The following is a 57,671-nucleotide window of genomic DNA, read 5'->3' as shown; positions in this document are numbered from 1 at the left end:
CCGGCCTGTTCCGTCCCGTCGAAACAAAAGAAAACTAATCTGTACAAAACCGCGGAAGACCGCGGTTTTTTTTCGCCTGAATTCAGCCGCTTAATACGGTCTTACGAATCATTCCCCGCACTAATCTTCAATTCACGTAAAGCCTTGTAAAGGTTGTTTTATTTCCGTTGAATGCGGAACTTTTACACCGATATAACGTCATATGAGTATCTGCGTATGCTGCGGCTGACCTGCCGCGGGTTCTGCTTATTAATTGATGAGATACAAAACGAATGATGAATAAAAAGAAAAAAAACCTGCTCAGTGCTGTTGCCATCAGCCTCGGGTTATCCCTCGCGGCGCTGCCTGCGGTATCAAATGCAGCTTTACCGGCCAAAATGGCCACCGGTGAATCTCTGCCGAGTCTGGCTCCGATGCTGGAAAAAGTACTGCCGGCCGTGGTCAGCGTTGAAGTCTCCGGTACTGCGGTCGCCCGTCAGCAGGTGCCGGAAGAGTTTAAATTCTTCTTTGGTCCGAATATGCCGTCACAGCAGGAAAGTGTCCGCCCGTTCCAGGGACAGGGTTCCGGTGTGATTATTGATGCACAGAAAGGCTATATTCTGACCAACAACCACGTTATTCAGAATGCGGACAAAATTCAGATCCAGCTCAACGACGGCCGTAAATATGACGCGACCTTAATCGGCCGCGATCCGCAAACTGACATTGCGCTGTTACAGGTGAAAAACGCCCCGAATCTGACAGCTATCACGCTGGCGGATTCCGATAAACTGCGTGTCGGTGATTTCACCGTGGCTGTCGGTAACCCGTTTGGTCTGGGTCAGACCGCGACATCCGGGATTATATCAGCATTAGGCCGCAGCGGCCTGAATGTGGAAGGACTTGAAAACTTTATCCAGACCGATGCTTCCATCAACCGGGGGAACTCCGGTGGTGCGCTGGTCAACCTCAACGGTGAACTGATCGGTATCAACACCGCGATTCTGGCACCGGGCGGCGGCAATATCGGGATCGGCTTTGCTATCCCGAGTAATATGGCCAAAGACCTGACCTCACAACTGATTGCCACCGGCGAAGTCAAACGCGGCTCTCTCGGTATCCGTGGTACAGAAATGAACGCAGATATCGCCAAAGCGATGAGTGTGGAAGCCCAGCGCGGGGCATTTGTCAGCGAAGTGATTCCGAAATCCGCCGCCGCCAAAGCAGGGATTAAATCCGGTGACGTTCTGGTATCCGTTGACGGTAAACGCGTCAGCAGCTTTGCTGAACTGAGAGCCAAAATCGGTACCACCGCACCGGGTAAAGAAGTGAAAATCGGTCTGCTGCGCAAGGGTAAACCGCTGGAAGTCAGCGTGATCCTGGATGACAGCGAGGGCCAGACCACCAAAGCCGAAAACCTGACTACCCTGCTGCAGGGCGCGACCCTGAGCAACGGCAGCAATAAAGAGGGTAATAAAGGCGTGAATATTGATGCGGTACAGAAAGATTCTCCGGCAGCCATGTCAGGACTTCAGCCGGGCGACCTGATTATCGGTGTCAATAACCAGCGCGTAATGACCATTGTTGAACTGCGCAAAATTATCGACAGCAAGCCAAGCGTACTGGCGCTGAATATTTTACGCGGCGATGACAATATCTATCTGCTGCTGAATAATGCCGGCCGCTGATACATTTCCGCCGTAAATATAAACACCGCGCCGCGTAAAACGGCGCGGTGTTTTATTTCAGGCAGCACCTGCCTCATAAAAATCCACCGCAGAATTCAGTACCGGTTTCACCACACCGGCACGGATCAGATAATCACCAAAGTCCTCCCCCGCTGTCCGCTCCTGTGACCAGCGGCCGATAAGCTCATCAAGTACCGATAAAATCACCGCTGAACTAATATTTTCGCGATACATCCGCGGAATACGGGTGCCGGTACGGTTGCCGCCGAGATGCAGGTTATAGCGATCAGGCGCTTTGCCCACTAACCCCACTTCCGACAACATTGCACGTCCGCAGCCATTCGGGCAGCCGGTGACCCGCAGGACAATCTGCTCATTCCCCACACCGTGGGATGTCATGATTTTTTCAACCTCAGTGACAAATTCCGGCAGAAAGCGCTCTGCTTCCGCCATCGCCAGCGGACAGGTCGGGAACGACACACAGGCCATGGAATTTTCCCGCAGCGGCGTGACATTATCGCTGATAAGACCGTGTGCCCGCGCAATGGATTCAATACGGGATTTTTCCGCCTCCGGAATACCGGCGATAATCAGGTTCTGATTGGCGGTTAACCGGAAGTCCCCGCGATGGATTTTAGCGATTTCCGCCACACCGGTTTTTAACGGCTTACCCGGTAAATCGATCAGACGCCCGTTTTCAACAAACAGCGTCAGATGCCAGTGATCATCAATCCCTTTTAACCAGCCGATCTGATCACCGCGCAGGGTAAATTCATAAGGCCGGACCGGAGAAAAAGTGACACCGGCGCGCCGCTCGGTTTCCTGTCTGAACCGGTCAACGCCCACCCGTTCCAGCGTATATTTGGTTTTGGCATTTTTGCGCTCGGTCCGGTTGCCCCAGTCGCGCTGGGTCGTGACTATCGCTTCTGCCACCGCCAGCGTATCTTTCAGCGCAATAAAACCAAATTCACTGGCGAGACGGGGAAACGTCGCCGTATCACCGTGAGTCATCGCCAGACCGCCGCCCACCAGCACATTAAAACCAATCAGTTTGCCATTTTCCTCAATCGCCACAAAATTCATATCATTAGCATGCAAATCGACATCATTCAGCGGCGGGATCACCACGGAGGTTTTGAACTTACGCGGCAGATAGGTTTCGCCTAAGATCGGCTCTTCATCGGTTGCCGCCACTTTTTCTTTATCCAGCCAGATTTCGGCATACGCACGGGTACGGGGCAGCAGGTGTTCGGAAATTTTTTTCGCCCACTCATACGCTTCCCGGTGAAGACCGGACTGAACCGGATTCGAGGTGCACAGCACATTACGGTTCACATCATTGGCGGTTGCCAGTGAATCCAGCCCCGCTTCATGCAGCATCTGATGTGCCGGTTTAACATCCCCTTTCAGAATGCCGTGAAACTGAAACGTCTGCCGGTTGGTGATCCGGATACTGCCGTACAGCGTCTGCTCTGCGGCGAATTTGTCTATTTTCAGCCACTGCTCCGGTGTGATCACACCACCCGGCAGGCGGCAGCGCAGCATCATGGCATGACGCGGTTCCAGTTTCTGCTCTGAGCGTTCTGACCGGATATCACGGTCGTCCTGCTGGTACATGCCGTGAAAGCGGATCAGCAGGAAGTTATCCCCCTCAAATCCGCCGGTCAGGCCGTTGCTCAGATCCTCTTTGATGGTTCCGCGCAGATAGTTGCTGTCGCGCTTCATTCTTTCGCTGTCGCTCAGCTTACCTTCCACAATTAAAGGCCCGTTGTATTGATTGCTCATTAATAGACATCCCTCTGATAACGGCGCGCTGTGCGCAGCTCACTTAAAAACTCATCCGCCGATTCATGATCCCGGTTACCGTACCGGCCGATGATCTCCAGTAACGCATCTTCGGTATCACGGGCCATCAGACCCGCATTCCCGCAAACATAAATATGTGCCCCGTCCTCAATCCAGCGCCACACTTCCGCGCCCTGCTCCCGCAGTTTGTCCTGCACATAGGCTTTCACCGGTTTATCCCGCGACCAGGCCAGCGAGATATTGGTCAGCACACCTTCGCGGGCATAACGCTGCCATTCGGTCTGATACAAAAAATCTTCGGTAAAATGCTGATTGCCGTAAAAAAGCCAGTTTTTACCGGATGCACCGTCATTTTCCCGCTGCTGCATAAAGGCGCGGAACGGCGCAATCCCGGTTCCCGCACCAATCATAATCACAGGTACATCCGGGTCGGCGGGCAGCCGGAAGTTATCATTGTGTTCAATGAAAACCCGCACATCCCCGCCCTCCTGTATATGATCGGCGAGAAACCCGGAAGCCCCGCCGGTCCGGGCCCGGCCATCCGTGTCATAACGCACCACGCCGACCGTCAGATGGATTTCATCCTCCGCTTCCGCTTGTGATGATGAGACGGAATACAGCCTCGGGGTCAGCGGGCGGAGAATATCAGCCAGAGCCTGAGCATCCGGCCGGGAAGGTGCCTGACGCAGCATTTCCGCGACAGGTGTGGTTTGTGCGTAATGCAGCGCCGCCTGTTTATCGCTGATCAGCGCGGATAAGGCTTCATGCTGTGATAACTGCGCGTATTTGCTGACCGTCACCCCGTTATTTTGTGTGAGCTCCAGATGCCGGATCAGCGCCTCACGCAATGTGTATGTTTTGCCGGATACCGTGATTTCCGTTGCCGCATCCGCATGCAGCAGGCTGATAATCTCATCAGCCAGCGCAGGATCATTTTCAAACCAGACGCCGAGGGAATCACCCGGCTGATAACGCAGACCGGAATCCTCCATGGAAATTTCAATATGCCGTACATCTTTCAGGGAGTTACGGCCGGTAATTTTCTGATTAACAGAAAGAGAGGCCGTCAGCGGTGACGTTTTGCTGTAGCGGTTTTCTGCCGCCGTGACCGTTTGAACAACGGTTTGCGGCGGCGCTCCCGCGTCAATGCCTCTGCTTTTCAGTACCTGCGTCAGTGATTCTGTCCACGCCGCTGCCGCAGACTGATAATCCACATCCGCATCAACCCTCGGCAGAAGTGCCGTCGCGCCGGCCTTTGTCAGCTGAGCATCAAAATCAATTCCCGCCTGACAGAATTTTTCATACGACGAATCCCCCAGAGAAAAAACCGCATAGGCTGTTCCGCTGAGATCCGGCCTTTTTGCCGAATGCAGATATTTATAAAATGCCACCGCTTCTTCCGGCGGTTCACCATCACCCTGAGTTGATGTCACAATAATGACAATCTTCTCCCGGGAAAGGTGTTTATATTTATATTCTCCGGCATTAACTAAATTCACAGAGAATTTTTCACTGAGAAACCGTGTTTTTAATTCTTCACATAAACGTCGTGCATTACCGGTTTGCGAGGCAGAAATAATCGTAATAATATCGCGTTCTGTTGTGTTTACCGCAGGGGAAATAGCAGTCTGCACAGAGGTATTTCCCCGTCCCCATAAATAACCGGATAACCAGGCCAGTTGCTGAGAGGTAAAACCTGCTGTTACTGACTGTAAAGCCGCAAGCTGTTCCGCAGAAACCGGAAATACCGGCTCCGGCGACTCCTGTGTTGCCATAGTTCTGTTACTCCCGCATTGCTCATTGTGATTATTATTCCGTTATTTGCCAGGTTATCGTATTACGGTGCATTGAGAATAAGAAAATAAAGCCATAACTCATAACAAAATAATCTGACACATCATGATGATTATTCACAAACCGTATATCCACCGAATCTAAACTCAGATAAACAATGAATTACACGTAAAAAAACACCGGTTAACACCCTTCTTTTTTATTAAAACCCCGTTATTATCACCAATATTATTCATGTATAACAAAAAAGCATTTAAATATAAAAAGTAATTCTTTCCCGGAATATATTCCCTGTCACTAAATAGATAACTATTCGTGACTTTACAACGGAAGAGAACAATGTCGTTATATCAGCCTCAGAAAAAAAATAAATTAAAAGTGATTGTGTTGCTGCTGGCAGTGCTGGTCATTATCAGCGGATTTATTTACAGCCAGAAAACACCATCACCACAGACAACAACAGAAAAACCGGTAGTTATCGCCTATCAGGCAATTATCGATCCCGGCAAAATTGCGCAGGCAAATCGTGCCTATGAGACTGCCACCGGCAAGCCAATCATCTGGAAGAAATTTGACAGCGGTGCGGATGTCCTGACCGCACTCGCCGCCGGAGAAGCAGATATCGCCAATATGGGCTCCGCACCTTTTACGGTTGCAGCCAGCCGCGGACTGCCGGTGGAGGTTTTCTATATCTCCGGCATTCCGGATACAGCCGAAGCCCTGATTGTCCGCAATGACCGCAATCCGTCCGGCGGCCTGGCCGGTAAGAAAATTGCGGTGCCCTTTACATCAACCGCCCACTACAGCCTGCTTGCGACACTGGAACATCTGAATATTGATGAAAAATCCGTACAGCTGGTTAATCTGCGGCCTGCGGAAATTGTCGCGGCATGGGAAAGAGGCGATATTGATGCCGCCTATGTCTGGGAGCCGGCGCTGAGTCAGCTGAAAGCAAACGGGCAAATCCGGGTTTCCGGCCGTGATGTGCGGTCATGGGGAAAACCGACTTATGATCTGTGGGTTGCGGACAGCACCTTTGCCGCGCAGCATCCTGATGTGCTCGCACAATTTGCCGCAGTAACCGACCGTGACGTTCTGTGGTATCAGCAGAATAAAAATAATATCGCGGACTTTCCTGACATCACGGGCAAAATTGCGCACCTGACCGGTGCCCGTCCGGAAGATGTGGCCGGTGTGATGGCCGGTAATGATTATCCCGCATCGGCAGAGCAGGTTCAGATTCTGACAACAACCCTGGCGGACGATCTCCGTAATACCGCTCTGTTCTTACAGCAGCAGGGCAGTATTGATACTGTTAAGGATTCGTATGCCGGAAATATTAATACGAAAGCCGTCACCGCGGCAGCGGGGAAATAATAATGGCAGATATCGCGCTGGAAAATATCGGCCTGCATTATCACGGCCAGCCGCAAATAACGTTATCCGGTATTAATTTAACGATCCCGGATAATGGCATTACCGTTATTCTCGGTGCATCCGGCTGCGGAAAAACATCACTGCTGAATATTGTCGCCGGGTTTTTAGCGCCCTCCGGCGGGCAGATAACCCGGGGCGGAAATCCTGTTCTGCATCCTGATTCAGACAGAGCCGTGGTATTTCAGAATGACGCACTGATGCCCTGGCTGAATGTCTATGAAAATGTCGCGCTGGGACTGAAAATAAAAAAACTCGGCAAGCAGGAAGAAACCCGGATTGTCGAAGAAAACCTGCAAAAAGTCGGATTACTTCACGCTATTACCGATGATATCTGGTCACTGTCCGGCGGCATGCGTCAGCGGGTCGGTATTGCCCGCGCGCTGGCCGTAAAATCTGATTTTATCCTGATGGACGAACCTTTCGGCGCACTCGATGCCGCCAACCGGGAACAGATGCAAACCTTAATTCTGACCTTATGGCAAAAGCAGCAGAGTGCTTTTTTTATTATCACGCATGACATTGAAGAAGCGCTGTTAATGGCGACGAAGCTGATATTAATGGCGCCGTCTCCCGGGCGGATAATATCGGAAGAAGAACCCCCGTTTTATAAACAGTGGTCAGAGGGCCGGCCAATCCGGCAGATTAAATCAGACCCGGCATTTATTCATCACCGCGATTTACTGTCAGACAAAATAATGGCGTACCAGCACGGTTAATTATCAGATACGGAGTCACCTCAAATGATCACTATAAATAAGCAGACCCGCTACAGCCGTTTATTTCTCAGCATTGTCAGTTTATCCGTACTGATAGCCGGCTGGTGGCTGATCACCGCATTACAGTGGGTGAATCCGCTCTATTTACCCGCCCCGGCTCAGATAGGACAGCAGTTTCTGGCGCTGACCGAGTCCGGCTATATGAATGCCACCCTGTGGCAGCACCTGGCGGCCAGTCTTGACCGCATGCTCAAAGCACTGCTTCTGGCTGTCATCTCCGGGATACCGCTGGGTGTGCTGATGGGACTGAGTGCCCGGATACGCGGAATACTGGACCCGGTGGTTGAATTATACCGGCCGGTTCCCCCGCTCGCCTATCTGCCGCTGATTGTTATCTGGTTCGGGATCGGGGAAACCACCAAGATCCTCCTGATCTGGCTGGCAATTCTTGCCCCGGTTCTGATTTCGACGATGCAGGGCATTATGGCCGCGCCGGGAAACCGGGTCCGCGCAGTGCAGTCGCTTGGCGCGAACCGGTATCAGGTACTGAGATATGTGATTCTGCCGTCAGCACTGCCGCAGATGCTGACCGGCATCCGGATTGGTCTCGGTGTGGGCTGGTCAACCCTGGTGGCGGCTGAACTGGTTGCGGCACAACAGGGGCTGGGGTTTATGGTGCAGTCCGCGGCACAGTTTCTCAACACCGGTATTGTTATCACCGGTATCGCGGTGATTGCCGTGGTGGCACTCACTATTGAACTGGCATTACGCCATTTACAGCAGGTATTAGTGCCGTGGTACGGCAAAGAATCTTAACCGACAGAGAGGTCATGCATATGGAAATCCAACAGTTAACACCCGCTATCGGCGCACAGGTCGGAGGGATTAACCTGAATAAAACACCGGATGCCGCCACACTGGCCGCATTACAGGATGCGTTACTGGAACATCAGGTGCTGTTTTTCCGTCAGCAGTATATTGAGCCGGAAGCCCAGCGGGACTTTGCCGCCGCGCTGGGTGAGCTGCATATCCATCCGGTTTTTCCTTCCCATAAAGACGTGCGGGAACTGATTGTGCTCGACAGCCATCTTCTGGATCTGAAAGATAACGAATTGTGGCACACCGACGTGACATTTCTCGAAAAACCGGCCATGGGATGTGTGTTATCCGCTGTGCAGGTTCCCTCTTTCGGCGGCGATACCCTGTGGGCCAGCCTGATCCGTGCTTATGATGACTTATCACCGCCTTTACAGGATTTTTTATCCGGACTGACGGCAGAGCATGATATCAGCCGATCGTTTCCGGACAGCCGCTTTGCGCAGACCGGTGAAGCAAAAGACGCACTGGAAAAAGCCCGCCGTGATTTCCCGCCGATACGTCACCCGTTAGTCAGAACCCATCCGGTCACCGGAAAGAAAGGACTGTTTGTGACCGAGGGTTTTACCAGCCGTATCAGTGAATTAAGTACGGAAGAGAGTGATGCGCTGCTGTCATTTTTATTTAAGCACAGTACGCAGCCGAAATATTTTGTCCGCTGGCACTGGCAAAACGGCGATGTGGCGGTCTGGGATAACCGCTGCACCCAGCATCTCGCCAGCTTTGATTACGGCGATTTTCACCGCATTATGCACAGAGCAACCGTGATCGGTGATAAGCCGGTTTAAACGCCTGTATAACATGACGCTGCCGGCGGCCCGGCGCGTCATGGCCGGAAGTCATAAATAAACGACTGATACCACACCTGTTTATTTGTACCCCGTCATAAAATACCGCAATTACACACATATAATTCACCCGGATTATGCTATTCTGCCGGAAGTATCTGCTTCCCGTACTCACAACACCGGTTAAGGACTATGTGGTTTAAATTATTGCGCTCCGTCTTTATGGGACTTATCGTGGCTGCCCTTCTTCTGGTCAGTGTCCCGTCTATTCGTCCGCAATTTGTGACCCAATGGTTTACACATCTGTTCAATAATGATGAACCGGTCAGTTATAACAAGGCGGTACGCCGCGCCGCGCCTGCCGTGGTGAACGTTTACAGCAGCAACATGGGCAGTCTCTCCCAGCAGGGTCCCGAAATGACCTCGCTCGGCTCCGGCGTGATCATGAATGATCAGGGTTATATTCTGACGAATCAGCATGTGATTAAAAACGCCGATCAGATCCTGATCGCACTGCAATACGGCAATTACGGCCGCCTGTATGAAGGAATGCTGATTGGTGCGGATGATCTGACCGATCTGGCGGTACTGAAAATCAATACCACCGACAAACTGCCGGTGATCCCGATCAATCCGAAGCGGCAGTCACATGTGGGTGATGTGGTGCTGGCAATCGGTAACCCGTTTAATGTCGGACAGACCGTCAATCAGGGCATCATCAGCGCAATGGGCCGTGTCGGGCTGAGTCCGACCCGCCGTCAGAACTTCCTCCAGACAGACGCCTCAATTATGGCCGGTAACTCCGGCGGTGCCCTCGTCAATACTGAGGGCGAACTGGTCGGTATCAATACCATGTCTTACGACAGCAATGATCCGTCACGGATGAGTGACAGCATCGGGCTGGCGATCCCCGCAGAGCTTGCCGTGCGGATTATGAATAAGCTGATAAAAGACGGCCGTGTGATCCGGGGTTATATCGGCATCACCTCCAAAGAATTACCACCGATCCGGACCAACAACAGCGATATTAATCAGATAACCGGCCTGCGGGTCTTTCAGGTTGAACGCGGCAGCCCGGCGGATAAAGGCGGGATTCAGGTCGGGGATATCATTACCAGCGTCAATAACAAGCCAAGCACATCACCACTGGAAATGATGGATCAGGTCGCGGAGCTGAGCCCGGGCAGTGTTGTACCTGTCACGCTGCTGCGTAATGGTCAGATGCTTTCTGCCGATGTGACCATCGAAGAATTCACGCCATCTCCCGGCGGGCAGGAATAAGGTGTAAAAATAAGGTGTAAAAAAAGAGCGGATATCCGCTCTTTCTGTTTACAGCATACTGTTTATCGCTTATCGCCGTGAATTACTCTGCTGAGTGAATGCGCTCAATATCCGCACCCAGTGCACGCAGTTTCTCTTCGATATGCTCATAACCGCGGTCGATATGATAAATACGGTCAACAATCGTTGTCCCTTCCGCGATACAGCCCGCCAGCACCAGGCTTGCGGATGCACGCAGATCGGTCGCCATCACCTGAGCACCGGACAGTTTTTCCACGCCGTGACACAGCACAGAATTGCTCTCGATTTCCGCATGTGCGCCCATACGGATCAGTTCCGGAATGTGCATAAAGCGGTTTTCAAAGATAGTTTCGGTGATCATACCGGAGCCTTCCGCCACCAGATTCAGCAGACTGAACTGCGCCTGCATATCTGTCGGGAACCCCGGATGCGGTGCGGTACGGAATGTGACGGCTTTCGCACGCTGCCCTTTCATATCAAGGCTTATCCAGTCATCTCCGGTTTCAATTTCTGCTCCGGCTTCGCGCAGTTTGGCCAGCACGGCATCCAGCGTATCCGGCTTGGCGTTGCGGCACAGAATTTTACCGCGTGAAACCGCTGCGGCGATCAGGAATGTCCCGGTTTCAATACGATCCGGTACAACGGTGTGAGAACCGCCGCCGAGGCGTTCAACACCTTCAATCACCACATGGTCAGTCCCTGCACCGGTAATTTTGGCACCCAGCGCATTCAGGAATACGGCAGTATCTTCAATTTCCGGTTCACGGGCGGCGTTTTCGATAACCGTTTTGCCTTTTGCCAGTGCCGCCGCACACATAATCGTGATCGTAGCGCCCACACTGACTTTGTCCATCACGATAGTATTGCCGGTCAGACGACCGTCGACTTCCGCTTTGACATACCCCTCATCCAGGGTGATTTTTGCCCCTAACTGCTCTAATCCGGTGATATGCAAATCAACCGGACGGGCACCGATAGCACAGCCGCCCGGCAGGGAAACCTGACCGTGACCAAAGCGGGCCACCAGCGGACCCAGCGCCCAGATAGAGGCGCGCATGGTTTTGACCAGATCATAAGGTGCGCAATATTCGTTAATTTCCGAGGAATCCACACGCAGAGTGGTTCCTTTACGCTCAATTTTGGCACCCAGCCGCGTTAACAGCTTCACAGAGGTGTCGATATCCCGCAGTTCCGGCACATTGTGTAATTCAACCGGCTCTTCCGCCAGAATTGCCGCGAACAGAATAGGCAATGCCGCATTTTTTGCCCCTGAGATAGTCACTTCGCCCTGAAGAACGGAAGGACCTTTTACCCGAAATTTATCCATCTGTAGACACTCTCATTATCATTAATTGCTGCCGCGTGACTTGTCACCGCATTGTTACCCGCCGCTGTTACAGCCCGCTCAGTTTGCGATCCCGTTCCCACTGAGCCGGGGTATAGGCTTTGATTGACAACGCGTGGATACGGTTATCCGCAATATATTCCATCAGTGGCGCATACACGGCCTGCTGCTGTTTAACACGGCTCATACCGTCAAAAAGGTCACCGACAGCGATTACCTGAAAGTGGCTGCCGTCACCGGTCACAATTGCGTCAGTAAGTGCTAACTTATCCATCAGCACCTGTTTGATTTCATTCGTATCCATAATTTCTCAAATTGGTTATCAGATTGTGTGTTATAGGCACTATCGTAATCGAATATGCCCCGCTCTTAAACCATTAAAAATGCCTCCGGCTGTGCGGTCACCTGAGTGACACAACCGGAGGCAGTTACCTTACGGAAAATAACGGCAAATAAGTATCTGTCCTGCCGTTATTTACATTATTTTTAATTCACGCGTTCTGACTGAATTCGAACTCAACACCATAGAGTGACATCAGCATCTGCAAGTTAGCGCTCACTCCGGATAACACAAACGGTGCATCCGGACGCTCACCCCGCAGACGAACCAGCATGGCCAGCCCGGCGGAATCCACATGACTGAGCCCGGCGACGTCCACCGTCTGTACGGCGTTCATCTGCTGCTGACGTGCATTCCAGAACGACAGCAGTGTATCGCGATCCAGTTCCCCTTTCAGGGAGAGGGTTTCACCCTGTTTTTCCCACGTCAGCGCAGCCGTCATTATTTCTGATCCAGGGTAATCGGGGTTTTCGCGCTGCGTTCCAGCTCAGCAGTCAGACCATCAACACCTTTCTGACGCAGAATGGATGCCCACTCATTTTGTTTGGTGGTGATCATACTCACGCCTTCGGCAATCATGTCATACGCCTGCCAGTTACCGGTTTTGGTATTTTTACGCCACTGAAAATCCAGACGGATTGGCGGACGCCCTGCCGGTTCGGTCAGTGTCACGCGGATAGCCACGATGTTTTTATCACCCAGCGGCTGAGCCGGATCAATCTGGTAAGTCTGGTTGGTGTACATGGCCAGAGCCTGGCCGTAAGCCTGCGCCAGATACGCTTCAAAGGCTTTGAAATACGCATCACGCTGCGCCGGGGTGGCATCTTTGTAGTAAGAGCCTAATACCAGTGCGCCGGCGTATTTTATCTGCACATACGGCAGTAATTCTTCTTTAACCACGGTACGCAGATAGTCCGGATTCTGCCGGATCTGTGCCTGTTCTGATTTCAGACGGCTGAAGGTTTTTGCTGCCGCATCATTCATCAGTGTGTACGGGTTCGTCTGGTCAACGGCTCCGGCAAACGGGGCAATCACCACCAGCATCGCCGCTATCAGTAAACGCTTAAACATAATCAACTCCTGATTTATCACCGGCACTTTCCGCCGTGAAGGTGTCATTCTGTAAACAGTATTATGCAGGATGTCCGCCCCTGCGGGCAAAAACATCTGCTTTTACATTACTTTTCGTATCAGTACTGTGCAGCAGGTGCCGCTGCCGGCGTTTTTTCGCCTTCGCCGTCACCGCTCTTATACAGGAACTGACCGATTAAATCTTCCAGTACCATTGCCGGTTTGGTGTCCTGAATACGGCTGCCGTCTTTCAGCATTTCCGTCATCGGCAGATCCGGGTCGGTTGTATTCTCAAACCCTTTACTGAGCGCGAGATACTGCTCACCCAGCAGACCGGATGTGCGGATTGATAATGAACTGGTGTCCGGAATCTGATCATACTGACTGTAGATATCCAGCGTTACTTCCGGTTTATAGTTTTTATCCAGACGGATATCATTAACACGCCCTATCACCACCCCGCCGATTTTTACCGGTGAACGGGCCTGGAGGCCGCCGATATCATCAAAGGTGGCAGAGACCCGGTAGGTTTTTTCGCTGCCGACAGAGCGGATATCCGCCACTTTCAGTGCCAGGAAGATAATCGCCGCAATGGCAATTAAGACGAAAAGCCCGACCCAAACTTCATTTTTCTTGCTTTGCATTGTTTAATTCCCGAACATCAGTGCCGTAAGCACAAAATCTAACCCTAACACGGCAAGCGATGAATGAACGACCGTGCGTGTTGTTGCCCGACTAATCCCTTCAGACGTCGGAATAGCGTCATACCCGTTGTACAGGGCAATCCAGGTAACGGTGAAGGCGAAAACCACACTCTTGTAAATGCAGTTCATGACATCTTTCTGCCAGTCCACATTGCCCTGCATGGATGCCCAGTAGAAGCCTTCATCGATCCCTTTCCAGTCCACCCCGACCATGACCCCGCCCAAAATACCGACGGCAACAAAAATCATGGATAACAACGGCATACTGATAAAACCGGCCCAGAAGCGCGGTGCAACCACGCGACGCAGCGGATCGACCGCCATCATTTCCAGACTGGATAGCTGCTCGGTCGCTTTCATCAGACCGATTTCCGCCGTCAGTGCCGAACCGGCGCGGCCGGCAAACAGCAGAGCGGTGACCACCGGCCCCAGTTCACGCAGCAGCGACAACGCCACCATCATGCCGAGGCTGGCTTCCGCACTGAAGGTTTTCAGAACCAGATATCCCTGTAAAGCCAGAACCATCCCGATAAACAGCCCGGATACTGAAATAATCAGCAGGGACTGCACACCGACGCTGTACAGCTGCTTGCGCAGCAGCGGCCACTGCCGGGCAAACTGTGGTTTACCGAACAGCGCACGGAACAGCATATATCCTGACCGCCCGAAAGACGCGCATGTCGCTAACGCGCGGCGTCCCAAAGCAGCAAGTACCTGTGTCAACATGTCTCGTTTATCCTAATAAATCTGATTGGTAATCACCCGCCGGATAGCGGAAAGGAACCGGTCCGTCAGCGATACCATCCAGGAACTGGCGCACACGCGGTTCGGTGTTTTCCTGCAACTCTTCTGCCGTTCCCTGTGCAATCACGGACTGCTCCGCGACGATATAGGCTTTATCCGCAATACTGAGCACTTCCGGCACGTCGTGAGATACCACGATGCAGGTCACACCCAGCGCCTGATTGAGTTCATCAATCAGCTTTACCAGCACCCCCATGGTGATCGGGTCCTGTCCGACAAACGGTTCATCAAACAGGATAAGATCCGGGTCCAGTGCAATTGCACGTGCCAGTGCCGCACGGCGGGCCATTCCGCCGGAGAGTTCCGACGGCATCAGGTTTGCCGCACCGCGTAAACCAACCGCTTCCAGCTTCATCATCACCGTTGTCCGGATCAGGGATTCCGGCAGCCGGGTATGTTCACGCAGCGGAAAGGCGACGTTGTCGTACACGGTCATATCGGTAAATAACGCACCTGACTGAAACAACATGCTCATTTTACGGCGGGACTGATACAGTTTGCTGCGGGAGAGTGCCGGGATATTGTCACCGTCAAACCAGATCTCACCGCTGTCCGGCCGCAGCTGTCCGCCGATCAGGCGTAACAGCGTGGTTTTCCCGATCCCGGACGGCCCCATAATCGCGGTCACTTTACCGCGCGGCACATCCAGGCTGATATCATTAAACAGCATGCGCGAACCGCGCCGGAAGCACATGTTCCGGATCTCAATAATATTTTCCGTCTGTCGGTTCATGACCTCACAACCTTAACGTTATGTTTTTCGTGTTATTACAACACATACAGGACTGACCCATCATAATATAAAAAAATCCGGCGGTTTTCGCCTTTAAATGCGGGTGCTGCTGTCTGAATTATTTATCCCCTCTGAGTAACAGGGCATAAATACGGCGATACGCCAGTATATCAGCATATAACATTAACGCCTCCGCCGGGCATAAAACGTACCACCGGCAGAAAATTGAGGATATTCCGGGAACATGCGTCAGTATATTACCCGCAGCCTTAACGAAGCTAACACAGCTGTTTTACTTTTGCGCCTCAGCCCGTACAATAACCTCCAACTTCCCGTACCTCATTATTTCTGACTGTTTTTGCAGCCCGGAGGAGAGCCATGTTACTTACCAGCATCCTTTTACTTACCGGGTTGATTCTGCTGGTTTATGCGTCTGACCGTATTGTGTACGGTGCGGCTGTTTTTTCCCGTGCGCTCGGCATCTCCCCGTTTATTACCGGTATTCTGGTGGCCGGCCCCGGCACATCGCTGCCGGAACTGCTGACCTCGGCCGGTGCGGTGCTTGAAGGGCAGTCGGATCTGGCGCTCGGCACCATTATCGGCTCCAATATTACCAATTTACTGCTGATCGCCGGGCTTGCCGCCCTTATCCGCCCGCTGAGTGTACAGTCTGCGGTGCTGCGCCGTGAGCTTCCGCTGATGCTGGCCATGATGGCACTGCTCGGACTGTTTATCTGGTCCGGCGGTATCACCCGGCTTCAGGGCGGATTTCTGGTATTCGCGGGACTGGCCAGCCTCTGGCTGGTGGTGAAAATTGCCGCAATGGCCCGGCGGGATCAGTACGACGGCTTCACAACTGAACAAAATCATGAACTGCCGCAGGAAAATAATTTGCCGGTTGCTTTATTGTGGCTGGTCGCCGGATTACTGATTATGCCGGTGGCGGTCCGGATTGTGATTGATAATGCCTCGGCATTCACCCGCTATGCGGATATCAGCGGGCGTATCACCGGACTGACGATTCTGGCTGTCGGCACCAGTCTGCCGGAGCTCTGCACCACGATTGCGGCGGCTATCAAAGGTGAAAAAGATATCGCGCTGGGGAATCTTATCGGCGCGACACTGTTTAATACCACTGTCGTTGCGGGTATCCCGGCGCTGTTAGCCGCCTCCCCGATGGCAGCAGACCGTTTTATGACCGATTTTGCCGTCATGATCGCGGCCGGTGTGTTATTTATTTTCTTTGCGGCCGGCCGGAACCAGCGGCTGAACCGGCTGAAAGGCATAATTCTGCTCAGTGCATTCACCGCCTGGCTGATAAGTCTTTTTACCGGCTGATACGTCTTTTTACCGACTGATAAATATCAGCCATTAATACACAGACATACACTGAAAGTGAGAACAAACAGATGTCCCGAACTGATTTTCAACTAACAGGTAAACAAGTCCTCCGGATTGAACGTGAAGGTCTCGCGTCACTCGAACAGTATATTAATGATGATTTCGACAAAGCCTGTGAGCTGATATTCCGCTGTGAAGGCAAAGTGATCATTATGGGGATGGGAAAATCCGGTCACATCGGCCACAAAATGGCCGCAACATTTGCCAGCACCGGCACCCCGTCTTTCTTTGTGCATCCGGGGGAAGCCGCACACGGCGACCTGGGAATGGTCACAAAGAAAGATGTGGTGATCGCGATTTCAAACTCCGGTGAATCCTCTGAGATTCAGGCACTTATTCCTGTTATCAAACGTCAGAACATCCCGCTTATCTGCATGACCGGTAACCCGGACAGTACCATGGGGAAAGCGGCGGATATCCATCTGTGTATTAAAGTCCCGCAGGAAGCCTGTCCGCTCGGCCTTGCACCGACCACCAGCACCACCGCCACACTGGTGATGGGTGATGCGCTGGCAATCGCGTTATTACAGGCCCGCGGTTTTACCGCAGAAGATTTTGCCCTCTCTCATCCGGGCGGCGCACTCGGCCGGAAACTGCTGTTACTGGTTTCTGACCTGATGAATACCGGTGATGATATTCCGCGCGTGCCGAAAACAGCATCACTGCGCGAGGCTCTGGTTGAAATCACCCGTAAAAAACTGGGAATGACGGTTATCTGTGATGACGACATGATCATTCAGGGGATCTTCACCGACGGTGATTTGCGCCGGATTTTCGATGCGGGCACTGATCTCAATAACTGTCAGATTGCTGATGTGATGACACCGGGCGGAATTCGTATCAAAGCCAATACTCTGGCGGTTGAGGCACTGAATTTAATGCAGTCACGGCATATCACCTCTTTATTAGTCACAGAAGGTGATAAACTGCTGGGCGTACTGCATATGCATGATCTGCTCCAGGCCGGGGTGGTATAAGGACTGACGATGACACAAATTACCACCATTGACACCTGCTATGGCCCGATAGCGCAAACAGTTATGGAAAAAGCCGCTAAAATACGGCTTCTTATCTGTGATGTGGACGGCGTGATGTCTGACGGCCTGATTTATCAGGGCAACAGCGGCGAAGAGCTGAAGGCATTCAATGTCCGTGACGGTTACGGTATCCGCTGCCTGCTGACCTCGGGGATTGAGGTGGCGATAATTACCGGTCGTAAAGCGAAATTACTGGAAGATCGTGCCAATACACTCGGAATTACACATCTTTACCAGGGACAGAGCGATAAGCTTTTGGCGTATCGCGAACTATTAGATAAACTGGCAGTTCACCCCGGCGACGTCGCCTATATCGGCGATGATCTGATTGACTGGCCGGTTATGGCAGAGGTCGGTTTATCCGCCGCGGTAGCGGATGCCCACCCGTTATTGTTACCCAAAGCGGATTATGTTACACAAATTGCAGGCGGCCGGGGCGCGGTCCGCGAATTGTGCGATCTGATTCTGCTGGCACAAAATAAGCTGGATGAGGCGAAAGGCCTGTCCGTCTGAAAAGAATTTCATTGGTTATAGTGGCTTTATCAGGGATCTCATGAGTAAATTTAAGCTTTGGCTGATCATTATCCTGGCGCTTATCGCCCTCGGTCTGCTCGGCTGGAACCTGTCGGTTTCCCGTTCAGGTGACACCGACGGCAAGATCGTGGAAGACGGTACGCCGACGTATAAAACTAAAACGTCCTCAACCCTGGCCTACGAGCCGACAGGGCTGCTGACGTATAAGCTGAATGCGGATGATGTGCAGAACTTTGCTCAGGAAAAAGTAACATGGTTTACTAATCCGGTGCTGACCACCTACGACCCTGATAAAACCGCCACCTGGACGATTCGTTCAAAGCGGGCCAAATTAACCAATGACAGAATGTTATATTTATATGGTGATGTGCAGGTTGACAGCCTGACCACCGATACGCAGCTCAGGCAGATCACCACGGATAACGCCGAAGTCAATCTGATAACCCAGGATGTGAGTTCTGACGATAAAGTCACCATTCTGGGAACAGGACTGCGTTCCGTCGGATTGCAGATGCGGGGTAATTTTCGCAATCGTAATGCGGAACTGATCAAAGATGTGCAGACTTACTATGAGATCCCAAATGAAAGCAAACATCCTTAATACTCTGATTGCAACAGCCATTCTGGCAGTCAGTGTCCCTGCTTTGGCGTTAAAGGAAGATACCCAGCAGCCGGTGACGGTAACATCATTAAAACAAGCGCTTGATTTAGAAAAAAATATCACCACATTTACGGATAATGTCGTGGTAAAACAGGGAACGATTGATGTCCGCGCTGACAAAGTGGTTGTCACCCGTCCGGGCGGCGATTCCGGCAAAATGGTGATCGAAGCATTCGGTAATCCGGTGACCTTCTACCAGATGCAGGATAACGGCAAGCCAATCAAAGGACGCGGCAGCAAACTGCGTTACGAAATGGCCAATGAGCTGGTCACGCTGACCGGTAATGCCTATCTGGAACAGCTGGACAGCAATATCACCGGTGACAAGATTACCTATGTGGTGCCGACACAGCAGATGCAGGCATTCAGTGACAAAGGCAAACAGGTGACTACCGTACTGCTGCCGTCACAGATTCAGGAAAAAGGCCCGGCGGCAACCGGCCAGAAAGGTAAGTAACGATTTATGGCAAAATTAATTGCAAGCAAATTAGCCAAAGCCTACAAAGGCCGCAAAGTCGTCGAAGATGTGACACTTGAAGTCAGTTCCGGCGAAATCGTCGGGCTGCTCGGTCCGAACGGTGCCGGGAAAACCACGACGTTCTATATGGTGGTGGGTATTGTTCCTCGTGATGCCGGTGCGATCAGCATTGATGATGAAGATATTTCTCTGCTGCCGCTGCACGAACGTGCCCGTAAAGGTATCGGCTACCTGCCGCAGGAGGCTTCCATTTTCCGTCGTCTGACGGTATGGCAGAACCTGATGGCAGTGCTTGAAATCCGTAAAGATCTGAACAATGACGAACGCCGGGTGCGGGCGGAAGAACTGATGGAAGAGTTCCATATCAGTCATCTGCGCGATAACCTGGGGCAGTCACTGTCCGGCGGGGAACGCCGCCGTGTGGAAATCGCCCGCGCACTGGCCGCCAACCCGAAATTCATCCTGCTGGATGAACCGTTTGCCGGTGTTGATCCGATTTCCGTTATTGATATTAAAAAGATTATTCAGCACCTCCGTGATTACGGGCTCGGCGTCCTGATCACTGACCACAACGTTCGCGAAACACTGGATGTCTGTGAACGGGCTTATATTGTCAGCCAGGGCCATATGATTGCCCACGGCAGCCCGGAATCCATTCTGAATAATGAGCAGGTTAAACGTGTTTATTTAGGCGAAGGTTTCCGCCTGTAAAGCCGTAAGGAGCCCGTGTCCGTAATGAAGCAGAGTCTGCAGCTTAAACTCAGCCAGCAACTGGCGATGACGCCACAACTTCAGCAGGCTATCCGTTTGTTGCAGCTTTCCACGCTGGAACTCCAGCAGGAGATCCGCGAGGCGCTGGAATCTAATCCGTTGCTGGAACTTGATGATAACCATCAGGAAATTGACACACCTGCTGAATCTGAAACACAGAAAGAGATGGACAGCGCCGAGGCTCTCGAACAGACCGCCATGCCGGATGATCTGCCGCTGGATGCGCAGTGGGAAGAAATCTACACCGCCGGTACACCGTCCGGCACCGGCAATGATTACGGCGACGATGAACTGCCGCTCTATCAGGGCGAAACCACTGAAACTTTGCAGGATTATCTGATCTGGCAGGCCCGCCTCACCCCCTTTACCGAAACCGATGCCGCGATTGCCTTCTCAATCATTGATGCGATTGATGAAACCGGCTATCTGACCGTCTCTGTCGATGATATCCGCCTGAGTATCGGTGACGATGAAGTCACCACCGAAGATGTGGAAGCGGTACTCAAGCGTATTCAGCGTTTTGATCCGGTGGGTGTGGGCGCCCGTGACCTGCGCGAATGTCTGATGGTGCAGCTGAAAATTCTGCCGCCGGAAACCCCGAGTCTGAAAGAAGCCCTTGCTATCACGGATCAGCATCTGGCATTGTTGGGGAACCGGGATTTCCGTACGCTGGGACGGGTGACCAAACTGAAAGAAGAGGCGCTGAAATCCGCCATTGATCTGATTCAGTCGCTGGAACCGCGTCCGGGCCTGGTAGTCAACACCGGAGAATCAGAGTATGTTATTCCTGACGTCCTCGTGAGAAAACACGGCGAGCGCTGGACAGTGGAACTGAATTCCGACAGCATTCCCCGCCTGCGGGTCAATAATCATTATGCCGCGATGGGATCGCGGACCCGCAGTGAGAGCGACAGTCAGTTTATCCGCAATAATTTGCAGGAAGCAAAGTGGCTCATTAAAAGTCTGGAAAGCCGGAACGATACGCTGCTCAGAGTCGCGACCTGTATTGTGGAAGAACAGCAGGCCTTCTTTGAACAGGGCGAAGAATATATGAAGCCCATGGTGCTGGCTGATATCGCACTGCGGGTTGAAATGCATGAATCAACGATTTCCCGTGTTACGACGCAGAAATTCCTGCACAGTCCGCGGGGGATCTTTGAACTGAAGTACTTTTTCTCCAGCCACGTCAGTACCGACAGCGGGGGCGAAGCGTCCTCTACCGCTATCCGTGCACTGGTGAAAAAACTGGTTGCCGCCGAGAATCCGGCGAAACCGCTCAGCGACAGTAAACTGACCGACATGCTTGCCGAACAGGGCATTCAGGTGGCCAGACGCACTGTCGCAAAATATCGCGAGTCGTTATCCATCCCGCCCTCAAATCAGCGTAAACAGCTGATTTGATACACATTGAGAAGGAAGACACTATGGAATTACAAATTACCGGCCACAACGTTGAAATTACAGATGCTTTACGTGAGACTGTGACAGCCAAGTGTAAAAAGCTGGAGCAGTTTTTCGATAAAATCAACAGCGTTCAGGTGATCCTTAAGGTTGAGAAAGTCAGTAAAATTGCGGAGGCAACGGCTCAGGTAAACGGTGCGGATCTTCACGCCTCAGCGGAAAAAGAGGATATGTACGCGGCAATTGATGAGATGGCAGAAAGACTCGGCCGCCAGCTGTCCAAACATAAAGAAAAACTGAGAAACCGGTAAATTTTCTGCACCCGGGTGCATGACTGAATTAACAGTCTGAATTTTCTCAGGAAAAAGCAGTGCTCTGATCCCGGTTACCATGGTGGTTGCCGGGATTCTGATCCTAAGTGAACAATGAAATGAATAACGAAGCAAATTTGTCCCTGAGCGATGTACTGAGTATCAGCTGTACACGCAATAATATTCACTGTACCAGCAAGAAGCGCGCGCTGGAGATTATCAGTGAACTGGCTGCCACCGCGCTGGCGCTGCCGGAAAACACGTTGTTTGAGGCACTCCTTACACGGGAAAAAGTCGGGACAACCGGTATCGGTGGCGGGATTGCCATCCCCCACGGAAAACTGGACAAAAATGAGGCGCAAACTGCCTGCGGTGTATTTTTACATCTGGAACAACCTATCGCGTTCGATGCGATCGACAATCAGAATGTGGATATTCTGTTTGCGTTATTTGTTCCGTCTGATCAGTGTCAGACGCATTTACACACACTGTCGTTAGTGGCCAAAAAACTGGCTGACAAAGCGCTCTGCCGCCGGTTGCGTCAGGCGCAAAGCGATGAAGAGCTGTACAGTATCATCACTGAATGATGATAATAACCGGCTGACGACAACGGATAATGGCGTATTGCCATTGAAAGAGAAACGATAGGGAGTCCCCTCATGGTGCTGATGATAGTCAGCGGCCGCTCTGGTTCGGGTAAATCTGTTGCCCTGCGGGCGCTGGAAGATATGGGTTTCTACTGCGTTGATAACCTGCCGGTCACTCTTCTGCCGGAGCTTGCTGCCACGCTGGCAACACGCGATATCTCTGCCGCAGTGAGTATTGACGTCCGGAATATGCCGGAGTCCCCGGAGGTCTTTGAAGACGCCCTGAGCAGATTACCGGCCGGTTTCTCGCCGCAGCTGCTGTTCCTGGATGCGGATCGCAACACCCTGATCCGCCGTTACAGTGATACCCGCCGTCTGCACCCTCTTTCCAGCAAAAATCTCTCACTGGAAAGCGCCATTGATGAAGAGAGCGATCTGCTGGAACCCCTGCGTTCCCGCGCTGATCTGATCATCGATACCTCTGAAATGTCGGTGCACGAACTGGCCGAAATGCTGAGAACCCGTCTGCTCGGTAAACGCGAACGCGAACTGACCATGGTATTTGAGTCTTTCGGGTTTAAACACGGTATTCCTATTGATGCGGATTATGTCTTTGATGTCCGTTTCCTGCCGAACCCGCACTGGGACCCGAAACTGCGTCCGATGACCGGTCTGGATAAGCCGGTGGCCGCGTTCCTTGATCGTCATACCGAAGTGCATAACTTTATTTACCAGACCCGCAGTTATCTGGAACTGTGGCTGCCGATGCTGGAAACCAACAACCGCAGCTACCTGACAGTCGCTATCGGCTGTACCGGCGGGAAACACCGTTCTGTCTATGTGGCGGAACAGCTGGCGGATTACTTCCGTTCACGCGGTAAAAACGTGCAGTCACGTCACCGGACGCTGGAAAAACGGAAATAACCCATGACAATCCGTTGTCAGGTAGAAATCAAAAACCGGCTCGGGCTGCATGCCCGGCCGGCCATGAAACTGTTTGAACTGATCCAGACCTTCCGGTCAACGGTGGTATTTCGTAATAAGCAGAATGAAGAAGCCCGGGCTGACAGTGTGCTTGCCATGCTGATGCTGGATTCCGAACAGGGCAGTTTTATTGAAGTAGAAGCAACAGGGCCTGATGAAAATACCGCCATTGAGGCAATTATTTCCCTTTTTGATTCAGGTTTTGATGAAGATTAGTTATACTAAACGAAATATTTTACTTAAAGAAAACTGATACGCTGTTTCGTTCACGCAGCCCGGCGGTTCGTGATCCTGATCTCTTTCCTTTCGGAGGAGAACAGCCTACTATCAGATTAATTATCAAAATGAGCACCCCCCTCCTTCTGGTGTGGGGGTGTTCTTTTGTATTGGAAATGATTTGGAGTGTGGTATGAAAAAGCCCAATATAATTATTAATGAACTGGACGCAGAGCGTCTGGATATGCTGCTGGAACAACCGGCTTATGCTGACAGTCCGGTTGCCGAAGCCCTGAATGACGAGTTAGATCGCGCTGAAATCCTGCCGCCGGCGGAAATGCCTGCCACGGTCGTCACGATGAACAGCCGCGTGCGCTTTGAAGATTTATCGAGCGGGAAAGAGAGTATCCGTACCCTGGTGTACCCGGCGTCGCTGAAAGACAGCGCAGAGCAGTTGTCTGTCATGGCACCGCTGGGAGCTGCGTTACTCGGGCTTTCTGTCGGTGATGAGATCTCATGGGAACTGCCGAACGGTGAAGCAACGCGCGTAAAAGTATCAGAAATTATCTATCAGCCTGAAGCTGCCGGTGAATTACACCGCTAATCCGCTTTAAGCCGGCTCTGCGTCCGTTTCAGGTAATCTGCGGGCGCAGCTTCCATTTTCCCTTCTTTTTCTGCATGATGGCTTATCTTTTCTCTTTCCGGAGCCACTATGTCAACATTCAGTCTGCTGCACATTCTTGCTTTTTCCCCGTTAACTGACTCCCCGCTGCCATTAGTGCTTAATTTCGAAAATCAGTTATTTATGCTCACAAAGGGCCTGATAATGCTGATGATGTAGTGCTGTGTTTTTGTCCGGCATAAAAAAACCCCGGCATAAAAGTCAGGGTTTTTTATGCAGCAAAACGATTACTGCCCCGCAATACTCATTTCCGGCAGCCAGACAGAGCCGCACTGAATATTGCTGCGGGTTTCAATATCGTCGCCGGTGGCGATTATATTGGCCCACATGTCTTTCAGGTTGCCGGCAATCGTGATTTCACTGACCGGATACTGAATCTCGCCGTTTTCCACCCAGAAACCGGATGCACCGCGTGAGTAATCGCCGGTAATACCGCTGACACCCTGTCCCATCAGTTCTGTAACCACCAGACCGGTGCCCATCTCTCTGAGCATGTCATCAAAACCCAGCCCCTGACCGGCAATGTGCCAGTTGTGAATACCGCCTGCGTGACCGGTGCTTTTCAGCCCCAGTTTGCGGGCGGCATAGGTGGTCATCAGCCAGTTATTCAGGACACCATTTTCGATAATCAGGCGATCCTCTGTGCGGACGCCTTCACTGTCAAACGGCGTCGAGGCCAGGCCGCCGATCACATGCGGCAGCTCACGGATGGTCAGCCAGTCCGGCAGGATCTGTTTACCCAGGCTGTCGAGCAGAAAAGTGGATTTACGGTATACAGACGTGCCGCTGATCGCGCCGACCAGATGCCCGAACAAACCGGTTGCCACTTCCGGGGCAAAAATCACCGGTGCTTTCTGTGTCGCCAGTTTACGCGGTGCGAGGCGGGACAATGTCCGGCGGGCACACTCTTCCCCCACCCACTGTGCAGATTTCAGGTCATCCAGCTTACGTGCGATGGTATACGCGTAGTCACGCTCCATATCGCCGTTTTCTTCCGCGATCACACAGGCGGACATCGAGTGACGGCTGCTGCAGTAGCTTTGCAGCATACCGAGTGTGTTACCGAAGACACGGATGCCGTAATGGCTGTTAAAGCTGCCGCCTTCCGTATTGGTGATACGCGGATCGGCGCTCAGTGCCGCTTTTTCCGCATTGGCGGCGTAGTCGATCGCCTGGTCTGCGCTCACTTCAGACGGATAAAACAGTTGCAGATCCGGTGCCTCAAAGGCCAGCAAATCGCGATCTGCCGGGCCGGAACACGGATCTTCAGATGTATATTTCGCAATGTCGATCGCGGCCTGTACGGTACGGGCAATCGCCTCGTCGCTTAAATCGGTGGAAGATGCACTGCCTTTGCGCTGGTTATGATACACCGTGATCCCCAGCGCGCCGTCACTGTTAAACTCAACGTTCTCCACCTCACCCATCCGGGTGCTCACACTCATCCCGGTGGTCCGGCTGACAGCAACTTCGGCGCTGTCACACCCTTTCTGTGCAATACTCAGTGCCTGCGAAACCGCTTGTTCCAGGCGCGTACGCTGCGCCATAATCTGAGAAGTGATATTCATCAATCAGGTTCCAATTCAATAAATTAAGGGGCCGTCAGCTAATCAGACAGCTGAATAGGTGTTATCCGGCCTTTTCCCCGGTTACAATACGCAATAATCAAATGTTAACACTCACAAACACAGAGATCATCCGGCACCCGCCGCTCTGTGTTTCGCCACAGGAAATACTATTATGGCAAAGCAGCCTGAAGACTGGTTTGAAGAACCCGATGCACTTCCTCAGGAGGAAGAGGATGACGAGATAATCTGGGTCAGCAAAAGCGAAATCAAACGCGATGCGGAAGCCCTGAAAAAACTCGGCGCTGAACTGGTTGCACTGAGCAAAACCCAGCTGGAACGTATTCCGCTGGATGAACAGCTGCTCGACGCCATCCTGCTTGCACAAAAAATCAAGCGTGAAGGCCTGCGCCGTCAGTTACAGCTCATCGGTAAAATGCTGCGGGCCCGTGACCCGGAGCCGATTACCACGGCACTCGACAAACTGAAAAACCGCCATAATCAGCAGGTTGTCCTGCTGCATAAACTCGAAGATCTGCGCGAACGCCTGGTCACCGGCGATGACGCGGTAGCGGAAGAAGCGGTTGCACTGTTCCCGCACCTTGATCGCCAGCAGCTGCGCACACTTATCCGCAATGCGAAAAAAGAGCGCGAAGGCAATAAACCACCAAAAGCTTACCGCCAGCTGTTCCAGTATCTGAAAGAACTGGCAGAAAGCGCTTAATTCGCCGTCATGGTCAGGGGGGCCAGCACCAGCTGAATATCCCCCGGCCACTCCTCCTCCGCATCCCGGCAGGTACTGATAATGGCTGAAAACAGCCGCCGCTGCCGCGCGGTAATATGTTCAAACGCCAGTATCACCGGCAGATCAATCCCGCCTGTCAGCATATCCCATAACGCATCCGTATTACGGCCGAAGCAGGTCAGCTGAAATTTATCACTGAATTGCTGATAGAAATCGTCCGTTGTCCGGATAGTGCGGAAATCAAAATGCACAATGCTGATTTCGGGTGTCATGGGTTAATTTACCTGCTGAAATGAACGGTAATGATCGGTGGTGACATAAATCAGTCCGTCCCCGGAGTAAAGCAGACGATCACTGCCGCGGTGACCGCAGTTATAGTTGATATCCGCTTCAAACCACTGACGTGACGGTGCATCCGGCAGCCTTTTTTCCCGGTTGCCGAAACGATCACCGCCGATAGCCTTACCCGGCATCACATCACAGAGGTTGCCTTTTGACGGCTGCCAGCCCGCGTTACGGGCGGCTTTTTTCGTCACATAGTAATCCGGCAGGCGCTGGTGCTGCTGCACGTAGCTGACCACCCGTGACTGTGCTGTCAGCGCATCAATGCTCTGCGGCTGTTCTGCCTGCTGCGGCACCGGCTCTGACGGACGGGTTTCGATAAACTTCCCCGGCAACCCTGCCAGCCAGGCGGAGACCGCCACAATCAGAACGATCACCAGTGTGCCGTATTTCTGCATCATCAGGCCGTTCCGCCGACTGTAATGCTGTCCAGTTTCAGGGTCGGCTGACCGACACCCACCGGCACGCTCTGCCCTTCTTTACCGCACACTCCGACGCCTTTATCCAGTTTCAGGTCATTACCGACCATCGACACCTGCTGCATGGCTTCAATACCGGAGCCAATCAGTGTCGCGCCTTTTACCGGTTTGGTAATCTTACCGTTTTCAATGAGATAGGCTTCGGATGTCGAGAACACAAACTTACCGGAGGTGATATCCACCTGACCGCCGCCGAAATTCGGGGCATACAGGCCGTTTTTCACACTGGCGATAATCTCTTCCGGCGATGATTCCCCCGCCAGCATATAGGTGTTGGTCATGCGCGGCATCGGCAGATGGGCATAGGATTCACGGCGGCCGTTACCGGTCGGGTCAACCCCCATCAGACGGGCATTGAGTTTATCCTGCATATAACCTTTCAGAATACCGTTTTCGATCAGGACGTTATATTGCCCCGGCACACCTTCGTCATCAATCGCCAGTGAACCGCGGCGATCGCCGATGGTACCGTCATCAACAATGGTACAGAGTGATGATGTAACCTGCTGACCAATTTTTCCGCTGAAGACAGATGCACCACGACGGTTGAAATCCCCTTCCAGACCATGCCCGACCGCTTCATGCAGCAGCACGCCCGGCCAGCCCGCACCCAGCACAACCGGCATTGAACCGGCAGGTGCCGCAACGGCAGAGAGATTCACCAGCGCCATGCGCACCGCTTCACGGGCGAAATGGTCAGCGCGGATCTCACCGTCTTCTGTACCCAGGAAATATTCATAGCCGAAACGACCGCCGCCGCCGCTGCCGCCGTGTTCACGTTTGCCGTCCTCTTCCACCAGCACACTGACAGACAGACGCACCAGCGGACGGATATCCGTCGCCAGCGTGCCGTCAGTGGCGGCAACCAGGACTTCTTCATACACACCGGTCAGGCTGGCATTCACTTCCTGCACACGCGGATCTTCAGCCCGTGCCACACGGTCAAGACGATGCAGCAGCGCAATTTTTTCCTCACGCGGCATTGCACGCAGCGGATCGAGTGCGGCATACAGCGCCGTGTTATTAACACGATGAAGGCTCTGTACCTGTCCGTTCCCCTGCTCACGCACAATACTGCGCGCCGCAGATGCGCTCTGCTGTAATGCAGTCAGGCTTATCTGATCCGCATAAGCAAAACCGGTTTTCTCACCGCTGACCGCACGGATACCGACACCCTGATCGATATTGTAAGAGCCGTTTTTGATAATTTTATCTTCCAGCACCCAGGCTTCATGAAAACTGCTCTGGAAGTACAGATCGCCATAATCAATATGGCGATCCGCTAACTGTGTGAGGACAGAAAAGAGATCCTGTTCATCAAGATCATGGGCGGTCAGCAGATGATTGCTGACAGTTGAAAAACTCATAATTACTCTTTACCTGTAGTGTTTTTCTCAATCAGTGAGGTCAGTTGCGGGCGGAAACGGTTATGTTTCACCACGCGGATCTGCTCACGCATTGAGGTTAAGCTGTCCGGACGGATATCAACGCCGATGGCGGCCACCGCATCCGTATTTTTCTTCATCACTTTGCCCCAGCCGTCAACCGCCATGGTGTGTCCCCATGTGCGGCGGGTGCCGTGCACGCCGACCTGTGCAGGGGCAAGGATAATGCACTGGTTTTCAATCGCACGGGCGCGCAGCAGCGGCTCCCAGTGGGATTTGCCGGTCAGCCGGGTAAAGGCCGCCGGAACGGAGATAATCTCCGCGCCCTGCTCACGCAGTGCCTGGAACAGGCCCGGGAAACGCAGATCATAACAGATGGTCATACCGAGACGACCCACCGGGGTATCAACCACGGTGATATGCTCGCCGCGCTGGAAGATTTTAGATTCATTGTATGAACCCTGCTCATCATCAATATTCACGTCAAACATGTGAATTTTGTCATAACGGGCTTTGATTTCCCCTTTATCATCAAACAGCAGGCTGCTGCTGGTGATGCGCGCCGGGTCTTCACGGCTGATCATCGGCATAGAGCCGACCAGAATCCACACGCCGTAACGGCGTGCCATATCAGCCACTGCTGATTGCAGCGGGCCTTCGCCCTGCACTTCCGCATACTTCTGATAGGTATTGCCTGATGCAAAAATCAGCGCGTTTTCCGGTGTCATCACCAGTTTGATATTATCAGGCAGTTGTTTGATCTGTTGTTCGATTTGCGCCAAATTGTGTTTGATATTTGTGCCGCTGCACAGCTGCAATAGTGCCACATTTGCGTTTTTCATTCCCGGGTCTCCTTTAACTGACGCAAAACTTCATCTACCTTCGGCTCTTCTAAACTACCGCTCAGGTGATACCGTATCACCGAAATTTTACTCCAGAGCGGGCCGAGCACCTTACTGGCCACAAAGACAGCCGCTCCGGCTATCGGGTTCACAACAAAGGCTGTCGCCACCCCGACCGTCGCAGAGAGTTCCGGTGTGACAACCACCGACATATCAATACGACGCTCCACAAGATAAATTGAACCGCTAAAGCTGATATCCGCCATTAATCCGTCCACGCGGGTATCCGTAGTCTTTAAAATACCATCTTTTATCACGCCTTTACCGCGTATGCTGTCAAAAACGAAATCATTACTGAAGGTATCCGTGAAATCGAGCTGCAACTTGCGCAATAATGCATCAAAACTGACCAGCCGCAGCAGTTTACCGGCATTACCGCCGCCCATCCGCTCAATCGCCCCTTTGCCGAGCGAAGTGCTGACAATCCCGTTCAGTGTTGCCACATCTGGCGACCAGGGAACATCCCGCCAGCTCAGATCAAAATCTGCAGTAAACGGTGAACCGGTGATAGGCACCAGTACCCCGAAATACGCGGCCATATTATCAAAGACCGGCCCCTTAAACTGACCTTTAAAATGCGACAGAGGGGAACGGCCGGCATCCCAGCGGCCGCTGAGTGTCAGTTCACTGGCACTGTTTTTGACCGTTGCCGCATCCAGCACCAGCGTGTTATTTTCCGGCCAGACTTTTGCGTTCACCGTACCGATATTCAGGCCGCCCACCCAGCAGGCTTCACAGCGCAGAGTGACAGCAGGCCAGCTGCTGACCCGGTAATCAGTTTTGGTGGTTTCATTACGCTGCGATTCCGGCAGGGCATTCTGAATAGACTCCGGATTATAGTAGAGATAATCAATACTCGCCTGCCACGGTCCCGAGGACGGGATACGGATATCACCGCGCAGCTCCTGTCCGTCTGCACTGAGCAGCCAGCCGTTTTCCTGCGGATGGATACGCAGCTTCACCTGATTCCAGCGCTGCCCCGCAAAATCCGCATACGGCACGGAGAGATCAATATTCCCCGGCAGTTTCAGTGAGGCCGGCTGCTGATGGCTCTGCCCCGCCACTGCCAGAGCGCCGACCCACTCTTCGCCGCTGACCGGCGGCAGTGCGATACTGATAACATCCGGTGTGATTTTTTCCGGCACTTTTGTGCCCGGACGGATTGTTGCGCCGTTGAGTGTCAGAATATCGCCAAGACGCCAGTCCGTCAGGAAACTGAACGATTTGCCGAGAGTTCCGCCCGCTTTCAGGGTGTGTTCTGTCCCGGCAGCATGCACATTCAGTGTGCCGCTTTCCGCAGCCCAGCGCCGGACTGCCGGTAAAGTGCTGCTGGTCAGTTTTCCGGTCTGACCGTCCAGATCAACGGTGTAACTCATCTCCCCTTTTTGCGGCAGGGTAATTTTCACATTCCCCGTCCACGGGAACGAGCCGGTTACATGCTGTTTGACCACGGCCGGTACACCGTCGATACCTTTCATCTGCCAGTTACCATCCAGATCGATATTCACGGCAAAATCTGACGGATTCTCTTTGGTGGTAAAGCGGATATTCAGCGGCTGTCCGAACCAGGAAGCCGTGATACGGTCGCTTTCCAGGTCGCCGTTATCAAACCGGAACTGTCCGCTGACATTTTTGAGTGTGCTGCCGATCGGTACCACATCAATATCATTATTTTTCAGATTAACGTGACCGGTTGCCCGCACCATCTCATCAAAATTAAGCGGGATTTCCAGTTTAAGATCACCGTTAACCTTACCGCCGATTTTCAGTTGCTCCAGGGTATTCCCGATAGAGCTTTTCATCGGCGTCTGATCAAAATACTTACCCAGTGATTCACCGTTGCCTTCAATGTCAGACTGAATATACAGACGCTCAACCGTAAAATCCGGGATATCTGCTTTCAGATTGCGGGCGGTGGCTTCCCCCAGTTTTGCCTGCTCCGCGCTGATCCACAGTCCCTGATTATGGAAATTCAGATCGGCATTCATGCCCATCAGGGCAGGCCATTCCGGATCATATTTAAAGGTGGCATCACGCAGCGGCACCCAAATCTGAAATTGTCCTTCGTTTTTGCGGAACGGGAAATCGGCCGGGTTGCCCTGAAATATCACCGTGGCATTTTCTGCCTGTCCGGCAATCAGTGCCTGTGTGAGATATTCACTCAGGAACTCCCCCATCAGCGGAACCGGGAAATAGCGCCAGGCTTCTCCGGCATCGGTCAGCGTCACACCGCCGAGTATCCCGAGTGACGGCGGCCTGTCTTTATCATGCTGATAACGGAAATTACCGTTCACCCGCAGCGCACCGGATTTCAGATCTAAATTATCACTCCAGAGATTCAGATTGCCGTCTGTATTCGTCCACTGAATCTGTCCGCGGCTTTCTGCCACCGCCAGCGGTGCGGTAAACATCGGACGGTAGTCCAGCACACTGTCATCGAGGGCAAAACGCAGAATGCCGCGCGCCTGCCCGCCCCGTAATACACCGCTGAAACGGGATACCGACGGTAATTCGTCCAGCGCTTTCCAGCTGACATCCTGCCAGGAAATATCCAGTTCAAGGTTTTCCGGCGCTGCCGGAGTGATATCGAGGGCAAAATCACGGATAAGACCTGACGGGTCGCGCTGCTGCCAGGCTTTGACAATATCATTGGTGAGGAAAGAGAAGGTCGGCACAATGCTGCTCAGGCGCGCCAGTTCAATATCATTTGCCCGGACACGCAGATGAGTATTCCCGCCGTATTTGGCCGACGGCGGGATATAAAGCAGTGACAGGCTGCCTTCCGGCCACTGCTGACCGTCAGTTTTCAGGTTGAACAGATCCGGAATATTAAACAGCCATCCTTCCCCCTGACGGCGCATCTGTACCATCAGATCCTGAACTTCCAGTGTGTGTTTCTCTTTACCGGTCAGCCAGTCCGCCTCACCGGAGTTCAGCCTGACCAGACCGCGGGTTATCGCGCCCTTTTCCACCGTCATCCATCCGTCCAGGCTGAAACCGGCTTTATTCAGTCCGGTATTATCACGCAGCCAGCGGCTGAACCACGGGGTCATATCAATCTCATCAGCCTGGAGATAGACCGTTCCCTCATCCAGCAGGCCATTGACATCGCGCAGATCCAGCCGCACCTGTAACCAGCCGCGCGGGTTATTCACCGAGGAGAGACTGATTTCCCCCTGGGCACGGTGGCGCTTGCTCTGATTGAGCCATGACAGACGGGAAACCAGTAAGGTGGCGGGATCACCGGACGGTGTGAGAAAACGGATTTCGCTGTCGCGCAGATCAAAATTGTCAAAACGCTCCAGCCAGAGCCCGGACAGGGCATCATCTGTTTCAATACTGCTGCCGTCGCTGCTCAGCGGCTGTTTGTAATCCAGCTTCATGTGCCAGAAAGTCAGATCACGGAAACTGACCTGAAAACGGAATAATGTCCGCCAGATATCGAGGGAGAGGTCGATTTTTTCGGCTGAGATATCCGCATCCGGGGCGGTAACACTCAGGTCGCGGAGTGTCAGCGCCGGACCGAATCCCTGCCAGCGGCCGCTGATTTCACCAATTCTGACCGTGGCACCGGTCAGCTGCGAGAGTTTTTGTTCGATCTGAGGACGGTACTCATTTATCTGAGGCAACAGGTAGCGCAAACCGCCGAGCACCAGTGCCGCAGCAATTACGATTACAATCACACATGTCAGTAAAATCCCGGGCAGTCGCCTCACCGGCTCTCCTTCTCCTGCAGCTGTCAAGGCTGGCGGAACCGTATATCCGTTTATATACGGCAGTGTACCGCCAATGAATTACATCATTACGACATCAAAATGTTCCTGACTGTAGAGCGGTTCAGCGCGGACCTGAACCTGTTTGCCGACAAAAATCTCCACCTCTGCCAGTGCATGGGACTCATCCCCCTGCAATGCCTCGGTCACCGCCGGTGACGCATAGACCAGGAAGCGATCAACATCCAGCAGGCGGTGCACGCGGACAATCTCGCGCAGGATCTCATAGCAGACCGTTTCCACGGAGCGGACACTGCCGCGCCCCTGACAGGTCGGGCATTTCTCGCACAACACATGCTCCAGGCTCTCCCGCGTGCGTTTGCGGGTCATCTCCACCAGCCCGAGCTGTGAAAAACCGTTAATCGTGGTCTTCACGCGATCTTTCGCCAGCGCCAGTTCCAGGGAGCTCAGCACCCGGCGGCGGTGATCTTCATCGGTCATATCAATGAAATCAATGATGATGATACCACCGAGGTTGCGCAGACGTAACTGCCGTGCAATAGCCTGAGTCGCTTCGATATTGGTATTGAAAATGGTTTCTTCCAGATTACGGTGTCCGACAAACGCCCCGGTGTTGATGTCGATGGTGGTCATCGCTTCGGTCTGGTCGATAATCAGATAGCCGCCTGATTTCATTTCGACCTTGCGCTCCATCGCCCGCTGGATTTCATTTTCAGTATCGTAGAGATCAAAAATCGGCTGACTGCCCTGGTACAGTTCCAGTTTGGCGGTCATTTCCGGGATGTAATCATCCACAAATTCCTGTAACTCTTTAAAGCTCAGGCGGGAGTCAATCCGGATGCGGTCAAGTGACTCACCGGCAAAATCCCGCAGAATGCGGTGCGCGAGTGCCAGTTCGCCGTAGATTTTGGTGCGGGTGGTATTACGCTTTTTACGCTGGATAACCTTGGTCCACAACCGGCGCAAAAACGCAGCATCCGATGTCAGTTCCTCTTCCCCGACGCCTTCCGCCGCCGTGCGGATAATAAAACCGCCATCCTCATCACAATAACCCGCCACCAGATTTTTCAGGCGTTCACGCTCTTCTTCACTCTCAATACGCTGGGAAACCCCTACATGAGATGCGCCCGGCATAAACACCAGATAGCGGGAAGGCAGTGTGATATCCGTGGTCAGCCGCGCACCTTTGGTACCCAGCGGATCTTTGACCACCTGCACAATAATATCCTGCCCCTGATGTACCAGTTCCGAAATATCCCGGGTGCGGAATTTCTCTTTTTCATCCCCGGAGATACATTCTGTATGCGGAATGATATCCGAGGCATGCAGAAAGGCTGCTTTATCCAGGCCAATATCGATAAAGGCCGCCTGCATACCGGGCAGTACCCGGCTCACACGCCCTTTATAGATATTGCCGACGATACCGCGTTTAGCCTCGCGCTCAATATGAATTTCCTGAAGTATCCCGCCAGTAATATAAGCCACGCGTGTTTCAGACGGAGTCACGTTGACTAAAAGCTCGGCTGTCATGGTATTTCTTTCCCATCAATGTGTGCCGGTACAACCCCGCTCAGGGTATCCGTGTACCGTTTGATTAATTCTTCTGTCTCCACTAACGGTAATCCCACCACAGCATGATAGCTACCGTTAATTTTGCGGACATAACGCCCGCCAAAGCCCTGGATGCCGTACGCACCGGCTTTGTCCATCGGCTCACCTGTCTGAATATACTCGTTTATTTCGTCGTCCGATAACCGGCGGAATGTCACATCCGTCACAATCAGTGTACTGAGTGTCTGTAAACGGTCAGAAACCGCGACAGCCGTCATCACCTGGTGCGTGGAACCGGACAATGCGCTGAGCATAGCAAAAGCATGCGCCGCGTCCCGGGGCTTTTCCAGGATATCCCCGCCGAGCACCACAATGGTATCAGAGCCGATAACCGGCCGGTCTTCCGCTGCCAGCGCCACCCCGGCCTGTGCTTTCTCCCGTGCCAGACGCACCACATAATCCGCGGCGGGTTCATCATCACGGCGGATTTCATCGATACAGGGGGAGAGTGTTTCACACTGAACATTCAGCAGCCGGATAAGTTCCCGGCGGCGGGGAGAGGTTGAAGCAAGGTAAATCGGCAGCATTCAGACGTCCTGACGTTTTGTTAACGTATCACGCCGCCGTCCCCTGACTAATGAACAGAAAAATGGCGGCGGGTCTTACGCAGTAATAAGAAAATCCATGGCCATAAGATACCATTGACCAGACTGTTCCAGAAGACTTCCGGATGAAACACAATATCGGACAATAAAAATTCTGACCAGAAAACAAAGAACTGCATCAGCGCTGACAACACAATGATAACCAGCGACTGCTGCCAGAGCGCCATATTGCGCAGCAGCTGATGCCTGAATGATACCAGATACGTGACAATAGAGAGGCTCAGGGCATGCACGCCGAGCGTGGAGCCTTCAATCAAATCAATGATCATGCCGAGGAAGAAAGCTGAACCGACACTGACCCGGTGCGGCAGCGCCATCACCCAGTAGATCAGGAACAGCATCGCCCATGACGGCCGGTAAAACTGAAGCTGCTCCGGCCAGGGCATGATTTGCAGTACCAGTGCTATCAGAAAAGAGAGCCAGACAATAATCCGGTTTTGTCCCCGGTAGGTATTCATTGCTGCGGCCTCATCCTCAGCGGCCGGGCCGGTGCGGTTTCAGCAGCCGGTTCCTGCGCACCCGGCGCGGCGACCGGGTTGTTTGCCGGTTTTGGTTGTGCCGGTTTTGGCTGTGCCGGGGCAGATGGCTGTGCCGGGGCAACAGGCGGAACAGCGGCAGGATCGGTTTCCGGTGCCGGAACGGACGGGATCACCTGAGGCATAACCTGCATGATGCGTTCATTCGCTGCACGGTACACTTCAGACGGGCCGGAAGGATCACGCGGATTACTGTCTCCGCCCCATAATAAGAGCAGATAACGCAGACGCTGAAGATCTGCCGTCGGTTTGGCACTGATAATGGTATAAGCGCGCTGACTGTCCACTTTCACCGCAGACACGATCCCGACAGGGTAACCTTCCGGGAAGCGGCCGCCGAGGCCGGATGTGACCAGCACATCTCCCACGCGGATATCAATATTATTCGGCAGAGGTTCAAGCTGTAAATCGTCAGTACATCCGGTACCGGATGCAATGACACGAATATCGTTACGCAGCACCTGAATCGGCAGTGCGTGGCTGGTATCACAGATCAGCAAAACACGGCTGGTTAACTGGGACACGGCAACCACCTGTCCCACCACGCCTTTATCGCTGATCACAGGCTGGCCGTCATACACGTTGTCACGGCTGCCTTTGTCGATAACGACCTGGTCACGATACGGGGTGTTGGCCCCCGCCATTACCTGCGTGACCATCATGTGCTCATCCTGACGCAACGGCGAACCGAGCAGTTCACGCAGCCGGGAATTTTCCTGCTTGAACTGTTCAAGCAGCTGATTCTGACTGTTTTTTACCAGCAGCTCCTGCCGCAGAGCGCGGTTTTCAAATTCCAGCTGTTCACGGGTCGCGAAGTTATCAGAAATACCGTCCAGTAACTGGCGCGGACCGTTGGCTAAAAAATAGAACGGGCTGACCGCCGTATCCAGATAGTTACGGATTTTGGTAAAAGCATCAACACGGTTATCAACCACAATCAGTCCGATGGCAAAAATAACCGCAATAATAATGCGAATCTGAAGGGAAGGTCCCCGGCTAAAAATCGGCTTCATAAGATGCGATATCAGGCACTACAGTAATTCCGTCCGGGAAGACAGAGTGTGAATCCGGCGGACAGGGGGAGCGGACTCCCCCGGCCTGCAGTATTGAACGGACGGGAGTCCGCTTATTCTTCACTGAGAAGATCGCTGCCGTGCATATCGATCATCTCAAGAGCTTTGCCGCCGCCGCGGGCGACACACGTCAGCGGATCTTCCGCAACGATCACCGGAATACCGGTTTCTTCCATCAGCAGGCGATCCAGGTTACGCAGCAGTGCGCCGCCACCGGTCAGTACCATTCCGCGTTCGGAGATATCAGATGCCAGCTCCGGCGGGCACTGCTCCAGCGCCAGCATCACTGCACTGACAATACCGGTCAGCGGTTCCTGGAGGGCTTCCAGAATTTCGTTGGAGTTCAGGGTGAAACCGCGCGGAACCCCTTCAGCCAGGTTACGGCCGCGGACTTCAATCTCAAGCACTTCGTCTGTCGGATAAGCCGAACCGATCTCGTGTTTGATGCGTTCTGCGGTTGCTTCACCAATCAGTGAGCCATAGTTACGGCGCACATAGTTAATGATAGCTTCGTCGAAACGGTCGCCACCGATACGGACAGAGGAAGAATAAACCACGCCGTTCAGGGAGATAACGGCCACTTCAGTGGTACCGCCGCCGATATCCACCACCATGGAACCGGTCGCTTCTGATACCGGTAAACCGGCACCGATAGCCGCTGAAACCGGCTCTTCGATCAGATAAACTTCACGTGCACCGGCGCTGAGCGCAGATTCACGGATGGCACGGCGTTCAACCTGGGTTGCTCCCACCGGCACACACACCAGAACACGCGGGCTCGGGCGCATAAAACTGTTACTGTGAACCTGTTTGATAAAATGCTGGAGCATTTTTTCGGTCACAAAAAAGTCGGCGATAACACCGTCTTTCATCGGACGGATTGCTGCGATATTGCCGGGGGTACGACCCAGCATACGTTTGGCCTCATGACCAACAGCAGCAACACTTTTGGTTGAACCCGGACGATCCTGGCGGATAGCCACGACAGACGGTTCATCCAGAACAATGCCTTGTCCTTTGACATAAATAAGGGTATTGGCTGTACCCAGGTCAATCGACAAGTCGTTGGAAAACATGCCACGAATTTTTTTAAACATACAAAAGGATAATCCTGCAAGCCGGGGACGGGAAAACCCGTCTACTTTACCAACCACGTTTCTTTGCGACAAGCCACAGATTGCACCTTGCCAACAGCGTGTCCACATCACATCAGGGAGCGGTCTATTCTAGATAATTTTTATATACTGCGCAGTATAAAGCTGCATAAAAACGCAGACTTTTTCACATAATTGATGAATTACGCACAGGCAGATTAAAATTAATGTAAAAAATCCGGCTGTTGCCCGTATTTTTTCATTAATCTCCGCAAACGTCCGGATAGTTGACCTGTAACTATGCATCAAGTTCAACCGGATTCTATATAATATACGCAATCTTACAATCAGCCTGACGCCCGTTATCTCTATCCTCGCATTAAAACAATCTGCTTAATCACCGATAAGACGGTAAAAATACCGGGTTATTCACCGGATTATGATGAATCAGCAGCATCCTTTACTCAGAATAGTCTCAAAATTGCCACAGATATAAATATTTGTTAACCCGATACAGATACGCTATACCGCGTCCTGCCTGTATTGATCGCCGGAATAGTGACGGGACTTGTCAATCAGACAGTACAGAGGCACTATAACGCTCCGCAGTAACCGGTAAATACATACTGCGGCCCGGTATCTGTTGTGTACTTTACGTAAAATCCGCTCCCTGAGCGGCGGTTATGTGAGCAAACCGGCAGAAACACACCCCGGCATTCCGGCGTACCTGTTAAAAGACGTGCCGGCAGACTACTATCAGCTAACGGATAACATTTGCGGGGAATATCCGGCAAATTATTCCGGTAATACAGATGATGAACTGGTCTGCCTTGTCGCGGTTCTGTCCTGTTCAGACCAGTATTTTGCTGCGAACTGCGATGAAATGTTTATAATGTCGCCCTTCTCCTGTAAAAATTAATATCGCCGGTGGTGAGAAAAAGGTGACAACGCATTAACATCGCGTTATCTTGTGCGTTTACGTTAGATTGCAGGAGATAGCAGCAGGATGACCGAAAGTTATCATATATTGTTACTGAACGGCCCGAACCTTAACCTGCTGGGCACGCGGGAACCCGATAAATACGGGACGCTCACTCTCGCGGATATCGTGACAACGCTGACCCGCGATGCCGGTCAGTGCGGTGTAACACTGAGCCATCTGCAATCCAACGCCGAGCACGAACTTATCGACAGAATCCATGCTGCACGGGGCAACACCGATTTTATTCTGATAAACCCGGCCGCATTCACTCACACCAGTGTGGCTCTGCGTGATGCCCTGCTGGCCGTCAGCATCCCGTTTATCGAGATCCATCTGTCGAATGTACACGCACGGGAGCCGTTCCGTCATCACTCTTATCTCTCTGATATCGCCACCGGCGTTATCTGCGGGCTGGGTGCGGAAGGCTACCGTTATGCTTTACAGGCAGCGGTTCACCGTCTGTCACAATCAACTCAACACTAAATAAACTCAACACTAAGAGTACGGAATCATCTCATGGATATTCGTAAAATAAAAAAACTGATCGAGCTGGTCGAAGAGTCCGGTATTTCTGAGCTGGAAATTTCTGAAGGCGAAGAGTCAGTGCGCATCAGCCGCGCCTTACCGGTACAGACTTTCGCTGCACCTCAGCAATTTATGCCGCAGGCACAGCAACCCGCTTTAGCAAACGCCGTTGCGCCATCTGCAGGCCTGGTTGATCCCGTACCGGAAAAAGAAATTGCCGGTCATGTTGTCCGCTCTCCGATGGTCGGTACGTTCTACCGTTCACCAAGCCCGGATGCGAAAGCCTTTATTGAAGTCGGTAAACAGGTCAATGTCGGCGACACCCTGTGCATCGTCGAAGCCATGAAAATGATGAACCAGATCGAAGCTGATAAAGCCGGTGTGGTTAAAGCAATTCTGTTAAAAGACGGCGATGCTGTCGAATTTGACGAGCCACTGGTCGTCATCGAATAACGGGGCGAATCATGCTGGAAAAAATCCTTATTGCCAACCGGGGTGAAATTGCACTGCGGATTCTGCGGGCCTGTAAAGAGCTCGGAATCAAAGCGGTTGCTGTTCACTCTTCCGCGGATCGTGATTTAAAACACGTTCTGCTGGCTGACGAGACCATCTGTATCGGTCCGGCAGCCTCTGCGAAAAGTTATCTGAATATCCCTGCCATTATCTCTGCTGCTGAAATTTCCGGCGCACAGGCAATCCATCCGGGATACGGATTCTTATCTGAAAACGCTGATTTTGCCGAGCAGGTTGAACGCTCCGGCTTCACATTTATCGGCCCGAAAGCAGACACTATCCGCCTGATGGGCGATAAAGTTTCTGCTATCCGTGCGATGAAAGAAACCGGCGTTCCGTGTGTACCGGGTTCTGACGGCCCACTCAGCGACGATATGCCGCTGAACCACACTATCGCCAAACGTATCGGTTTCCCGGTCATCATCAAAGCCTCCGGCGGCGGCGGCGGACGCGGTATGCGTGTTGTCCGCAATGATGAAGATCTGGAAGAAGCGATTGCAATGACCAAAGCTGAAGCCAAAGCGGCTTTCAACAACGACATGGTTTACATGGAGAAATTCCTTGAAAACCCGCGTCACGTTGAAATCCAGGTGATGGCGGATGGTCAGGGCCATGCTGTTTATCTGGCAGAACGTGACTGCTCCATGCAGCGCCGTCACCAGAAAGTGGTGGAAGAAGCCCCGGCACCGGGTATCACCCCGGCGCTGCGCAAAAGCATCGGCGAGCGTTGTGCCAAAGCCTGTATCGATATCGGCTACCGTGGTGCCGGTACATTTGAATTCCTGTTTGAAAACGGCGAGTTTTATTTCATCGAAATGAACACCCGTATTCAGGTAGAGCACCCGGTCACTGAAATGATCACCGGTGTTGACCTGATCAAAGAGCAGCTGCGTGTCGCATCCGGCCTGCCGCTCTCTGTAAAACAGGAAGATATCAAAGTAAAAGGTCATGCGATCGAATGCCGTATCAACGCCGAAGATCCGCACACCTTCTTACCGAGCCCGGGCAAAATTACCCGTTTCCACTCTCCGGGGGGTTTCGGTGTCCGCTGGGAATCTCATATTTACGCCGGTTATACTGTTCCGCCGTATTATGATTCCATGATCGGTAAGCTCATCACGTATGGTGAAACCCGCGAAATTGCTATTGCCCGTATGAAAAATGCGCTGGCGGAACTGATTATCGACGGTATCAAAACCAATATCGAGCTGCACCAGCTGATTATGAATGATGAGAACTTCTGCAAAGGCGGCACCAACATCCATTATCTGGAGAAGAAACTCGGCCTGCACGAGGTCTGATTTTCTGTCGCTTTTCTTTCTCAGGCCCCTGTCATACAGGGGCTTTTTTATAGCGAGTTTTTTATAAAGAGTATGCTATGCCCTGGATCCAAATACGCTTAAATTCCACCGGTGCTGATGCCGAAGCTATCGGTGATGAACTGACTGAAACCGGTGCCGTCTCCGTCACCTTTCAGGACAGCCACGACACCCCGATTTTTGAACCGCTGCCGGGGGAAACCCGCCTGTGGGGTGATACCGACGTTATCGGCCTGTATGACGCCGAAACGGATATGAAGGTGGTTGTTGCGCAATTACAGCAGCACCCGCTGCTGGGTGAAAACTTTATCCATAAGATCGAACAGATCGAAGACAAAGACTGGGAACGTGAATGGATGGATAACTTCCACCCGATGCGTTTCGGTCAGCGCCTGTGGATCTGCCCGAGCTGGCGTGAGATCCCCGACCCGGATGCGGTCAATGTGATGCTCGATCCCGGTCTTGCATTCGGTACCGGTACTCACCCGACGACGTCCCTGTGCCTGGAATGGCTCGACGGCCTCGATCTGAACGGCAAAACGGTGATCGATTTCGGCTGCGGTTCCGGTATCCTGGCAATCGCCGCCCTGAAACTGGGTGCAAAAGAAGCTATCGGTATCGATATTGACCCGCAGGCGATTCAGGCCAGCAGGGACAACGCTGAGCGCAACGGCGTATCAGACAGGCTGACCCTTTATCTCTCTGATAAAAAGCCGCAGACGCTCTCTGCGGACGTTGTGGTGGCAAATATTCTGGCCGGTCCGCTGCGTGAACTGGCACCGGTGATCGGTGCACTGCCGCAGGCAGGCGGATTACTCGGATTATCCGGTGTGCTCGCAACCCAGGCAGAGGGTGTGGCAGATGCTTACCGTGACGTCTTTGAGATTGATGAGATTGCCGAAAAAGAAGAATGGTGCCGGATCACCGCAACAAAACGCGGCTGATATTCTTACTTTTTGGTATATAAATCGTGCGTTTGCGTGATTCAGTGAATATATTTTAAGCAGTTTCACGCAAACGCATTTTATTCTGAAAATTAAATCAGAAAACCGCACAGTATGCTATTTTACGCTAACTTATTGTTACAAAACATTAATTAATAAAATCCGAAAAAAGCAATAAAAAAAATTTCGCCTGAAAGGTCGATTTGCTCAAAGTTTGTCCTTTCATATCTTTGAAAAAATGCGTAATATACGCGCCCTTGCAGTCACAGTATGGCCACACTTCTTCGTCTATGCGTATCGGACAATACCAGTTGAAAAACCGCCTTATCGCGGCCCCTATGGCAGGCATCACCGATCGGCCTTTCCGGTCGTTGTGTTATGAAATGGGTGCGGGTATGGCCGTCTCAGAGATGCTCTCTTCCAATCCGCAGGTCTGGAAGACGGACAAATCGAGATTACGCATGGTACACAGTGATGAGCCAGGTATCCGTTCTGTGCAGATAGCCGGTAATGATCCCGGTGAAATGGCGGCCGCGGCAAAGATTAATGTTGCCGGTGGTGCGCAGGTCATCGATATTAATATGGGGTGTCCTGCCAAAAAAGTGAACCGTAAGCTGGCAGGCTCCGCCCTGCTGCGTTATCCGGCGCTGGTGGAAGAGATTCTGAAAGCCGTGGTTAATGCAGTGGACGTGCCCGTCACACTGAAAATTCGCACCGGCTGGTCACCGGAAGAACGGAACTGTGTCACGATTGCCCAATTGGCCGAGCGTTGCGGTATTCAGGCTCTTACAATTCATGGCAGGACCCGTGCCTGTCTGTTTAATGGTGAAGCCGAATACGACAACATCCGGACAGTTAAGCAGACTGTTGCCATCCCGGTTATTGCCAATGGCGACATTACTGACCCGCTTAAAGCCAGGGCAGTACTGGACTACACCGGCGCAGACGCGCTGATGATCGGTCGTGCTGCCCAGGGAAGACCCTGGATCTTCCGGGAAATCCAGCACTATCTGGACACAGGTAAACTGTTGCCGCCGCTGCCCGGTGCAGAGGTACAACGCATAATGTGCGAGCATGTGCGGGAATTGCATGACTTTTATGGTCAAGGCAAGGGAGCCCGCATAGCCCGCAAGCATGTTTCCTGGTACATGCAGGAACATGCGCCTGATGTTCAGTTTCGGCGCTCATTCAACGCCATTGAGGATGCCGGCGAACAGCTGGAGGCGTTGGAAGCATATTTTGAAAATTTTTTGCGTAAATAAAGAAAAGAGCTGACAGAACTATGTTCGAACAACGCGTAAATTCTGACGTACTAACCGTCGCTACTGTAAATTCACAAGATCAGGTAACACAGAAACCGTTACGTGATTCAGTTAAGCAGGCACTGAAGAACTATTTTGCTCAATTAAACGGTCAGGATGTTAATGAACTGTATGAGCTGGTACTGGCTGAAGTTGAACAGCCACTGTTGGACATGGTTATGCAATACACCCGTGGTAACCAAACCCGCGCTGCCCTGATGATGGGTATCAACCGCGGTACACTGCGTAAAAAACTGAAAAAATACGGCATGAACTAAGTAGTACCGTACAATGCATTGAACCGAAAAGCTCTTTCAGGATGACTGAAAGGGCTTTTTTGTTAATATCAGCACCCCGTCAGCCGGCCGTTTTTATCATTCATTTCATTATCGGTTTATACAGATTAATCTGTAATACACCGCAAAAATACCAACACTCTGTATTTAAAAGATTTTTGATATTATTATCCATCCGGATATAACGTAAAAATAATAGCAACATTTTTATTCAAAGAAATATTTTCTTATTTCTGAACACGTTATTAACTGAATTTTTTCAGATTAAAACGAGATATCAGATACTTACTTATTTATTCCGTACCCTATTTGTCTGTTTAATATTATCAGGGTATAACAGAATATAGCCCCGGTGAATAAAAAACAGGATGTCATATGACAGTATGGATCACTACCGCAGATTGCCCTGCTGTATGCTACAACCAAAACAGCGGCCTGATAGCCAACAGAGATATGTCTTTTTTCGCTTCGCAGGCCGGTGTTTCTCCGCTTTATTATACGTTTGATAATACAGATAATACGTCTGACATTATCACACGGGAAAAAATAAACACGTTGTGTGCTCCCGTTTCTGCCGGAGACATCGTTATTGTTCAATATCCCACCTGGGTAAACCGCGATTTTGAGCACTTATTTATTACTGAATTGCTGGCGATGCCAGGTGTAAAAGTTGCGCTGGTTCTCTGGGATGTTTTAATCTGGCTGTTGGATGACCGGGACCGGGATTTTACACACGACGAAGAGTTTTTGCTGATGAACCGGTGTGATCTTATTTTTTCTCCGAATGAAAAAATGTCTGCACGGCTGAGAGAAGACGGCGGTGTAAAAACACCGCTTATCAGCCTGGGACTGTGGGATTATCAGATTGAAGGAACAATAAATCCGGATAAAGAATACCGCAGGGAAGTGACTTTTATCGGTAATTTATGTAAAACAGATTTCTCATCTTATGACGGAAAAACGATTATCACACTTATCGGTGATCCGGAAGGGCTGACAGAAACAGAAAAGGCAAAAGAAAACCTGAATGCACCAGGTTCATATGATAATAATCTGCTGCCCGGAATACTGAATGGCGGGTTTGGTCTGATGTCTTATCAGAATAAAAATAATGTGGCCGAAAAAAGATTCTTCAATGGCGCGGAACGCTATGGTCATTATAACAATCCGCTGAAATTATCACTTTATCTGGCGGCCGGTATTACGGTTATTGTGGATAGCCATTCACCTCATGCAGAACGGATAAAAAGCGATAATCCGGGATTAATTATTGATGATATTAACGACATCGATGAACTGCTGGATAATCTGACTGAACAGGACTACAGCGAAATGGTGAAAAACGTCGGTCATTACGCTGCGAAACTGAGAGCGGGATTTTTTACAAAAACAGCATTGGCAAAAGGTATTAAATATCTCACTGATACGCATTGATTTACCGTGTCCGGTTCCGCCGCCGGACATCATTAAAAAGCAATAACCGGAGTGTTCTGTTTTATTTCCTCTTCCATGATAGCTGCGGATATTTCGCCGGACAGCGAAGCATTGATTTTTCTGTCCGCTAATATCTCCGCCACAACCGCCCGGATTATCAGGAAAACGAAATGGACACACTGCAACAGGTATTATACCGGTCATTACAGACCGTTCAGACAGACAATTCCCCGTCACTGACGCAAAGCGGACAATTACTGAACTTTGCGCCGTCACACATTCCGCAATTGCAGGCAGACCTGCAATATCTGTACGGAAAGGCGCTGCCGCGTTTTCCTGATCCGCAGGATATCAGCCTTAAGCTGACAATATTGCAGCGCCTGCACCGGCAAATCCCTGCACAAAACGGTATTTTATGGCAGCATTTCCGGGAGAATGCGGCGCCCGCAGATGACGGGCTGCTGACAGATGAGGTGCTCCGCTGGCTCTTCACCCGTATCTCTGCCACCAGCCATACCTGAACAAAAAACGCCTTTTCTGAGCAACAGCAAAGGCGTTACAGACACGGTGTAAATTATTCCCGGGTTCCCGTCTCTACTGCTTTTCATCGAACCAGGGCTGCTGAAATAAGCGGACTATCAATGCAAGGTTTTCCTGCCCGACAGCGGCCGCAACTTCATCACACAATCCGGTTTTGATCGCTTCATAAGCGTCGTAGCATTGTTGTCCGAGCGGCGTCATTTTTACACCCTTGAGTTTTTTGCTGCCCTGAAGATCAAAAATGGTGATCAGCCCTTTCTCTTCCATCTGCCGGATGAATTTATGAATCGCCTGGCGGGAGATGGTCACCGTGGCGGAAATATCCGCCACGGATACCGGCTGGTCATACACCCTCGATAAAATGTACCACTCCGAATTACTCATGTGAATTTCGCTCCGGACATTCCAGAGTGCATCAATCCGCTCGCGGAGCAGCGTGTGCCGCTCACTGATAAGGTCAATAAAATCAAGGTCGTTCAATGCAATTTTCACGTGATCACCTCTTTCCTTTTTGTGCAGTATACCAAAAACACATCGTCAACTTAGTTGACCATTGTCGCAAAGTACGTTACTTTCCACATCGTCAACCTGGTTGATGAAATATAGGATAAGACTGTGACAAAAGAGGCAACAATACAGGTACGCCACCCGAAAATGATGCTGAGCGTACTGATGGCCGGGACATTTACCGGTCTGTTCGGGGAAACCGCATTAAATATGGCGCTCACCAATCTGATGAGCCAATTCTCTCTCTCCGCCGGTCAGGCGCAATGGCTGGTGACCGGTTATCTGCTGACACTGGCGGTATTTGTGCCGGTATCGGCCTTTCTGGTGCGCTGGTTTAATACCAGGGTGCTGATCCTCACGGCGCTGTGCGTTTCACTCGCCGGTTGCCTGATTGCCGCACTGTCACCCGGTTTTGTGGTGTTACTGCTCGGACGGGTTATCCAGGCTGTCGGTACCGGCGTGATATTGCCCGTGATGATGAGTGCGGCATTACTCATTTTCCCGGTCTATCAGCGCGGTATGGTGATGGGGATGGTGGGTATTGCGATCACGCTGGCACCCGCACTGGGGCCGACCATTTCCGGCTTTATTATCACCCTGTTCAGCTGGCATGCCATCTTCTGGCTCAGCGCGCTGGCCTACGCCGCGATTATTGTGTTCGCCCTGAAATCTATTGCGCCTATTGGTGAAATCACACGGCCGCGGATTGATATTACATCTCTCCTGCTCTCATCCGCCGGATTCAGCGGTCTCATCTACGGGCTGGCGATCCTGGCTGAACACAGCCTGAGCGATCCTGCCGTCTGGGGCTCTCTGCTGGCCGGGGTGATCTGTCTGGGTCTTTTCGCCCGACGCCAGACACACATGTCCATGCCGATGATCCACCCGGATGTTTTCCGTAATCCGCTGTTTATTATTGGTCTGCTCATGATGATCCTGAGCATGATGAGTGTGCTGTCTGCTGCGATTATCCTGCCGGTCTTCCTGAAAGATGTGCTGATGCTGAGTGCTGCAATGGCCGGGATTCTGCTGTTGCCGGGCAATATTATCAATGTGGTGTTCTCACCGCTGATCGGCTTTCTGTATAACCGGTTTGATTCGCGTCCGTTTGTGGTCTGCGGCTCCCTGTTTATGCTGATGAGTGCGGCGTTGTTTCTGTATTCTGTCGGTGAAAATGCGCCGGTATGGCAGATTGTCGCCGCCTTTATGCTCCTGTGCCTGGGTGTCACCTGTGTGATCATGCCCGCGCAGACTACCGCGATGAGCGCTCTGCCCGCCCGGCTGTATGCGGACGGCTCTGCGGTCTGGAATACTTTTTATCAGGTGGCGGGAGCGGTCGGCACAGCATCAGCCATTACCCTGATGTCTTTTTACCGCGATGCGGCATTGGCGCAACAGACAGCTACTGCTGCACTGGCTTCCGGTATCCACGCTGTGTTCTGGTTTATCCTTCTGCTCGGCCTGTTATCACTGGTTTTCGCCTTCTTCCTGAAAAAACCGCATCCGCACCATGATGCGACGTAATCACCTGAACTCATTCTGATGGCTGCTCCGGCAGCCTTTTTTCATTATTTATCGCTATTTATACCTGTTTATAACTGCCGTCATCAGCACACATACCATTCATGACGGTAATAATTATCATTCAATGAGATATTGATTTATGACTGCACATTACCGTACTTCCCTGTTCCGGCTCTCTCTCGCCGCTTTACTGGTTGCCGGCGTCTGCCATGCCGCTGAAGATGAAATCGTCGTCACCGCCGCGCCGCCTGCCGTCAGCCCGCTGAGCAGTAACGGCACTTACCGCGCCACACACAGCGACAGCGCCACCAAAACCGCCACACCGCTGAACAAAGTCCCGTCCTCTGTTTCGGTAGTCAGTGAAGAGGAAATCACCGCCCGCAATCCCGCCACGCTGAAACAGGCACTGGGATATACCCCCGGCGTGGTGACCGGTACGTCCGGCAGCTCGTCCGTTTTCGACAGTGTCATGATGCGCGGCTTCCATAATGTCAGCCAGAATATTTACCTTGATGGTCTGAAAGTTCAGGGGGATATGTATGCGGAGAGCCGGATGCTGCCGGAATTTATGCAGCGGATTGATGTACTGAAAGGCCCGGCGTCGGTGCTTTACGGACAATCCAACCCGGGCGGCGTCGTTACCATGACATCCAAACGCCCGCAGATGACCCCGCTGCGGGAAATCCGCTTACAGGGAGGGAATCACCATCTGTGGCAGACCGGGTTTGATCTCAGCGATGCCCTGAATGATGAGGAAACGCAGGCGTACCGCCTGACCGGAACACTGCATGATCAGCATCAGCAGCAACAGGGAGAGCGGGAACGGTATTACGCCTTACAGGGTTCTTATCTCTGGCAGCCGGACGAAGCAACATCCCTGCTGCTTACCGCTCAGGCCATGAATGCCCCGCGCAACGGCTATTACGGCTGGCTGCCGCGGGAGGGGACAGTTGACAGCGGTGCCACCGGGAAATTACCCGTTGGTTTTAATGAAGGTGAACCGGGCTATAACCGCTTTGAACGGCAGCAGCGGCTGATCGGCTGGCAGTTTGATCATACATTCAATGATAACTGGTCGCTGCATCAGGGATTGCGTTATCAGCACATCAGCACTAACTGGCGCACCATTTACGGCAGCGGATTATGCAGCAGCAATCCGGCGGCCTGTTACGGTGTATCACCGCAAAATCTCTCCTCTTCCCTTGCCCGCAGCCATATCCGTAATGACGAACGTCTGTCCGGCCTGGTGACCGACACCCATGTCATTCACAATACCGGCGGCCACGGCTGGCATAATACCCTGATGGCCGGTGTGGATTACTCACAGCTTCGCAACCGGATGACCAATGAGATGGGTGTTGCCGCACCGCTGGATCTGCGATCCCCGCAATACGGTAATCTGACCGTGTTACCGCTGGCAGACAGCGGCACGGTGAATAAAAATCATCAGACCGGGATTTATGCCCAGGATCAGTTTTTCCTGGATGACTGGACATTCACCCTCGGCGGCCGCTATGACGAAAATACCAGTAAATCCCGCAGCCACGATAACCTCAGCGGCACAGACAGCACGCATCACCAGACAGACAGGGAATTTACCTGGCGCGGTGGTGTGAACTATCAGTTGCCTTATGGTTTCTCCCCGTATTTCAGCTACAGTGAATCCTTTGAGCCGAGCACTGCGGCTACTGTCAGCGGAAAACCGCTGTCACCGTCACGCGGAAAACAATATGAGGCCGGACTAAAATACTTACCGGACAATGCTGCGCTGTCTGCCACACTCGCCGTGTATGAGCTGACCAAAGACAATAACCTGCACCGTGATCCGCTGAATCCGTTTTTCAGTGTTCAGGGCGGGAAAATCCGTTCGCGGGGGATTGAGCTGGAAACCAAAGCGGCACTGACCTACAACTGGAACCTGATTGCCGGCTATGCCTATACCGATACCCGTTTCCGTCAGCAGGAGGAGAATGCCAATCATCACCCCGCGATGGTACCGGTGCACACCGCTTCATTATGGACAGATTACACCTTTGACAGTACCCCGCTCAGCGGCCTGACTATCGGCGGCGGCGTGCGTTATAACGGTAAAACACAAGGGGATGATGCCAACAGCTTCACCGTTCCGGCTTATACCGTGGCGGATATGATGCTGAGCTATCGGCTTGATAACCTCCCTGCTCTTGAGGATGCGGAAATCGCGCTGAATATCAATAATCTGTTCGATAAACATTATGTTTCCGCCTGCTTTACCGATGCGGCATGCAGCTGGGGCAATGATCGTCAGATAACCACCACACTGACGCTTCACTGGTAACAGGCATAAAAAAGGGGATTCCGTATGACACCGGAATCCCCGAAAAGGCGGGATCACTAAGAGAGACCGCTGCCCGCCGCAGCGTACTGCGTATCAGGACTGTTTCATTGCCTGTACAAAAAATTCATCACTGTAAGCCTGTGCGAAATGGAAGGATGCCATCCGCTCAGCCAGACGGAAGAAGGCTTCCACTTCCTGTGCATTCAGGATTTTCCGGTCACGGATACGGGTTTCCAGCTCAGCCAGAGCGTTATGGGATAAGCGGGTCACCTCAGGAAGATCAAATCCGGTTAAGACACCGTTTTGTTTGCGGATCACACCATCGGCTAATACGGTATCGACATCACCGGCGTGCGTCATCTGTACCACGCTGCCTGCTGCATGCACCGGTGCCACAAAACCATCCCGGTGGCGGATAATAATGATGTCTGCTTTTTTCCCGGCCACCAGGGAGCCAATCTCGTTTTCCAGCCCCAGTACCTGTGCCGCACCAAGCGTTGCCCAGTGCAGGGCTTCACGGATTGTCGGGGTAATTTCAAACGGCATGGTATCGCGCTGGTGTACTTTCTCATTCGCCAGTGCCCGCTCGATTTGCAGTGCCATATTCATCTGAGTGAACAGGTCATCCGTTGTCACACCGATGAAATCCGTACCCAGCGCAAACGGAATACCAAACTCCGCACACGGCTGATAAGGCAGGAAACCCATCCCCATCTGCAACTCACTGGACGGCGTACTCGCCACATGACCGCCGCTTTTGGCGATCAGTTTCCAGTCTTCGCCGGTCAGCCCGTTACTGTGGGCGTGGATATGCCCCGGCAGTAATAAGCCGTGATCATCCAGTTCACGCAGGCCGCGCAGCAGAACCGAGGTTTTGGCGGCACCTGTATGGGAAGCGTGCTTCAGACCGAGTTTATCCGCCAGACGGATTTGTTTTGCCGATTCGGCAAACGGTACAGTACCGGGATCAGAAATCAGCATACCGGCAGACAGGCGATCCTGATCGCGGAACAGAGTTTCTGAAATCTCGCGGGCGCAATCACGCCGTTCATCCATGGACGCAAATCCGGCAGGTTTAAAATCATACACCTGCATACCGTAACCGTAGACACCGCGGATACCACTGGCTTTCATTGCCGCAACCGCATTAGCGGCATGTTCCGGTGAATTGACACAGTCATTCACCTCATAAACGGTGGTTGTACCGGCGTTCAGGGCGCTGATATTACCGTTCAGGACAGCGGCATACATATTATCTGCTGTCATCATTGCGCCGAATGCATGGAACGTATTGATAAGAAATGCCGGTAACGACTCTTCCGCTGAAACACCGCGGAACAGTGCCATCCAGTTATGGCGGTGAGCATCGATCATGCCGGGAGTAACAATAGCCCCTTGTGCATCAATGACCTGCGCATCGGTATGATGATCAAATGCCTGTATATCCGCGCTGATTGCGCTGATCCGGTTGCCCTCGATCAGTATCGCGCCGTTGATAATATCGCCGGTGGCCTCATCCATAGTGATGATTGTGCCGCCACGAATAATTTTTTTATTATTTTCCATTCTGGCCTCTCTGGTTGATTTTTAAAAGTGTACCGAACAGTACATTACAATCTGATTATAAAATCAACCTGTAAATCGGCAGCATAAAATGCATGTCATTTCCCGGGGCTGAAGTCCGTTAATTCTCTCCGGCGACATAAAAAAGAAAATAATTCTTATTTTTCAGCAAAATATCCCATGATTTCTGACAGAGAAAAAATGAGAAACTCATACGTTTTTTACTCATTTTTTATGTCTTCATCAAACAAAAAATCAGCACAAAACATCAATAACACACAAAATAAAGGTCTTAAGCACCGTAAAAATTACTGTCAAAGGACGAAAAAGTATAAAAAATTACAATAATTCTTTGTTATTTATATTGTTATTACCTAACGCTGATAAATAAATTTCATTTATTGATAAAGTTTTCCATATCATTTCCGATAACCAGTCATTTACTGAGTATCCGGGGGAATTATGTTTCTGCGCAGCATTAAAATCAGTACGAAACTTTTTATGGCTTTCAGCTTTTCTATTCTGCTGATGATTATCAGCGCCACACTGTCTGTTATCAGTCTGAACAAAGCCGATGACGGTATCCGCGATATCCTTGACAACGATTATCCCGTTACAGTCAAAGCAAACTTACTGATTGATTATTTTCATGATTTTGTCGGTATTCAACAGCTCCTTCTGCTGGACGACAAAAATCCGCAACTTCGTCAGATGGCCGCAGGTGCCTCTGAAACCAGCAAAAAAATCACCCTCATTCTGGATGAATTTAATGAAACGCTGACCGATGATGCGTCTCAGACTATCCTGAAAGAAATCAGCTCTGTCCGTCAGCAGTACCTCACCTCGCAGCGCCGCATGGTACAGTTTTCTCAAAATGGTGATGAAGCCGCTGCAATCAATGAGATGGTGAATACCACTTCCGGTATTCAGAGCGCTTACCGCGACAATGTGATGAAACTGATTGCCATTCAGGATGAGCATATGAAAGAAGCGGGACACGAGGTGGAAAGTAATTTTAAAACCAACCGTCTCCTGCTGATCACCCTGACTATCATCAGTGCTATCGTCAGTGCCGTACTGGCACGGATTATTGTGCTCAGTATTACCCGTCCGCTGGATAAAGCTGTCAGCATTGCCCGTGCCATTGCACAGGGTGATCTGACACAGAAGATAAATATCACGCATCATGATGAAACCGGGGTACTGCTTAATGCGCTGGCCGAAATGCAGGGACATTTGCAGGATATCGTGACAGAGATGAAAAACGGTGCGGTAAGCCTGTCTGCCACCGCAGAACAGATTGTCGCCGGTAACCAGAATCTGGCTGCCCGTACGGAAGAGCAGGCCGCATCTGTGGAAGAAACCGCCGCCTCAATGGAGCAGATCACCGCGACGGTGAAAAATACGGCGGCGAACACCCTCAAAGCAACCACGCTGTCGGCAGATACTGCCGGGGTGGTAAAACATAATGGCGACATGATGGAGCAGGTGACTGATAAGATCCGCACTATCAACACCACAGCCACCCGGATGTCAGATATTATCAATCTGATTGACTCAATCGCATTCCAGACTAACATTCTGGCACTGAATGCCGCCGTGGAAGCGGCCAGAGCAGGAGAGCACGGGCGCGGTTTTGCTGTGGTCGCCGGTGAAGTCCGTCTGCTGGCGCAGCGCAGTGCCGATTCTGCCAGTGAAATCCGCACACTGATTGAAAACTCTGCCGGTCAGACCCGCGAGGGATTACAGCTGGTGGAGGAAGCCGCTGAATCACTGCGCGGCATTATCAGCAATGTCAGCCAGATGGATGATTTACTGCATGAAATCGGCCATGCCAGCCATGAACAGACTGACGGCATCACTCAGATAAACAGCGCTATCGGACTGATTGATTCCGCCACCCAGCAGAATGCCACGCTGGTGGAGCAATCTGTTGCTGCGGCGTCCTCTCTGAATGAGCAGGCCGGCACACTGAATGAAATGGTCGGTGTCTTTCAGCTGACCGGCAGCCCTGCTTCCTGATCATAATCAGGATACGGCAGATAACGGGCAAAATTGCCCGTTATCGCTGTACTGTCCGGTAGTATCAGAGAAAACCGTACATGGCGGAAAAAACCCAGCCAAATACGCAGGAAACCCCGACCCCAATCAGTCCCGGTGCAATAAAGCTGTGGTTAATCACAAAACGGCCGATTTTGGTGGTACCTGAACGGTCAAACTGGATCGCAGCCAGATCACTCGGATAGGTCGGCAGAATGTAATACCCGTAACAGGCCGGTGCTGATGCCACGATATAAGCCGGATTCACCCCGATAGCCAGCGCCAGCGGAACCACTGCCGCCAAAGCGGCGGCCTGAGAGTTGACAAATTTGGACACCAGCAGCAGAACCACGGCATAAGCCCACGGATACTCTTTGACCAGTGATCCCAGGACACTCTCAATCTGCTCAAGGTGAGCACCGAACATCGTTTCCGCCATCCATGCGATACCGTAAACAGCCACTATCGCAATCATACCCGAGCGGAACACTTCATTTTTCGAAATAGATGCAGGTTTGGTATCCGTAAAGATGATAATCAGCGCGCCGGCCAGCAGCATAAAGATCTGAATCACCAAAACCATCGACAGCGGTTTTCCGTCAAAGACCGGCCGCAGCCACGGAAATGCTCCCAGAGATGCCACAACCGCAATCGAAGCCAGAAAGATCCACATCGCCAGCCAGTTACTGGCGGGTAATTTTTTATTGAGCAGCGTGGCTGTATCGCCGTAGACATATTCGCGGTTTTCCGGTTTTGAGATAAACGACTGAAACTCAGTATCCTTATCCAGATCTTTTCCGCGGTACCAGCTGAATATCCCGATACACAGTATCCCGATCAGGGTGGACGGAATGGTAATCGCCAGCAGATCTACAAATCCCAGATGCTTGCCGTTTAAGGTCACATCCCCCAGCATCGCGACCAGGGAGACCACCGCAACAGACACCGGGCTGGCAATTATCCCCATCTGGGAGCCTATTGTACTGGCCGCCATCGGCCTTTCGGGACGGATATTATTTTTAATCGCAACATCATAAATGATAGGTAAGATGGTATAGACGACATGCCCTGTACCGCACAGGATAGTCAGCAGACAGGTTACAAACGGTGCCACTATCGAAACATATTTCGGGTTACGCCGCAGCAGACGCTCTGCTATCTGCAGCATCACATCCAGTCCTCCGGATGCCTGCAGGGTCGCTGATGCTGCCACGACCGCAATAATCACCAGCATAACATCCACCGGCGGTTTTCCCGGCTTCAGATGGAAAACAAAAACCAGCAGTACCAGGCCAATACCGCCCAGCAACCCCAGGGCAATGCCCCCTTTCCGCGCCCCGTAAAATAAACAGATCAATACCACGACAAGCTGGATAACAAAATCCATAACTAACTCCTTTTAGATACTTAAAAATCCGTTGGTCTGTATCACCTGCTTCACTATAAAGCGCACAAAATAACAACTTTTTGATGTAAACGATAAAAATTGCCGGAAAACAAAACAGTTTTTCTATAACAGTGACGGGGTACAAAAAAGAGGGGGATTATGAAAACATAATCCCCCTCGTTATTTATCCGCAGGTAATTACCATTCAAAGTTAACCGATGCGTTATACATCGTGGATGAACCGTTACCGGCGGATGTCGCCACCCCGCCTTTCACAGCCACACTTTCATTGAAGCGATAACCCACCCCGACAGCGACAGCAGACTCATCCTTATAACCACCGACACCGGCAGTCAGGTTCATCTTTCCGACCCCGTACGGCTGGAAGAGTCCGGATAAGGCGGCATTGGTCGCAAAACCTTTGTTCACTTTGTTATCCAGGTCATCCACTCTGTCATTCAGCCGGTTAAGTCCGTTAGTCGTGTATTCACCTAACTGACTAATTCTTTTGTCTGTATAGGTATTTGCAGATTTCAGCGTGGTTTCATTACTGCGTTTCATCTGAGCGTAATTGATCGCATCATTATCATTTTTCGCATCAGCGACACCTGATACCCGCTTATTGCCGATATTAAATGAGGTTGCTGTTTTGGCTTTATCACTTAATTCAACCTGTTTGCCATCATCACTGATTTTTACCACACCGGCATTTCCCATCTCAGAGGAAAGCCGTGCAATATCTCCCCCCTGCTTTTCAATCGTGCTGGTGTTTTTTTCAATATCACTGGTATTTTTGCTGATAATGACATCATGCTTGTTCAGCGTTTCAGTGTTCGTTTTGATATCCTGTTTATTCTGTGCAATATCTTTGTCGTGGTTATTCAGACGGTTAGTATTTTCCTTAATATCATTGGTATTTTTTGTAATTGCTGCGTCATGTTCAGCCAGTTTATTTGTATTTGCCTGAATATTATTTGTATTCTGAGTAATACTGCTTTCATGAACGGCTAACTTATCCGTATTCGATTTAATGCTCTGGGTATTTTTTTCAACATTCTGATTCGTTGCATGTAACTGGCTGCCATTCACCGCTTCTGATGAATCTGCCGCTACCCGCCCCGCTGAAACACCACTCAATGTTCTGTTATTAAAATCAAATACACGCGCACCATCCGCTTTATCACTGAGAACGATTCTTTTGCCGTCAGCATTCAGCTGTACCAGGCCCAGCGAGCCTGAATCCAGGTTTTTGCTGATAGCAGAGATTTCATTGGTGTTCTTCGTAATATCAGTCGTATTTTGGGCAATCGCGCTAGTGTTATCAGTCACCTGCCTGTTGGTGGCAAACAGCTGACTGCCGTTCACTGCCTCAGCAGAATCCGCTGCCAGTGTGCCATCGCTGACACCGCTGAGTTTTTTGTCACCGAACTCAAATACCATCGCGTCTTTGGCTTTATCACTGAGCACAACTTTTTTACCATCATTGCTCAGCTGCACCAGACCCAGTGTCCCCGCCGCCAGATTGTTATTGATGGTGGTGATATCACCGGTGTTCTTTGAAATATCCGTGGTATTTTTGGTGATATCAGCCTTATTACCTGCAATATCGGCGGTGTTCTGAGTAATAACCGTTTTATTACCTGCGATATCCGTGGTGTTCTGATTAATTGCCGCCGTGTTTCCTGCTATATCAGACGTATTTTTCGTAATATCGGTGGTGTTCTGAGTGATGGCGGTTTTATTGCCTGCAATATCTGTGGTGTTCTGAGTGATATCGGCTTTATTGCCCGCAATATCAGCAGTATGTTGGGTGATCCCGTCTGTATTCGCCTTTACCTGCTCATTAGTGGCAAACAGCTGACTGCCGTTCACCGCCTCGGTGGAATCCGCTGCCAGCGCAGCATTGCTGACACCGCTGAGTTTTTTACCGCCGAATTCAAATACTGCCGCATCTTTGGCTTT

The 57,671-nt window shown here is 51.7% G+C and carries 56 protein-coding genes (1 of these 56 running past the window's edge); 32 read left to right on the top strand and 24 right to left on the bottom strand.

The genetic code is table 11. The features are described from left to right. Together zapG and degQ are read left to right on the top strand one after the other, a co-directional pair. Window positions 1-38: the 3' end of a Z-ring associated protein ZapG gene (gene zapG, locus AAZR23_RS10825; RefSeq protein WP_046892988.1), read on the top strand. Its footprint begins 367 nt before the window's first position; only the last 38 of its 405 coding nucleotides appear in the window; its start codon lies beyond the left edge, outside the window; it ends in the stop codon at window positions 36-38. 234 nt (window positions 39-272) lie between these two features. Then, the gene (degQ, locus tag AAZR23_RS10820; protein ID WP_080947975.1) at window positions 273-1,667 is read left to right on the top strand and encodes a serine endoprotease DegQ; all 1,395 of its coding nucleotides are present in this window, start codon (window positions 273-275) and stop codon (window positions 1,665-1,667) included. Between the two features lie 57 nt (window positions 1,668-1,724). Here the strand turns inward: degQ and cysI are convergent, their stop codons facing one another. Then, entirely contained in the window at window positions 1,725-3,452 is a 1,728-nt protein-coding gene (gene cysI / locus AAZR23_RS10815) for an assimilatory sulfite reductase (NADPH) hemoprotein subunit (protein ID WP_046892989.1), read from the bottom strand. Next, window positions 3,452-5,248 (bottom strand): NADPH-dependent assimilatory sulfite reductase flavoprotein subunit, encoded by a 1,797-nt coding sequence (gene cysJ, locus AAZR23_RS10810; protein WP_434692536.1) that lies wholly within the window; start codon window positions 5,246-5,248, stop codon window positions 3,452-3,454. Before cysJ ends, cysI begins: the two co-directional genes overlap by 1 nt. Before the next feature lie 358 nt (window positions 5,249-5,606). Here cysJ and AAZR23_RS10805 point away from each other — a divergent pair, with 358 nt between their 5' ends. The 5 genes from AAZR23_RS10805 to degS all read left to right on the top strand — a co-directional run bounded on the left by AAZR23_RS10805 (window position 5,607) and on the right by degS (window position 10,365). Beyond that, window positions 5,607-6,644, top strand: a complete 1,038-nt coding sequence (locus AAZR23_RS10805) for a taurine ABC transporter substrate-binding protein (protein ID WP_218426666.1) — start codon at window positions 5,607-5,609, stop codon at window positions 6,642-6,644. 2 nt (window positions 6,645-6,646) lie between these two features. Continuing rightward, a complete protein-coding gene (locus AAZR23_RS10800; RefSeq protein ID WP_046892992.1) occupies window positions 6,647-7,420 on the top strand; it encodes a taurine ABC transporter ATP-binding protein in 774 nt (257 codons plus the stop codon). A gap of 24 nt (window positions 7,421-7,444) precedes the next feature. Further along, a complete protein-coding gene (gene tauC / locus AAZR23_RS10795; protein ID WP_434692531.1) occupies window positions 7,445-8,236 on the top strand; it encodes a taurine ABC transporter permease TauC in 792 nt (263 codons plus the stop codon). Window positions 8,237-8,256: 20 nt separating this feature from the next. Then, on the top strand, window positions 8,257-9,084 hold the full coding sequence (gene tauD, locus AAZR23_RS10790; protein WP_434692528.1) for a taurine dioxygenase: 828 nt from the start codon (window positions 8,257-8,259) through the stop codon (window positions 9,082-9,084). A 192-nt stretch (window positions 9,085-9,276) separates the two neighbouring features. Then, window positions 9,277-10,365 carry an outer membrane-stress sensor serine endopeptidase DegS gene (gene degS / locus AAZR23_RS10785; protein WP_046892995.1) on the top strand — a complete coding sequence of 363 codons (1,089 nt, stop codon included), beginning with the start codon at window positions 9,277-9,279 and terminating at the stop codon, window positions 10,363-10,365. An 82-nt stretch (window positions 10,366-10,447) separates the two neighbouring features. Here degS and murA read toward each other — a convergent pair whose 3' ends face one another. The 7 genes from murA to mlaF form a co-directional block, all read right to left on the bottom strand. Beyond that, on the bottom strand, window positions 10,448-11,713 hold the full coding sequence (gene murA / locus AAZR23_RS10780; protein WP_046892996.1) for a UDP-N-acetylglucosamine 1-carboxyvinyltransferase: 1,266 nt from the start codon (window positions 11,711-11,713) through the stop codon (window positions 10,448-10,450). Window positions 11,714-11,780: 67 nt separating this feature from the next. Beyond that, the gene (gene ibaG / locus AAZR23_RS10775) at window positions 11,781-12,035 is read right to left on the bottom strand and encodes a BolA family iron metabolism protein IbaG (protein WP_004236327.1); all 255 of its coding nucleotides are present in this window, start codon (window positions 12,033-12,035) and stop codon (window positions 11,781-11,783) included. A 187-nt stretch (window positions 12,036-12,222) separates the two neighbouring features. After that, window positions 12,223-12,513, bottom strand: a complete 291-nt coding sequence (gene mlaB, locus AAZR23_RS10770) for a lipid asymmetry maintenance protein MlaB (RefSeq protein WP_166708542.1) — start codon at window positions 12,511-12,513, stop codon at window positions 12,223-12,225. Further along, a complete protein-coding gene (gene mlaC / locus AAZR23_RS10765; RefSeq protein ID WP_046893113.1) occupies window positions 12,513-13,142 on the bottom strand; it encodes a phospholipid-binding protein MlaC in 630 nt (209 codons plus the stop codon). Before mlaC ends, mlaB begins: the two co-directional genes overlap by 1 nt. A gap of 119 nt (window positions 13,143-13,261) precedes the next feature. Next, window positions 13,262-13,786 (bottom strand): outer membrane lipid asymmetry maintenance protein MlaD, encoded by a 525-nt coding sequence (mlaD, locus tag AAZR23_RS10760; protein ID WP_434692521.1) that lies wholly within the window; start codon window positions 13,784-13,786, stop codon window positions 13,262-13,264. Window positions 13,787-13,789: 3 nt separating this feature from the next. Then, window positions 13,790-14,572: a lipid asymmetry maintenance ABC transporter permease subunit MlaE gene (gene mlaE, locus AAZR23_RS10755; protein ID WP_107678562.1), complete on the bottom strand. Its 783-nt coding sequence runs from the start codon at window positions 14,570-14,572 to the stop codon at window positions 13,790-13,792. A 7-nt stretch (window positions 14,573-14,579) separates the two neighbouring features. Continuing rightward, window positions 14,580-15,383, bottom strand: a complete 804-nt coding sequence (mlaF, locus tag AAZR23_RS10750; protein WP_046893000.1) for a phospholipid ABC transporter ATP-binding protein MlaF — start codon at window positions 15,381-15,383, stop codon at window positions 14,580-14,582. Between the two features lie 378 nt (window positions 15,384-15,761). Here mlaF and AAZR23_RS10745 point away from each other — a divergent pair, with 378 nt between their 5' ends. The 13 genes from AAZR23_RS10745 (at window position 15,762) to AAZR23_RS10685 (ending at window position 24,605) form a co-directional block, all read left to right on the top strand. Then, complete coding sequence (locus AAZR23_RS10745) at window positions 15,762-16,721, top strand: calcium/sodium antiporter (protein ID WP_434692518.1); 960 nt, start codon at window positions 15,762-15,764, stop codon at window positions 16,719-16,721. A gap of 71 nt (window positions 16,722-16,792) precedes the next feature. Continuing rightward, window positions 16,793-17,761, top strand: a complete 969-nt coding sequence (kdsD, locus tag AAZR23_RS10740; protein WP_046893114.1) for an arabinose-5-phosphate isomerase KdsD — start codon at window positions 16,793-16,795, stop codon at window positions 17,759-17,761. 9 nt (window positions 17,762-17,770) lie between these two features. Beyond that, on the top strand, window positions 17,771-18,334 hold the full coding sequence (gene kdsC / locus AAZR23_RS10735) for a 3-deoxy-manno-octulosonate-8-phosphatase KdsC (RefSeq protein WP_046893002.1): 564 nt from the start codon (window positions 17,771-17,773) through the stop codon (window positions 18,332-18,334). 40 nt (window positions 18,335-18,374) lie between these two features. After that, a complete protein-coding gene (lptC, locus tag AAZR23_RS10730; RefSeq protein WP_046893003.1) occupies window positions 18,375-18,956 on the top strand; it encodes an LPS export ABC transporter periplasmic protein LptC in 582 nt (193 codons plus the stop codon). Continuing rightward, the gene (gene lptA / locus AAZR23_RS10725; protein ID WP_107678566.1) at window positions 18,937-19,473 is read left to right on the top strand and encodes a lipopolysaccharide ABC transporter substrate-binding protein LptA; all 537 of its coding nucleotides are present in this window, start codon (window positions 18,937-18,939) and stop codon (window positions 19,471-19,473) included. The genes lptC and lptA overlap by 20 nt, the downstream gene beginning before the upstream one ends. A 6-nt stretch (window positions 19,474-19,479) precedes the next feature. After that, on the top strand, window positions 19,480-20,205 hold the full coding sequence (lptB, locus tag AAZR23_RS10720; protein WP_166708545.1) for an LPS export ABC transporter ATP-binding protein: 726 nt from the start codon (window positions 19,480-19,482) through the stop codon (window positions 20,203-20,205). Window positions 20,206-20,229: 24 nt separating this feature from the next. After that, complete coding sequence (rpoN, locus tag AAZR23_RS10715) at window positions 20,230-21,666, top strand: RNA polymerase factor sigma-54 (protein WP_166708546.1); 1,437 nt, start codon at window positions 20,230-20,232, stop codon at window positions 21,664-21,666. A 23-nt stretch (window positions 21,667-21,689) separates the two neighbouring features. Next, entirely contained in the window at window positions 21,690-21,977 is a 288-nt protein-coding gene (gene hpf, locus AAZR23_RS10710) for a ribosome hibernation promoting factor (RefSeq protein ID WP_025151846.1), read from the top strand. 119 nt (window positions 21,978-22,096) lie between these two features. After that, a complete protein-coding gene (ptsN, locus tag AAZR23_RS10705) occupies window positions 22,097-22,564 on the top strand; it encodes a PTS IIA-like nitrogen regulatory protein PtsN (protein ID WP_046893006.1) in 468 nt (155 codons plus the stop codon). A 72-nt stretch (window positions 22,565-22,636) separates the two neighbouring features. Continuing rightward, window positions 22,637-23,488, top strand: coding sequence for an RNase adapter RapZ (gene rapZ, locus AAZR23_RS10700; protein ID WP_107678570.1), 852 nt, complete (start codon window positions 22,637-22,639; stop codon window positions 23,486-23,488). Window positions 23,489-23,491: 3 nt separating this feature from the next. After that, a complete protein-coding gene (gene npr, locus AAZR23_RS10695) occupies window positions 23,492-23,764 on the top strand; it encodes a PTS phosphocarrier protein NPr (RefSeq protein WP_046893008.1) in 273 nt (90 codons plus the stop codon). Window positions 23,765-23,957: 193 nt separating this feature from the next. Beyond that, window positions 23,958-24,368 (top strand): nucleoside diphosphate kinase regulator, encoded by a 411-nt coding sequence (rnk, locus tag AAZR23_RS10690; protein WP_045138839.1) that lies wholly within the window; start codon window positions 23,958-23,960, stop codon window positions 24,366-24,368. Between the two features lie 108 nt (window positions 24,369-24,476). Then, window positions 24,477-24,605, top strand: coding sequence for a hypothetical protein (locus AAZR23_RS10685; RefSeq protein WP_260248409.1), 129 nt, complete (start codon window positions 24,477-24,479; stop codon window positions 24,603-24,605). A gap of 68 nt (window positions 24,606-24,673) precedes the next feature. On the opposite strand, the gene pmbA is transcribed toward AAZR23_RS10685, so the two are convergent. Continuing rightward, window positions 24,674-26,014, bottom strand: coding sequence for a metalloprotease PmbA (gene pmbA / locus AAZR23_RS10680; protein WP_046893010.1), 1,341 nt, complete (start codon window positions 26,012-26,014; stop codon window positions 24,674-24,676). 172 nt (window positions 26,015-26,186) lie between these two features. Here pmbA and yjgA point away from each other — a divergent pair, with 172 nt between their 5' ends. Continuing rightward, a complete protein-coding gene (gene yjgA, locus AAZR23_RS10675; protein ID WP_107678571.1) occupies window positions 26,187-26,735 on the top strand; it encodes a ribosome biogenesis factor YjgA in 549 nt (182 codons plus the stop codon). Here the strand turns inward: yjgA and AAZR23_RS10670 are convergent. The 10 genes from AAZR23_RS10670 to mreB all read right to left on the bottom strand — a co-directional run bounded on the left by AAZR23_RS10670 (window position 26,732) and on the right by mreB (window position 38,520). Further along, complete coding sequence (locus AAZR23_RS10670) at window positions 26,732-27,028, bottom strand: barstar family protein (RefSeq protein ID WP_434692507.1); 297 nt, start codon at window positions 27,026-27,028, stop codon at window positions 26,732-26,734. The genes yjgA and AAZR23_RS10670 overlap by 4 nt on opposite strands. A gap of 3 nt (window positions 27,029-27,031) precedes the next feature. Beyond that, entirely contained in the window at window positions 27,032-27,499 is a 468-nt protein-coding gene (locus AAZR23_RS10665) for a ribonuclease domain-containing protein (RefSeq protein ID WP_166708548.1), read from the bottom strand. Then, window positions 27,499-28,944: a metalloprotease TldD gene (gene tldD, locus AAZR23_RS10660; protein ID WP_054424131.1), complete on the bottom strand. Its 1,446-nt coding sequence runs from the start codon at window positions 28,942-28,944 to the stop codon at window positions 27,499-27,501. Before tldD ends, AAZR23_RS10665 begins: the two co-directional genes overlap by 1 nt. Window positions 28,945-28,946: 2 nt before the next feature. After that, window positions 28,947-29,804, bottom strand: a complete 858-nt coding sequence (nit1, locus tag AAZR23_RS10655) for a deaminated glutathione amidase (RefSeq protein WP_004236296.1) — start codon at window positions 29,802-29,804, stop codon at window positions 28,947-28,949. Beyond that, window positions 29,801-33,580, bottom strand: coding sequence for an AsmA2 domain-containing protein YhdP (gene yhdP, locus AAZR23_RS10650; protein WP_434692503.1), 3,780 nt, complete (start codon window positions 33,578-33,580; stop codon window positions 29,801-29,803). Before yhdP ends, nit1 begins: the two co-directional genes overlap by 4 nt. Window positions 33,581-33,658: 78 nt before the next feature. After that, complete coding sequence (gene rng / locus AAZR23_RS10645; protein ID WP_046893017.1) at window positions 33,659-35,128, bottom strand: ribonuclease G; 1,470 nt, start codon at window positions 35,126-35,128, stop codon at window positions 33,659-33,661. Next, complete coding sequence (locus tag AAZR23_RS10640) at window positions 35,125-35,736, bottom strand: Maf family protein (protein ID WP_434692500.1); 612 nt, start codon at window positions 35,734-35,736, stop codon at window positions 35,125-35,127. The genes rng and AAZR23_RS10640 overlap by 4 nt, the downstream gene beginning before the upstream one ends. A gap of 47 nt (window positions 35,737-35,783) precedes the next feature. Beyond that, on the bottom strand, window positions 35,784-36,272 hold the full coding sequence (mreD, locus tag AAZR23_RS10635) for a rod shape-determining protein MreD (RefSeq protein ID WP_046893019.1): 489 nt from the start codon (window positions 36,270-36,272) through the stop codon (window positions 35,784-35,786). Beyond that, complete coding sequence (gene mreC / locus AAZR23_RS10630; protein ID WP_434692497.1) at window positions 36,269-37,363, bottom strand: rod shape-determining protein MreC; 1,095 nt, start codon at window positions 37,361-37,363, stop codon at window positions 36,269-36,271. The genes mreD and mreC overlap by 4 nt, the downstream gene beginning before the upstream one ends. A 113-nt stretch (window positions 37,364-37,476) precedes the next feature. Further along, window positions 37,477-38,520, bottom strand: coding sequence for a rod shape-determining protein MreB (mreB, locus tag AAZR23_RS10625; protein ID WP_004236290.1), 1,044 nt, complete (start codon window positions 38,518-38,520; stop codon window positions 37,477-37,479). Between the two features lie 1,003 nt (window positions 38,521-39,523). Here mreB and aroQ point away from each other — a divergent pair. The 8 genes from aroQ to AAZR23_RS10585 all read left to right on the top strand — a co-directional run bounded on the left by aroQ (window position 39,524) and on the right by AAZR23_RS10585 (window position 46,352). Next, window positions 39,524-39,982 carry a type II 3-dehydroquinate dehydratase gene (aroQ, locus tag AAZR23_RS10620; RefSeq protein ID WP_054424141.1) on the top strand — a complete coding sequence of 153 codons (459 nt, stop codon included), beginning with the start codon at window positions 39,524-39,526 and terminating at the stop codon, window positions 39,980-39,982. Window positions 39,983-40,015: 33 nt separating this feature from the next. Beyond that, a complete protein-coding gene (gene accB / locus AAZR23_RS10615; RefSeq protein ID WP_107678578.1) occupies window positions 40,016-40,477 on the top strand; it encodes an acetyl-CoA carboxylase biotin carboxyl carrier protein in 462 nt (153 codons plus the stop codon). Between the two features lie 11 nt (window positions 40,478-40,488). After that, window positions 40,489-41,838: an acetyl-CoA carboxylase biotin carboxylase subunit gene (gene accC / locus AAZR23_RS10610; protein WP_107678579.1), complete on the top strand. Its 1,350-nt coding sequence runs from the start codon at window positions 40,489-40,491 to the stop codon at window positions 41,836-41,838. A 77-nt stretch (window positions 41,839-41,915) separates the two neighbouring features. Next, window positions 41,916-42,800 carry a 50S ribosomal protein L11 methyltransferase gene (gene prmA / locus AAZR23_RS10605; protein ID WP_218426681.1) on the top strand — a complete coding sequence of 295 codons (885 nt, stop codon included), beginning with the start codon at window positions 41,916-41,918 and terminating at the stop codon, window positions 42,798-42,800. A 290-nt stretch (window positions 42,801-43,090) separates the two neighbouring features. Continuing rightward, window positions 43,091-44,062: a tRNA dihydrouridine synthase DusB gene (dusB, locus tag AAZR23_RS10600; RefSeq protein WP_046893026.1), complete on the top strand. Its 972-nt coding sequence runs from the start codon at window positions 43,091-43,093 to the stop codon at window positions 44,060-44,062. A gap of 20 nt (window positions 44,063-44,082) precedes the next feature. Further along, window positions 44,083-44,379 (top strand): DNA-binding transcriptional regulator Fis, encoded by a 297-nt coding sequence (fis, locus tag AAZR23_RS10595; protein ID WP_004240545.1) that lies wholly within the window; start codon window positions 44,083-44,085, stop codon window positions 44,377-44,379. Between the two features lie 393 nt (window positions 44,380-44,772). Then, window positions 44,773-45,831: a hypothetical protein gene (locus tag AAZR23_RS10590; RefSeq protein WP_434692487.1), complete on the top strand. Its 1,059-nt coding sequence runs from the start codon at window positions 44,773-44,775 to the stop codon at window positions 45,829-45,831. Window positions 45,832-46,001: 170 nt separating this feature from the next. Next, window positions 46,002-46,352 (top strand): hypothetical protein, encoded by a 351-nt coding sequence (locus tag AAZR23_RS10585; RefSeq protein WP_434692486.1) that lies wholly within the window; start codon window positions 46,002-46,004, stop codon window positions 46,350-46,352. A gap of 73 nt (window positions 46,353-46,425) precedes the next feature. Here the strand turns inward: AAZR23_RS10585 and AAZR23_RS10580 are convergent, their stop codons facing one another. Further along, window positions 46,426-46,863, bottom strand: coding sequence for a MarR family transcriptional regulator (locus AAZR23_RS10580; protein ID WP_434692483.1), 438 nt, complete (start codon window positions 46,861-46,863; stop codon window positions 46,426-46,428). A gap of 123 nt (window positions 46,864-46,986) precedes the next feature. Between AAZR23_RS10580 and AAZR23_RS10575 the strand changes: the two genes are divergently transcribed. Beyond that, entirely contained in the window at window positions 46,987-48,402 is a 1,416-nt protein-coding gene (locus tag AAZR23_RS10575) for a DHA2 family efflux MFS transporter permease subunit (RefSeq protein ID WP_434692480.1), read from the top strand. Window positions 48,403-48,541: 139 nt separating this feature from the next. Then, a complete protein-coding gene (locus AAZR23_RS10570) occupies window positions 48,542-50,719 on the top strand; it encodes a TonB-dependent siderophore receptor (protein WP_434692477.1) in 2,178 nt (725 codons plus the stop codon). Window positions 50,720-50,812: 93 nt separating this feature from the next. On the opposite strand, the gene AAZR23_RS10565 is transcribed toward AAZR23_RS10570, so the two are convergent. Beyond that, window positions 50,813-52,285, bottom strand: a complete 1,473-nt coding sequence (locus tag AAZR23_RS10565) for an amidohydrolase family protein (protein WP_046893032.1) — start codon at window positions 52,283-52,285, stop codon at window positions 50,813-50,815. A gap of 459 nt (window positions 52,286-52,744) precedes the next feature. Here AAZR23_RS10565 and AAZR23_RS10560 point away from each other — a divergent pair, with 459 nt between their 5' ends. Further along, window positions 52,745-54,304 (top strand): methyl-accepting chemotaxis protein, encoded by a 1,560-nt coding sequence (locus AAZR23_RS10560; RefSeq protein WP_218426684.1) that lies wholly within the window; start codon window positions 52,745-52,747, stop codon window positions 54,302-54,304. A 64-nt stretch (window positions 54,305-54,368) separates the two neighbouring features. Here the strand turns inward: AAZR23_RS10560 and AAZR23_RS10555 are convergent, their stop codons facing one another. Both AAZR23_RS10555 and AAZR23_RS10550 read right to left on the bottom strand, forming a co-directional pair. Further along, window positions 54,369-55,709, bottom strand: a complete 1,341-nt coding sequence (locus AAZR23_RS10555) for an anaerobic C4-dicarboxylate transporter (protein ID WP_052926632.1) — start codon at window positions 55,707-55,709, stop codon at window positions 54,369-54,371. 198 nt (window positions 55,710-55,907) lie between these two features. After that, on the bottom strand, window positions 55,908-57,671 hold a 1,764-nt coding region (locus tag AAZR23_RS10550), incomplete at its 5' end, for a YadA-like family protein (RefSeq protein ID WP_434692471.1).

Source organism: Morganella sp. Je.2.23 (genome assembly GCF_051129855.1).
Taxonomy (GTDB): domain Bacteria; phylum Pseudomonadota; class Gammaproteobacteria; order Enterobacterales; family Enterobacteriaceae; genus Morganella; species Morganella sibonii.
This window is presented reverse-complemented; position numbering and strand designations above follow the sequence as displayed.

Bases quoted from the DNA above. Each gene is read 5' to 3' on its own strand.
- pmbA (WP_046893010.1), bottom strand. From the start codon at position 26,014: ATGAATATCACTTCTCAGATTATGGCGCAGCGTACGCGCCTGGAACAA.
- tauC (WP_434692531.1), top strand. From the start codon at position 7,445: ATGATCACTATAAATAAGCAGACCCGCTACAGCCGTTTATTTCTCAGC.
- AAZR23_RS10560 (WP_218426684.1), top strand. From the start codon at position 52,745: ATGTTTCTGCGCAGCATTAAAATCAGTACGAAACTTTTTATGGCTTTC.
- lptA (WP_107678566.1), top strand. From the start codon at position 18,937: ATGAAAGCAAACATCCTTAATACTCTGATTGCAACAGCCATTCTGGCA.
- kdsC (WP_046893002.1), top strand. From the start codon at position 17,771: ATGACACAAATTACCACCATTGACACCTGCTATGGCCCGATAGCGCAA.
- mreC (WP_434692497.1), bottom strand. From the start codon at position 37,363: ATGAAGCCGATTTTTAGCCGGGGACCTTCCCTTCAGATTCGCATTATT.
- lptB (WP_166708545.1), top strand. From the start codon at position 19,480: ATGGCAAAATTAATTGCAAGCAAATTAGCCAAAGCCTACAAAGGCCGC.
- AAZR23_RS10570 (WP_434692477.1), top strand. From the start codon at position 48,542: ATGACTGCACATTACCGTACTTCCCTGTTCCGGCTCTCTCTCGCCGCT.
- mreD (WP_046893019.1), bottom strand. From the start codon at position 36,272: ATGAATACCTACCGGGGACAAAACCGGATTATTGTCTGGCTCTCTTTT.
- AAZR23_RS10585 (WP_434692486.1), top strand. From the start codon at position 46,002: ATGGACACACTGCAACAGGTATTATACCGGTCATTACAGACCGTTCAG.
- cysI (WP_046892989.1), bottom strand. From the start codon at position 3,452: ATGAGCAATCAATACAACGGGCCTTTAATTGTGGAAGGTAAGCTGAGC.
- mlaF (WP_046893000.1), bottom strand. From the start codon at position 15,383: ATGAACCGACAGACGGAAAATATTATTGAGATCCGGAACATGTGCTTC.
- rpoN (WP_166708546.1), top strand. From the start codon at position 20,230: ATGAAGCAGAGTCTGCAGCTTAAACTCAGCCAGCAACTGGCGATGACG.
- AAZR23_RS10665 (WP_166708548.1), bottom strand. From the start codon at position 27,499: ATGATGCAGAAATACGGCACACTGGTGATCGTTCTGATTGTGGCGGTC.
- degQ (WP_080947975.1), top strand. From the start codon at position 273: ATGATGAATAAAAAGAAAAAAAACCTGCTCAGTGCTGTTGCCATCAGC.
- murA (WP_046892996.1), bottom strand. From the start codon at position 11,713: ATGGATAAATTTCGGGTAAAAGGTCCTTCCGTTCTTCAGGGCGAAGTG.
- accC (WP_107678579.1), top strand. From the start codon at position 40,489: ATGCTGGAAAAAATCCTTATTGCCAACCGGGGTGAAATTGCACTGCGG.
- dusB (WP_046893026.1), top strand. From the start codon at position 43,091: ATGCGTATCGGACAATACCAGTTGAAAAACCGCCTTATCGCGGCCCCT.
- tauD (WP_434692528.1), top strand. From the start codon at position 8,257: ATGGAAATCCAACAGTTAACACCCGCTATCGGCGCACAGGTCGGAGGG.
- aroQ (WP_054424141.1), top strand. From the start codon at position 39,524: ATGACCGAAAGTTATCATATATTGTTACTGAACGGCCCGAACCTTAAC.
- AAZR23_RS10800 (WP_046892992.1), top strand. From the start codon at position 6,647: ATGGCAGATATCGCGCTGGAAAATATCGGCCTGCATTATCACGGCCAG.
- yjgA (WP_107678571.1), top strand. From the start codon at position 26,187: ATGGCAAAGCAGCCTGAAGACTGGTTTGAAGAACCCGATGCACTTCCT.
- AAZR23_RS10685 (WP_260248409.1), top strand. From the start codon at position 24,477: ATGTCAACATTCAGTCTGCTGCACATTCTTGCTTTTTCCCCGTTAACT.
- mlaB (WP_166708542.1), bottom strand. From the start codon at position 12,513: ATGACGGCTGCGCTGACGTGGGAAAAACAGGGTGAAACCCTCTCCCTG.
- AAZR23_RS10805 (WP_218426666.1), top strand. From the start codon at position 5,607: ATGTCGTTATATCAGCCTCAGAAAAAAAATAAATTAAAAGTGATTGTG.
- tldD (WP_054424131.1), bottom strand. From the start codon at position 28,944: ATGAGTTTTTCAACTGTCAGCAATCATCTGCTGACCGCCCATGATCTT.
- prmA (WP_218426681.1), top strand. From the start codon at position 41,916: ATGCCCTGGATCCAAATACGCTTAAATTCCACCGGTGCTGATGCCGAA.
- AAZR23_RS10555 (WP_052926632.1), bottom strand. From the start codon at position 55,709: ATGGATTTTGTTATCCAGCTTGTCGTGGTATTGATCTGTTTATTTTAC.
- rnk (WP_045138839.1), top strand. From the start codon at position 23,958: ATGAAAAAGCCCAATATAATTATTAATGAACTGGACGCAGAGCGTCTG.
- mlaD (WP_434692521.1), bottom strand. From the start codon at position 13,786: ATGCAAAGCAAGAAAAATGAAGTTTGGGTCGGGCTTTTCGTCTTAATT.
- npr (WP_046893008.1), top strand. From the start codon at position 23,492: ATGACAATCCGTTGTCAGGTAGAAATCAAAAACCGGCTCGGGCTGCAT.
- AAZR23_RS10640 (WP_434692500.1), bottom strand. From the start codon at position 35,736: ATGCTGCCGATTTACCTTGCTTCAACCTCTCCCCGCCGCCGGGAACTT.
- AAZR23_RS10670 (WP_434692507.1), bottom strand. From the start codon at position 27,028: ATGACACCCGAAATCAGCATTGTGCATTTTGATTTCCGCACTATCCGG.
- nit1 (WP_004236296.1), bottom strand. From the start codon at position 29,804: ATGAAAAACGCAAATGTGGCACTATTGCAGCTGTGCAGCGGCACAAAT.
- rng (WP_046893017.1), bottom strand. From the start codon at position 35,128: ATGACAGCCGAGCTTTTAGTCAACGTGACTCCGTCTGAAACACGCGTG.
- ibaG (WP_004236327.1), bottom strand. From the start codon at position 12,035: ATGGATACGAATGAAATCAAACAGGTGCTGATGGATAAGTTAGCACTT.
- fis (WP_004240545.1), top strand. From the start codon at position 44,083: ATGTTCGAACAACGCGTAAATTCTGACGTACTAACCGTCGCTACTGTA.
- mreB (WP_004236290.1), bottom strand. From the start codon at position 38,520: ATGTTTAAAAAAATTCGTGGCATGTTTTCCAACGACTTGTCGATTGAC.
- AAZR23_RS10590 (WP_434692487.1), top strand. From the start codon at position 44,773: ATGACAGTATGGATCACTACCGCAGATTGCCCTGCTGTATGCTACAAC.
- AAZR23_RS10565 (WP_046893032.1), bottom strand. From the start codon at position 52,285: ATGGAAAATAATAAAAAAATTATTCGTGGCGGCACAATCATCACTATG.
- mlaC (WP_046893113.1), bottom strand. From the start codon at position 13,142: ATGTTTAAGCGTTTACTGATAGCGGCGATGCTGGTGGTGATTGCCCCG.
- lptC (WP_046893003.1), top strand. From the start codon at position 18,375: ATGAGTAAATTTAAGCTTTGGCTGATCATTATCCTGGCGCTTATCGCC.
- rapZ (WP_107678570.1), top strand. From the start codon at position 22,637: ATGGTGCTGATGATAGTCAGCGGCCGCTCTGGTTCGGGTAAATCTGTT.
- degS (WP_046892995.1), top strand. From the start codon at position 9,277: ATGTGGTTTAAATTATTGCGCTCCGTCTTTATGGGACTTATCGTGGCT.
- ptsN (WP_046893006.1), top strand. From the start codon at position 22,097: ATGAATAACGAAGCAAATTTGTCCCTGAGCGATGTACTGAGTATCAGC.
- mlaE (WP_107678562.1), bottom strand. From the start codon at position 14,572: ATGTTGACACAGGTACTTGCTGCTTTGGGACGCCGCGCGTTAGCGACA.
- AAZR23_RS10745 (WP_434692518.1), top strand. From the start codon at position 15,762: ATGTTACTTACCAGCATCCTTTTACTTACCGGGTTGATTCTGCTGGTT.
- hpf (WP_025151846.1), top strand. From the start codon at position 21,690: ATGGAATTACAAATTACCGGCCACAACGTTGAAATTACAGATGCTTTA.
- cysJ (WP_434692536.1), bottom strand. From the start codon at position 5,248: ATGGCAACACAGGAGTCGCCGGAGCCGGTATTTCCGGTTTCTGCGGAA.
- kdsD (WP_046893114.1), top strand. From the start codon at position 16,793: ATGTCCCGAACTGATTTTCAACTAACAGGTAAACAAGTCCTCCGGATT.
- accB (WP_107678578.1), top strand. From the start codon at position 40,016: ATGGATATTCGTAAAATAAAAAAACTGATCGAGCTGGTCGAAGAGTCC.